This is a genomic window from Flavobacterium sp. LHD-85 (assembly GCF_030929595.1).
GTDB lineage: Bacteria > Bacteroidota > Bacteroidia > Flavobacteriales > Flavobacteriaceae > Flavobacterium.
In genome coordinates this window covers 346,028-403,698 of the sequence record NZ_JAVFVR010000004.1, presented here as the reverse complement: position 1 = coordinate 403,698, position 57,671 = coordinate 346,028, and the positions used below count along the sequence as shown (strand labels likewise).

The following is a 57,671-nucleotide window of genomic DNA, read 5'->3' as shown; positions in this document are numbered from 1 at the left end:
TTGTCTTCGTTTTCAGGAACGATAATTTCGTTGTAAAACCATTCCGCATTTATGTTTTCTGGAACAGAATAGTTTAAGTGAACAGATGGACCGCGTCGTCCCCAATGATAAAAATTACCTTCGTTATTTGGGACATAAGAAATTTTTCCGTCGTAATCAGCGCTGGAAATTTTTAATCTATTGATGGATGGAAAACGATCACCGCTTTTACTAATTCCTTTTATTTTCAGTGCAACATAACCTTCCTGATTGATTTTCCATTTTCCGATTAAAACAGCTTTTTTGGAAGTATTGAAAGTTATTTTTTTTGCTTCATTAAGAATTGAAAATTCTACCTCAGATTTTCCAAAAACTTCAACCGATTCTTCCACAGTAATCTGGAAAGTTCCTGGTTTAAAAATTCTGAAATAAACAGTAAAGGTTTCTTCAGCGTTTTTCCAATTCTCAATACCATTATCTGTAATAGTATTGTTATCTTCTAAATGTTTGGAGCTGTATGCATTTCCGGCCAATGGTAAAGAAATCTCCATTTTCGGATTTTTTATAACATTACTTTCAGTATTTTTTTCATTGTGATCTGCACAAGAAAAAGATACAAGTGAAAAAGCTAAAATCAGGTTGAATAAATTTTTCATTAGTAAGTATTGAATGATCAACTTTTTTTAAACCTCTCTAATCTTTATAATTAGAGAGGCTGTTAAAAACAATAAACAAATCTAAACGATTATGGGTTTTGGGTCAAAGTACCCGGATAAGCATTAATTTCTGATTGTGGAATGTATTGCACCACTCTTAAACTTGTTGCAGGAACATCGTTCATAGGTAAATGTGGACCTGGATAACGGCGCGTCATAGTTTGTCCGTTTCTGTAAACATCATAACCACGGTGTGCTTCAAATGCCAGTTCTAATTGACGTTCTTCATCAATTCTTTGTATAGCGTTTGTACTGTTTAGAGAAGTATAACTGCCGCCAATAATAGCTCTTTCGCGAACGATATTCAAATTAGTCAATGCATTGCTGTAATCGCCTTTTTTAGCATAAGCTTCTGCAAGATTCAAATATATTTCTGCTAATCGTGAAATGATAGGAGAGTGTAAGTGTGAATCATTATCCTGAAGTGAACATTTGGTAATATAATACATTGGATAAACACGGTTTAAAAGCATCATATAATCTTTTTCGCCAGTATACGTTTTTCCTTCATAGACAATAGAATATTGATTTTCTGAAGCATTTACAGTAGTTAAATTGTAATTCGTAGTACCTATTGTAATATAGAATGAACCATCAGGATTACGTTTTAAAGGTTGTTGCATATAGTTATATCCCGTTTGAGTACCTCCTGTATTATAAACATCGTAGATAAAACGGAACGCTTCTGTTTTGTTTCCTGCCGCATCTGTAGCATATTGCGGATCAATGAAAGCCCATCGAGCATCATTTTTCCCTCCTGCTTTTCTAAGTAAATCTAAATATTTAGCACTGGCATACATTTCTCCCCAGCCTTGCCCTTGGATATTAGCATACATACCGCCAATTCCATAATAGTGGTCGTAACCAGAAAACTCAGAAGCAACTTGTTTTACCGCAAAAATAGTTTCGGTCTGTTCTGGAGCGTCAGGAGCGTAGGTATTGTACTTCATGAAACTATTACGACTCAACATACTGTAACGTCCACTAGCGATTACCTTGTTCGAATATTCGATAGACAATGTTACATATTCCTGATTTGGCGTTTCATAAGTACCGCTCATGTACAAATAGATTCTAGAAAGCATTGCTTGAGCCGCTTCTTTTGTTGCATAAGCAGCTGTTTTATCTGCATTCATTAAAGCTTCTGCTTTTTTCAAATCGTTAATTGCTTGTGCATAAGTGTCTTTTACAGAAGAACGATCTGGTAGAGTCAAATTATTTAAATTTGCTGGCAGACCATTTACAATTGGAACTCCTAGATTGGTTTCTGGAGATTGTGCATAAGGTCTTCCATACGTTTTGCATAAGTAGAAATAAATCATGCCTCTTAAATAGTAAGCTTCTCCTAATTGCTGGTCTACAGCATCGCTTTCTCCTTCTTTAATAATTTTGATTAAATCACTTGACTGCGAAATAATTTTATAGCTATTGTTCCAAAAGACAGATAAACGCCCATTATTGGGCACATGCTGATAGGATATGAAAGAATAGAATGCATCAGTAGAAGTTCCTCTAATCATAATGTTATCGCCAGGATATTCACCAACTCTGTGCATCACATCAGACCAGCCTTTAAGCTGTGCATAACATCCGTTTAATAAAACTTCAATAGAAGCTTCTTTATCTTCCTGAATTTTATCTTGAGTATAAGAATTAAAAGGTTCTCTGTCTAACTCACATGAAGACAGGAAACTAATTGCCGTAAATAATAGAAATATCTTTTTCATGATTTTGTTTTTAAAGAGTTAAGTTAAGTCCTAATACTACTTTTCTTGTTGAAGGATAAACCTGTGTAGCAACACCAGTAATGGCACCATTAATTGGCGGAATTTCAGGATCAACACCAGAATAATGTGTGATGGTAAATAAATTCTCTCCGGCGATATACAATCTTAGATTTGAAATGTAAAGACTTTCGATTGGCATGTTATAACCTAAAGTCACACTTCTCATCTTAAGGTAAGTTCCAGTTTCTAAGAAACGAGAAGAAGCTTTGTTGGAATTACTTGGGTTGTTGTAAATTGCTTGCGGGTGTGTTGCAATATCTCCAGGTTTTTCCCAACGGCTCCAGCCACTATGCAAATTCATTTGATTACGATCGGTGTAAGCTCCATCAGAATCAAATTCGGCTCTTGCATAATTGTAAATTTCCCCGCCTACAGAATAACTGAAAATAGCTGCAAAATCGAAATTTTTATAATTTAAATTGGTAGAAAAACCTCCAAAGAAGTCGGGAGTATAGGCGCCAATTACTTTTTGATTTTTAGAAGCAGTTGCATAATCGTAAGTTTTCACACGCGCTCCGTTTGCATCTGTCGTCATCCATTGGGGTCTTCCATTTTCTGGATCTACACCAGCCCATTCTGTCAGATACCAGCTGTCTACATCCAATCCTGGCGTAAGCATTTTTGATGCAGAACCCGCAATACCGCTTCCATCTCCCACGATAATTTGTGTTTTACCGCCATAAAGACTGGTTACTTTATTTTTGTTTGTCCCAATGTTAGCATCAACAGACCATTTGAAATTGTCGCTTTTAATGATGTCCACATTTATAGAAGCTTCAAATCCTCTGTTATTTACGGCTCCAACGTTTCTCCAAATACTGGTAACTCCAATTACACCTGGAAGCGGTACTTGGTATAAAAGATCAGAAGTGTTTTTGTTATAGTAATCTAAAGTGATGTTCACGCGATTAAACAGTCCAATGTCCAATCCTATGTCTCCTGTATATGTTTTTTCCCAGCTTAAATCCGGATTACCCAATTGTGAAATTAGAGCGCCTGGATTTTCATTGTAGCTTTGAGAGAAAGAATACAAAGGCAGATGCCCGTATAAGCTGTTAGGTCTGTTTCCTACTGAACCATAACTTGCTTTCAGTTTTAAATTATGAATAAAATTGACATGGAAAAAGTTTTCTTTATGAATGTTCCAACCACCGCTTACAGAGAAGAAATTTCCGTATTGCGCATTTTTTCCAAAGTTTGAAGCACCGTCACGACGGAAAGACACTTGTGCCAAATAACGGTCATCATAAGAATAATTTACATTCGATAATAAAGATTGAACCGCCCATTGTGCTCTTCCTCCGCCTACTTTTTCTGGAACTGCTGCAGCATCTGCAACTATAATTCCTGGTGGAATTCCAGTAGCGATTCCGTTGCTGTATTTAGAGTTATATTCGTTCCATTCGTAACCAGCAACAGCATTAAAACTATGTTTGTCGAAAGTTTTATTAAATCTTAAAAGCTGGTTGCTGTAAACTCTGTTATAATTACTGAAATAATCTTCAATTCTTCCTTTTACCGATTCTCCAGAAGAAGATCTTGGATCAGAGTAATAGGTTGAGGTATAACTTCCAAAAATATAATTATTAACTGAAGCAAAAGTCAGCCAGTCTGTGAATTTAATATCGAAATCCATGTTGGCGCGAACAGTATAACTTTCAGATTCTCCATAGTTCCATTGTAAATCGTACAGATAATTAGAACCTGTTGTATTTACCCAAGTCGGATTTGGCGCATTCCCGACCAAAGTTCCATCTTCTAAATACGGACTATCCCAAGGCATATTTCCATACAAAGCACCAACGGAATGCTGCTGGTCAAATGTAGTTTCTTTAGTTAAATTGACTTGAGGACGTAAAGTAAACCAAGTGCATGGTTTATACTCAAATTTCATTAAACCATTGTATTTTTTATATTCATACCCTTTTATAGCTCCAGTTTCATCATAATAGCCAAGAGAAACATAACTTTTAAAATTGTCTCCACCTCCGCTGATTGATAAATTATAATCGTTTGCTATTCCTGTTTGGCTACCATTGTCCCACCAATCGTAGTTTTTGTTTCGTAGTTCTGGAGTCCACCACCAAACATTTTGGAAATCTTCTTTGTTGGCAAAGGAATCATATAAATCATATAATTCTGCACCGTTCATAATATCAAAATTTCCATTATTGATGGTAGTCATCGCAGTTCTCGCAGAAAAACTAATAGCAGGTTTTCCTTTTTTACCGCTTTTTGTAGTTACCACGATAACCCCGTTTGCACCTTGAGAACCGTAAACGGCCGTGGAAGCGGCATCTTTTAGCACAGTAAGTGTTTCAATATCGGCAGGGTTCATGTTTCCAGAGCTGTTTCCAACAATTACTCCATCAATAACCCATAAAGGATCTGTGCTTCCGTTTACAGTGGTTCTACCGCGGATAATAATTTTCCCGACAGATCCAGGCTGGCCTCCTCCTGTGTTTACAAAAACACCAGTAGCTTTTCCAGCCAGCATATTTTCTACAGCAGGAGTTGTAATATCAACAATTTTTTTATTGTCTAAAGTTTGAAGAGATCCTGTTAAACTTTCCTTTTTAACTTTGCTGTATCCAACAACAACTACTTCATCCATTTGTTGTCCAGCTTCTTTCATTGTGATTTTCAATGAAGAATTACCTGCTTGAACTTCTTGTTCCTGCATTCCAAGGAAAGAAAATACTAAAATAGTTGAAGTATTTGGGACTTCTATTGAAAAACTTCCGTCCATATCGGTTTGTACACCCGTTTTACTTCCTTTAATAACAACATTAACTCCAGGGATTGGAGTTCCTTTTTCATCTACAACTTTCCCTTTTACAATTTTTTGAAATGTCAATAAACTGGTTTTGTTTGAATTGACTTCTCTAATTGGTGATACAGTCGCGGCTTGAATACTTAAAGACAACAATGAAAATAACGCCGTTTTTAAGCTTTTTTCAAGTACTGAATGCACTCTAAAAGTACTGGACTTTTTAGCGAATACTTTTTTCATACTCTGGTTAGATTTTGGTTAATAATTGAGTTTTTGTTTAGTCGTTTTTTTTCTTTTTTAAGAATTAAGATTTTGGTTTTATTGATGCTTATGAATCGCTTTTTTACCTGAAAATGATCAAAAAGAGATGCAAAATCATCTTCAAGATTCTAATTATTTGACGAAACTAGAGATTAAAAAAATATAAAACAAGAAAAAACACAAAAAATGTGCTCGAACACACAAAATTTATGTTCTCGAGCACATAAAATTGTATGAATCATTTTTTTTGACTTAAATTGCTGTGATATTTTTAAAATAATTTGGAAAAAGCAGTGTGTGTGAAATTGATGGTTTTTTGAATTATAAATAGGGATTTATTAAAAACTTATGAATTTCGCAATCACTAAACTAAAAACGTAGAAATTAAACAGTCTTTTCTTATATGGAAAAGAGGTAAAATTTTAGATTTAATTATGATTTTGATTTGTTTTTCAATTCAATTTTTGAACTATATTGGGCATGAAGAAAAAAGTCAAAATTTAGAAATGAATTAATGGTCATTTTGACCTTTTTTGAAAATAAAAAATTAACAGATTTTAAGAAGAGAAATTTTGAAAGAATACCACGTACAAATAATAGATAAAAATGAAAAGAATGTAACTCAGATTTTAGATTCTTTTTTTTGGGAAAAAGCAAATTGTTTAACCGATTTTACTTCTCCATGGAATAATGATCCAGTTTTGAGAATTGAATTTCGTGCGCTTTGGGATCAAGAAAACTTATATTTCAATTTTAGAGTTTTTGATACTGGTGTTTATATGGATCGGAAAGATGATAGTGTAGATAGTATTTGTAATTCAGATCGGGTAGAGCTGTTTTTTAGAAGTAATGATAAACTGAATCCTTACTATTGCTTGGAAATTGATCCTTCGACAAGATTGCTTGATTTTTATGCTCTTCCAAATAAAATTTTTGATTACGAATGGAAGTGGCCTGAAAATCACATTAAATTGGAATCTTCTTCAGATGAAGTTTCTTTTACAGTTGCAGGAGTAATTAGTATTGCATCTTTAGAAAAACTAGATTTAATACATGATAATGTTATTGAAACAGGAGTTTACAGAGCGAAATTTTCCAAAGATAAAAATGGCAACTACGAGCCAACCTGGATTACGTGGGTAGATCCAAATACGGCAGAACCGAATTTTCATATCGCTTCATCTTTTGGGAAGTTTGTTTTGCTGCGATGATTAGCCACTAAGGCGCTAAGACGCAAAGTTTTTAAAAGGAAAAAGAAATTTGAATTGCCTTCAGTTTTAGCTGGAGGTATTAAAATAAGATAGGAAAGGGCTTTAGCCAAACTGCACAAGTTTGGCTAAAGCCCTTTTGGTTGATATTCTGAAACCTCTAGCTAAAGCGGGAGGCAATTAAAATTATAATGTAAAAAAAAGCTTCGTGCCTTAGCGCCTTAGCGGCAAAACCCCTTTAACTAACGTAAAAAGATGCATTCTCTACATTGATAATATCAATAGGAAGCAAAATGGTTTCCGGAATATCTTTTCTAAATAAAAAGTGTTCTACTAAAGTGCTGACTCCTAAATAAGCCTGTCGCTTTTGGTTTTGATGAATTAAAAAATGAATCAATCCCTGATTAAGAAAGCTGACGTTTTTATCAACTAAGTCATAACCAATCAAAGCAATTTTTTCATCTGTAATGTTCGAAAGTGTAGAGGCGATTTGGTAAGCTTTAGAAGTTGTAATGAAAATGCCGCTTAAATCTGGATTTTCATTTATAAAGGCTGGAAGCTTAGTTTCGATGTTAGAATATTTCAGTTTCAAAGTAGTTAAAGAAAAATCAGAAAGGTCTTTTTCTTCAAAGTAGCTTCTAAAACCTCGTTCTTTTTCCTGCATGTGAACGGCATTTTTCAAGCTTTCATCAATATGGATAATCGCTATCTGGCCTTTAGGCAGAATTAAATTCATTAGACTCGCAGCAACACGCCCGCTTTTGTATAAATCCTGTCCGACAAAACTTTTTATCGACGAAGATTCAACTTGGTTGTTGAAAGTGTTTACCATAATCCCCAATTCCTCATATTGTTTTATGATTTCTATGGTTTCTTTATGGAAAAGCGGTGCTAATAAAACAGCATCTGGAGATTTGGCTAAAATGGCTTCGTGAGTTTTTAAAAAAGATTTAGTGCTTTCAGGATTAAAATAATGTGTTTCAATAACCACATTATAAGCTTTAAATTCTGTTATAGCATCTTGGATTCCGTTAATGCACGGAAGCCAGTATGGGTCAAATACGGGATCTGGAAGTAAAACGCAAATGCGGTACACTTTCGTGCTTTTTAAATTTCGAGCAATTAAGTTGGGTTCATAATCAATTACATTCAGAACTTCATTGATTTTTTCGAGTGCAGCAGGAGAGACTTTTCCTCTATTATGCAGAACACGGTCTACAGTTCCTTTAGAAACTCCGGCCATTTGTGCTATATCCTTAATTGTGTACTTTTTATCCATATAAGCAAATATAAAAACTTTGAGCAAATAAACGTAAATTTTTTGTAAGAATTATAAAATGTGCTCGAGAACATTAAAATGGTGTGTTCGAGCACATTTTTGTATTTTTTCTTGTTTTATAAAAATATAATATCTAGTTTCGTGAAATCAAAACCGAAAAACTAAAATAAAAAGATAACCTAATAATACTGTAATTTATTGAATTGCATTATTTTAACACAATGTGTTTACGTGAAAAAAATTACCTCATTAGCTCCCGGCCGAACCTGTCTTTTTGGAGATCATCAAGATTATTTAGGATTGCCTGTTATAGCCTGTGCGATTGATAGAAGCATTAAATTAATAGCAAAAGAAAATCAGACCGACACATTTGTTCTGAATATGATTGATATTAATGAAATTCGAATTATCGACATACACGAGGCTTTCGAAAAATTAGAATCAAGAGATTATTTTGCATCCTCATTGCGTGTCTTGCGCAGATATGGATGTAAACCAACTTCAGGTTATACGATTACCATTACTGGAGATATTCCGATTAACTCAGGAACATCGAGTTCATCAGCGTTGTTAATGGCTTGGATTCGTTTTCTGATCGAAGCTTTCGGAATAGATCATGAAGTTACGCCTGAGTTTCTGTCAAAATTAGGTTATGAATCTGAAGTGTTAGAACATGGAGAACCTGGCGGAATGATGGATCATTTTAGTATTGGCGTTGGAAATATCGTTTACATTAATACAAAAAAACCGTTTTCTTTTGATGTTATAGGAACAGAATTAAAAGGTTTAATTACAGGAGTTTCAGGTGTTCCAAAGGAAACGATAGGGCTTCTTGGCGAATTGAAAGGAAATGCTTTAATGGCAATTGATCTGGTAAAACAGAATTATCCGCAGTTTGATTTGAATGCTTCTGAAATTGAGGATTTGGATAAATATAGAAATTGTCTTCCAGATCGCTTGATTCCGTTTTTTGAAGCGGCTGTAAAGAATTATTATTTTACCAAAGAAGCTTTGAAAGAATTCGAAAAGCCAGTTTTAGATCTAAAGAAAATTGGAGCTTTAATGAATGGGCATCATGAAGTTTTACGTGATTTGCTTAAAATTACCGTTCCAAGAATTGATGCAATGGTCAATGCAGCATTGAAAGCAGGAGCGTACGGGGCAAAAATTGTGGGCTCTGGCGGCGGCGGAAGTATTGTTGTGATCGCTGACCCTGTAAATGAAGATGTGGTTATTAAGGCAATTTTAGATGCAGGAGCACAAGAAGCGTATGCGGTAAATGTTGATCCAGGAGTACGAATTATTGATAATATTGAAAATTAAATAAAATGCACGACAATTTAGTGATTCTAGCGGGTGGAGCTTCTTCTCGTATGAAAAAAGAAGCGGTTACAGATAATTTATCTCCAGAAGAAATTGCGCAGGCTAACGAAAGAAGTAAAGGTTTAATAGGTGTTGGTTCAAGCGGAAGACCTCTTTTGGATTATCTTTTATGGAATGCGAAAAAGGCAGGCTATAAAAACATCTATATTATAATAGGAGAGCAAGGAGAATTGTTTAAAGAGTTTTACGGCAGTAAAATGAAGGATAATGATTTTCACGGGCTCAATATTTCATTTGCGGTTCAATATATTCCGGAAGGAAGAGTAAAACCTTTTGGAACTGCAGATGCTTTGTTTCAGGCTGTAGAGCAATATCCAGAATTAAATTCGCAGTTTTATTCAGTTTGTAATAGCGATAATTTGTATTCGGCAGAAGCATTGCGTGCCTTGAGAGAAACGGAAAGTTTAAATGCTTTTATTAGTTATGATCGCGATGCAATGGATTTTCCGCTAGAACGTATTTCGCGTTTTGCAATTGCAAAATTAGATGCAAATAATCAGCTGTTGGATATTTTAGAAAAACCGACAGAAGAAGATTTGAAGCAATATAAAGATGCAGAAGGCAAAATACGTGTCAGCATGAATGCTTTTAAGTTTAATGGCAAGACCTTATATATACATCTTAAAAATTGTCCAGTCCATCCAGAGCGTGATGAAAAGGAGCTTCCAACGGTTCTTTTAAACTCTGTTAAGGAAAATCCGAATACCACGATCGGAATTCCGTTTTCAGAGCACGTTCCAGACCTAACTGCCAAAGAAGATATTGCCGAAGTAAAAACATATTTGGCAAAATATTATCCTGATTTAAATTGGAATAATAAAAATTAACAAAACTTTCATATCTAAATTAGAGAATAAGGAAATTTAATGTAGTACTTTTGTTTTGCAAAAAAAATGCAGATATTTGCATAAATTACGCAATCAATAATGTGAGAGTTGATTCTAATTTAGATTTTGAATTAAATAAATCTATAACTAAATCAACCAAAAATTATGACAAACATTCAAAGTACATTACAAGTAGAGAAAAAAAGTACCATTGTTCCGATGGTAATTTTAACCTTATTGTTTTTTATTCTAGGGTTCGTAACCTGGCTTAACGGACCATTAATTCCGTTTTTTGAATTAGCTTGCGAACTAACTTCTTCGCAAGCCTATTTTGTGACTTTCGCCTTTTATATTGCCTATTTTGTTATGGCAGTTCCTTCTTCTTATATCATTGAAAAAGTGGGATATAAAAACGGAATCTCCTTAGGGTTATTGATTATTGCTGCGGGAGCTTTTATGTTTTATCCGGCAGCTTCAAGCCGAACATTTCTGCTGTTTTTATTAGCCTTATTTGTTATGGGAACTGGTTTGGCGGTTTTGCAAACAGCTTCAAATCCGTATGTTGTTGTAATTGGGCCAAGAGAAAGTGCAGCGGCAAGAATCAGTGTTTTAGGAATTGCAAATAAATTGGCAGGATTTGTTGCGCCAATTGTGCTTACGGTTTTGGTTTTGTCTAATATGCAAGACTTTACCGCAGACAAAATTGCCTTGATGGATGAAGCTGCAAAAACTAGTGCGTTAAATTCTCTTGCATTACAATTACAAACACCGTATCTTTATATGGGGTTGATTATTACTGTTTTAGCTTTAATGGTAAAATTTTCTCCTCTACCAGAAATTGATTTGGATGAAGATGGGAATGTATCTGAATTAAGTGTTTTTAAACAGATTAAAAATGCTTTCAAACATCCGCAACTGGTTTTAGGAGTAATTACTTTAATGCTGTATTTGTCTGCCGAAGTTTTAGCGGGAGATTCTATCGGAGCTTTCGGAAAACAATTAGGAGTTTACGGTGAAGAAGGGAATTTCTACTTAAAATTAACATCATTTACCATGTCGGCAATGGTGATCGGTTACGTTCTTGGAATTGTACTGATTCCTAAATATGTTTCGCAAGTCACTGCTTTAAAGGTATCTGGAATGCTTGGTTTAGTGCTGGTTTTGGCAATTGTTTTGATTTCGCCAAAAATTATGATTGCATTTCCTGGAACTCCAAATATACCTTTAGTAATACTTTTAGTAGCACTTTTAGGATTGGCAAATGCATTATGCTGGCCAGCAATCTGGCCAATGGCTTTGCAGGATTTAGGGGGGTATACAAAAATAGGAAGTGCTATTTTGATTATGGGAATTATCGGTGGAGCAGTTTTTCCGCTTTTTTATGGAATGATCACCGAGAGCATCAATTCTGCCAATATTGCAAAAAATATGCAAGATGTTTCAAAGAGCGGTAATCAATTGGCTTATCTAATGTTGCTGCCTTCTTATGCAATGATTTTGTTTTATGCTGTAAAAGGGCATAAATACAGAAAATGGAATAGTTGAACAAAAAATAAAAATTAATATATCATGTTAAAAAGTAAAATCGACAAAGCAACAGGTTTCGAAAAACGATTCGAAAACATTAATACGGTTGTTTTTGAAAACTCAACGGATGCTTCAAAAGAAGTAGCACAAGAAATTGCGGCTTTAATTAGAGAAAAACAAAAAGAAGGAAAACCATGTATTCTTGGTTTGGCAACAGGTTCTTCTCCAAAAGGTTTGTATGCTGAATTAGTGCGTCTGCATAAAGAAGAAGGTTTGAGTTTCAAAAACGTAATTAGTTTTAACTTGGATGAATATTATCCAATGGAACCAAATTCAATCAACAGTTATGTTCGTTTCATGAAAGAACTTCTGTTTGATCATGTCGATATTTTACCTGAAAACGCTCACGTTCCAGACGGACTTTTGACAAAAGAACAAATTGCAGATTATTGCCACGAATACGAAGCTAAAATTGAAGCTTTAGGCGGAATCGATTTGCAGGTTCTAGGAATTGGAGGTAACGGACATATTGGTTTTAACGAATCTGGTTCGCTTCAAAACTCTAAAACTCGTTTGGTTGCGTTAGATCATATTACAAGAGTTGCGGCAAGTAAAGATTTTTATGGTTTAAATAATACACCAAGAACGGCTATTACGCTTGGAGTAAAAAAAATCATGGAAGCAAAAAGAGTAATCTTGTTAGCTTGGGGAGAAGGAAAAGCAAACATTGTAAAAAAATCTGTTGAAGACGAAGTTACAAACAGAGTTCCAGCGTCATTTTTGCAAGAGCACAATAATGCAGTTTTTATTTTAGATAAAGAAGCTTCTTCAAAATTAACGAGAATCAACAAGCCTTGGTTGGTTGAAAAAATTGTTTGGACAGACAAATTAACTCGTAAAGCAGTTTTAGGATTGGCATTAGATCTTAAAAAGCCAATTTTAATGCTTACAGATGCTGATTATATCGAAAACGGTATGAGTGATTTGTTAGCAGATTCAGGTCCAGCTTACGATACTAACATTAAGATATTTAATAAATTACAAAACACAATTACGGGTTGGCCAGGTGGAAAACCAAATTCAGACGATTCTAATCGTCCTGAAAGAGCGGAGCCGGCTAAAAAACGTGTGTTAATTTTCAGTCCGCATCCTGATGACGATATTATCAGTATGGGAGGAACTTTCATGCGTTTGCAAGAACAAGGGCATGAAGTGCACGTAGCTTACCAAACATCTGGAAATATTGCTGTTGCAGATGATGAAGCGCTTCGTTTTGCAAGATTCGTAATTGATTACAATGAGAAATTCGGAATCAAAAGCGAAGAAGCGGACAACATCTACAAAAAGGCTGAAGCGTTTTTGCAAAACAAAAAGAACAGCGAAATTGATATTCCAGAAGTTCGTTACATTAAAGGTTTGATCAGAAAAGGAGAGGCGAGAGCTACAAGTTATTTTGTGGGGCTTCCAGATTCTCAGATTCACTTTATGGAATTGCCTTTCTATGAAACAGGAACAATTGAGAAAAAACCAATCGGACCAGAAGATATTCAATTGACGGTTGATTTGATTGAGAAAATTAAACCGCACCAGATTTACGCAGCTGGAGATTTAGCAGATCCGCACGGAACGCATAAAGTTTGTTTAGATGCTATTTTTGAGGCAGTTAAAGTTTTAAAACCAAAAGAATTCATGAACGACTGCTGGTTATGGTTATACCGTGGAGCTTGGCAAGAATGGGGAATTGACGAAGTTGAAATGGCAGTTCCAATGAGCCCTGATCAAGTTTTGGCAAAACGTCACGGAATCTTCAAACACCAATCTCAAAAAGATGGAGTTGTTTTTCAAGGAACAGATGCAAGAGAGTTCTGGCAGAGAGCAGAAGACAGAAACCGCGAAACAGCGGAATTGTATCACCAATTAGGTTTAGCAACATATGCTGCAATGGAAGCTTTCGTGAGATGGCACTACTAAGATGATGAGGTTCTGAGATTCTAAGTTTTTTTAGGATTTTAGAAAATTAGGAATAAATCTTAAAATAATATTTTTGAAGCAGGAAGGAGGAACGAAAATAGGTTCTTTTTTCTTGCTTCTTTTTTTTAAAGCTTCTGAGATGCTAAGGTCCTAAGCTTCTAAGTTTTTTATCATGGATTAAAAATATTTACAAGGATTATTAAAAAAAAATCTTTCTAATCCTTTTAATCTGTGGCAGGAAAAAGAAAAATAATAATAGCTTTGCATATAATTGAAGCAAGAAGAAAGTATAAGTCTTTCCTCTTGCTTCTTTCTTCTTAAAAACCATGGATCAAGACAAAAAACAACTCATAAAATTAGCCCACACCAAAATGCCTTTCGGGAAATATGAAGGAAAATATCTAATAGATTTGCCTGAATATTATGTAGTTTGGTATCATAATAAAGGATTTCCAAAAGGAGAATTAGGACAGCAGCTGCAATTGATTTATGAGTTGAAACTAAACGGATTGGAAGAATTGATTCGAAATATTAAAAAACAATATCCGAAACCTTAATTCAGAAAAAGAAGGTTAATTTAATTGTTGATAACTTAGATTGGATCGCCCTAGTTTGTGTTAGTCGTTTTCTATTTTTGTCTGAACTAACAAAACAATTTTTTATGGAAAACAATTTACCTTCTTCAAATGCTGGCCAATCAATGGGTATTGTCGCTTTAATCTTTGGTGTTATTGGTGTATTAGCCGCATTTATTCCTTGCTTTGGTTTTATCGCTGTAATATTTGGTGTTCTTGCGATTGTGTTTGGAGCAATTGCCTTGCATCAAGCAAAAAAAGAAAATGCCCCAACCTCTTTGCCAAAAGCAGGTTTGTATCTAGGAATTGCAGCAACAATCTTTGTTTTTATCTGGGTTGCAATTTTTGTAGGTTCAGTAGGATCTATGGCTTTAGAGCATAAAGATGAAATTCAGAGAGCTTTAGATTCTGTTAAAGTAGAAAAAATACAAACAGATGATTCTTTAAACATAAAGGTGCAAGTAGATACTACTACAATTGAAGCTACTGTAAAATAATTTTTTGATAAAAATGTCTGTTTATCAAGGAATTGATTCTTATAAAAAGATAAATGTAATTATGGTTTTCATAATTATGTTTGTCTTTTTTTATTGCTTTTTTCTCCCATATTTAAACTTTGGTTTGCAATCATCCTGTGAAGGATTGCCCTTGGTATACTGTAAAAGCCGAGGACTTACGAGAGCTTTTTCTCAAATCCTTCGATTTCATTTTCAGGAAGCAATCGCTTACAATCCGTTTTCTGTGAAAATTTTTGGTTTCTTTTTGTTTCAGCTTCTCGTTAGATTTTTTATCAATTGGATTATTTCTTCTTCCTTATTTAGAAGGATATTAATTTTTGATGTCTCTATAAGTGCAATTTCTTTTCTCTTTTGCTTTTATAATTTAATACTTCCTTACTAGAAATTAATTAGATTGTATTTTTGAGTTTTAGTTATGAATTTTTAGCTAATAATGATAAAAAAGCATTCATTTTGATAAGATAATTGATAGGGAAGTAGATAAAATAAAATGCGCCTAAAATTTTAAAAATTATCTCATTCTGGAATTGATAAATTGTCTAATTAAATTTGTACTTTTGCCAAGTTTTTTACACAACTACTTACAAACGACAACAGAATGAATCAAACAAAATATATTTTTGTTACAGGAGGTGTGACCTCTTCATTAGGAAAAGGAATTATCGCGGCATCTTTGGCAAAATTGTTACAAGGAAGAGGATACCGTACTACAATTCAGAAATTTGATCCATATATTAACGTAGATCCGGGGACACTAAACCCGTACGAGCACGGAGAATGTTATGTGACAGATGATGGAGCTGAAACTGACTTAGACTTAGGACACTACGAGCGTTTCTTGAACGTTCCTACTTCTCAGGCTAATAACGTTACTACAGGAAGAGTTTATCTTTCGGTTATTGAAAAAGAAAGAAGAGGAGAATTTTTAGGAAAAACGGTTCAGGTTGTTCCTCATATCACAAATGAAATCAAAGACAGAATGCAATTGCTAGGTAAATCTGGCGATTATGATATTGTAATTACTGAAATTGGTGGTACAGTTGGTGATATCGAATCTTTACCTTATATAGAATCTGTTCGTCAATTGGTTTGGGAGTTAGGTGAAAATAACGGAATTGTTATTCACTTAACATTAGTTCCTTATTTGGCTGCAGCTGGTGAGTTGAAAACAAAACCAACACAGCATTCTGTTAAAACTTTAATGGAAAGCGGTATTAAAGCCGATATTTTGGTTTGTAGAACTGAGCATGAATTGTCTCAGGAATTACGCCAGAAATTAGCTTTATTCTGTAATGTGAAGAAAGAAGCGGTTATTCAGTCAATTGATGCTTCTACTATATATGAAGTTCCAAATTTAATGCTTGAAGAAGGATTAGATGTTGTGGCTTTAAAGAAATTAGATTTGCCTAAAAAAGCATCTCCAGATCTTAAAAACTGGAATACTTTCTTAAAAAGATTAAAAAGTCCAAAACAAACTGTAAACATTGGTTTGGTTGGAAAATATGTAGAAATGCAGGATTGTTACAAATCTATTTTAGAGGCGTTTATCCATGCAGGAGCTGCAAATGAAACTAAAGTAAACGTAATTTCTATTCACTCAGAGCATATTAATGCTGAGAATGTGGCAGAGAAATTAGGAACTCTTGACGGAGTTTTAGTTGCTCCAGGTTTTGGAGAAAGAGGTATTGAAGGAAAAATCGAAGCAGTTCGTTTTGTACGTGAAAACAATATTCCTTTTTTCGGAATTTGTTTAGGAATGCAAATGTCTGTTATCGAATATTCTAGAAATATTTTAGGTTACGCTGAAGCGAATTCTACTGAAATGAACGACAAAACGTCTCATCCGGTTGTGAGTTTGATGGAAGAGCAAAAAAATGTAACCGACAAAGGAGGAACAATGCGTTTAGGAGCTTGGAAATGTGATATTAAACCAGATACTTTAGCGTATAGAATTTACGGAGAAAAAACTATTTCGGAGCGTCACCGCCACCGTTATGAGTACAACAATAAATATGCTGATGAATTGCAAAAAGCTGGTTTAAAAGCTTCTGGAGTTAACCCTGATACAGGTTTAGTAGAAATTGTAGAGCTAGAAAACCACCCATTCTTCATTGGTGTACAATACCACCCAGAATACAAGAGTACAGTTGCAAATCCGCACCCAATCTTTGTAAACTTTGTGGCAGCTGCAGTAAATGCACATAAAAAACAGTAATTAATATTTTGAGAAACTTGTAACTTTTGAGACAAACTCATTACTAATAAGCTTCAATGAATAACTTTTTTAAATTATAATGGAAGAAAAAAAATTAGACCTCAATTCAATCATTGGTTTTGTATTGATCTTTGGAATTTTGATTTGGATTATGTACCAAAATCAGCCTTCTGAAAAAGAAATCGCTGCTGAAAAAGCCAAGAAAGAATTAGTTGCTAAACAAGAAGCACAAGCAAAAGCAGATAAAGCTAAAACTGCGTCATTACCAGCTGCAGCTGTAACTCCTGGAGATACAGTTCAATTGGCTCAATTGCAAAAAACTTTAGGAGGATTTGCTTATTCTGCAACACTTCCTTCTGCAAAAGAAGCTTTTACTACAATCGAAAATGAAAAATTAAAATTAAAGATTGCTAATAAAGGTGGATATATTGTTGAAGCTACTTTAAAAGAATTCGAAAGATTAAAAAAAGGTTCTGGACAATTAGTTGAGTTAATCAAAAACAACAACTCAAACCTAAATTTACAGCTTCTTACAACAGACAATAGAACATTAAATTCTAAAGATCTGTATTTCGAACCAACATTAGAAAAAATTGGTGCAGACCAAGTTCTTTCTATGCGTTTGAAAGCTGGAGCAAATGAATTTTTAGAATATAAATACATCCTTAAGCCAAGCGATTACTTAGTTGGTTTTGATATTCGTTCTCAAGGATTAAACAGAGTTTTAAATTCTGCAAAACCAGTTGATTTGCAATGGGATTTAAAAACATATAGAAATGAGAAAAGTGTAGCTTACGAAAACCGTTATGCGCAAATTGATTTTAAATACGAAGAATCAAAATACAATAACGTAAGCCAACACGGACAAGGGAAAGAAGAAACTCCTGAAAAAGTAAGTTATGTAGCTTTTAAACAGCATTTCTTTACCACTATTTTATCTACAGAAAAACCTTTTGAAACTTCAAAATTGCAATCTGATGATTTAGTTAAAGACGAAAAAATCGATACTGTTTTCACTAAACAGTTTAGAGCTAATTTGCCTTTAGCGTTTTCAAACGGAGAGATCGATTACAAAATGAATTTGTATATGGGTCCTGCAGATTATAAAACATTAAAAGCTTACGATAAAAACTTCGAAAAGATTATACCATTAGGATGGGGAATCTTCGGATGGATCAACAAATGGATTTTCATTCCATTATTTGGGTTCTTAAGCTCAACAATTGGATTGTCGTTAGGAATTGCAATCATTATTTTTACAATTGTTATCAAATTGGCTATGTCGCCAATTACCTATAAGTCATTCTTGTCTCAGGCTAAAATGAAAGTTTTAAGACCTGATATTGCAGAGTTGGGAGAAAAATTCAAAAAAGACCCAATGAAGAAACAACAGGAAACAATGAAACTGTACAACAAAGCAGGTGTAAACCCAATGGCAGGATGTATTCCGGCATTGATTCAATTGCCTTTCATGTATGCATCGTTCCAGTTTTTCCCTGCAGCATTCGAATTAAGACAAAAAAGCTTCCTTTGGGCAGACGATTTATCTTCTTTTGACTCGATTGTAAAATTACCATTCAACATTCCGATGTATGGAGACCATATCAGTTTGTTCCCAATCTTGGCAGCAATTGCGATTTTCTTCTACATGAAAATGACTTCGGGAGACCAACAAATGGCAGCGCCTCAGCAAGAAGGTATGCCAGATATGGCAAAAATGATGAAAATCATGATTTATGTTTCGCCATTAATGATGTTAATTTTCTTCAATAACTACGGTTCTGGATTATCTTTATACAACTTTATTTCGAACTTAATTACAATCGGAATTATGTTTGTTATTAAGAATTATATTGTAGACAGTGATAAAATTCACGCTCAGATTCAAGAAAACAAACAAAGAGAGCCTAAGAAACCAAGTAAGTTCCAACAGCGTCTTCAAGAAGTAATGGAACAACAGGAAGCAGCAAAAGCTCAGAATAAGAAAAAGAAATAATTCTAAATAAAAAAATCTCGATTTATCGGGATTTTTTTATACCATTATACTTTATAATTAAGATTTTCGTTAAGCTTAAAAATAGAATTTACCATGACCTCAAAAAAAATCATATTTGGATTATTATTCCTGACAGCATTAGTTTCAAATGCTCAAACTGATATTAATAAAGTTGACGCAGCTGGAAAAAAAGACGGACTTTGGAAAGGTACTTATGCCGAATCTAAGCGCCCTCGCTACGAAGGAACTTTTGATCATGGAAAAGAAACTGGAGTTTTTAAGTTTTTTGATGATACAAAAAAAGGTGACATTGTAGCGACAAGAGATTTTAGCGCAAATGATGGAAGTTCGTATACTATTTTTTATGATCAGGGAAAAAATAAAGTGAGCGAAGGAAAAGAGATCGGGAAAGCGCGTGAAGGCGAATGGAAATATTATCATAAAGCGTCTAAAGTTTTGATGACAGTTGAAAATTATAAAAATGGAAAACTGGAAGGCTTAAGAACGATTTATTATCCAAATGCTCAAATTGCAGAAGAGATGACGTATAAAAATGGTTTAAAAGAGGGCCCTTATAAAAAAATAGGACAAGACGGAACGCTTTTGGAAGAATCTTATTTTAGAAATAATGAATACAACGGAGAGACCGTTTTTTATGATTCAGATAAATCGATTGCTTCAAAAGGGAAATTTGTAAACGGTAAAAAAGCTGGAATCTGGCAGTTTTATCAAAAAGGAAAATTAGTGAAAGAAGTGAATATGAGCGATCCTAAAAACACGAATAAAGCTTCTGAAAAAGGCCCAGCGCCGAAAAAGTAATAGTCTAAAAAGTTCAGAATTCATTCATTAAAAAATAAAATAGGTAAAGAATAAATTGTTTACATTTGATTAACCAATTATTCTAACCAATGGATTTAAATGAACTTTTAGGACGATTTTCACTGTTGTTTTGCTCAATTTTAGTTCTGTATTTTTTTTCCAACAGAAAAGATAATGCAACCATAAATCCGTTGATGGTTATTGTTGGGCTTTGTACTTTTTCGCTCTGTTATCTTTTTACAAAAATCGAAATTGGAGTCGGAATTGGTTTTGGTCTCTTTGCGATTTTTTCGATACTTCGTTTTAGAACACAATCTTTTACTGTAAACGCAATCATCTTTCTTTTCGCAACAATTACGCTGTCTATTTTAGACATTATGTATCCGTTTGAAAAGATTGAATTATTATTGTTTTTTCAAATTATTATTATCGGATTTTATATTGTCGCTTCAATTATTGTCAACAAAAAAGCTTCAAAATATCTGAATTCTGTAGATGTGAAAATTCCGCTTGACGAAAACTTTTCTTTAAACTCCGAAATAATTAGAAAATCAATTCAAGAGAAAATTAAGATTGAAGATTTTGATTTTAGAATTGTCTTAATTAACACAGCGGCCAACGAAATAGATTTATTAGTTTTCTATTAGTCATTAAACGGGCGGACTTGTTTGATGTACAAATCTCTTTTTTCGCCTACAATTTTAAATTCTATATCGACAGGATGAAACAAGTTTTTACGCCAATATCGATACATTTTGGTTTCAATTTTTTTGCTCACATCATACAAATTGCTCATTTCTTTTCGAGTCAATAAAGGTTCGTTATTATTCAGATTTGAATTGGAAGTATAATCAATATCAAAGTCGGTTTCGTCTTTTCCGTCATTAAAATGATAAGCAACAAATTGTTCGCAGATTTCTCCTTTTTCGGGTTTTACAACCGAGTTTTCTCCTTTTTGAACATTAACCGTAATTCCAGGAAAGTTCTCTCTGAATATATTTTTGGTGATAATAACACCATTTGCTAATTCGTCAGGAAACGAACGATGCACTAAAACTCCCATGGCAATATTTTGCTGATCAATTCCAAAAAGTTCTCTTTCGTTATAAGAAGCCTCATTCCAAACACTTGCCCAAACTTGTTTGATGGCTTTTTCGAAAGTTTTGATGGAATCGCCTATAATTCCTGTTTTAGAATCGTACAATCCGGCGCCATTAAAATCATCTAGATCTTCGGCATTTGTAGAAGAACGAAATCTGAAATTTTTGAATTTCGCATCTTTAAAAGTTTCATTGAGTTTGGCTATTAAAGTTGGATCCGCGTTTTCTTTTTTAATGGCATCTCTGATCTTTTTCAATTGTTTGTTAATCCATACCGTTGAATCTTTATGCGGATAGGCTAAAAGTTCGGTAATTAAGGGAGAAATAGTAGGTTTTTGAATGTGTTGAGTATAAAAATAAAACGGAATAGCATGCGCATTTTCTGGAACTTTAAACGGAATTTCTTTCGAAATTGCAATTAAATATGCCATGTTTTGAGCTTTCGAACCAATATAATTTACTCCTTTTTTGGGAATTTCAGATAAGTTGATTAAGTCAGTTACAGAATTGTCAATTGTTAGTTTTTTCTTTTTTCCGGCAGATTTTACTGGGATTTTTTTAGTTGTTTCTTTTATGAAAAAAGTATCGACTTCTATTTTTAATTCTACTTTTTTAGAAAGCAGTCTTTCGATGTTGTTATCTTTTTCAATAGCAGTGTAAGCCATAATCGGAATCTTTCTGTTTTTTCCTAAAAGAACCAAATGGCTTAACGGAGTTTGAAGTTCGTTTACAATAATTCCTCGCACATTTGGAAGAATATCTGGCGTTCCGTCTAAAATAATGATTTCATCAGAGTTAGGTTTTATGGTTTCCAGTTCTTTGATTTTGTATTTTTTTAGAATTCCAACATTACTGCCTCGAACAACTTCTTGATATTTGATTTCGCCAAAAATATAATCTGATTTTATACACGGAATTTTGAATTTCTGCTGCTGAAACCATTCCATCATTTCTGGATTATTCAGATAAAATTTTAGTTTTTCGCCAATAAATGTGGAATTTTTAACCATATTGAAAAAACGTTCAATCAATGGCAAAGGCATATGATCGGACGCAGCGAGTTCAAAAATCCATTTGTCAGTTCCTTTTATATGATTTAAATTTCCGAGAAGGAAATCTCTGTTTTTCTCCGTATCGCTATAATTTTCATTATTAAATATTTCAAGATCTTGACTGTAGCCTAAATAATTAACAACAAAATCATAGTGAAGTAAAATAACACTACTGTTGAAATAATACATTTTCTGTTCTCTAAGATCATAAATCACTTTTACAGATTCGATATTCGAAAATTTATCAGACAATGGTTTTCCTCTAAATGCCTTGTAAGCTTCATAATTTGGCAGTGACGCGCTAAATCGCTGCGCACTTAGCGAGGTTAAGATGAAAAGGAAAAATAAGCTGTAAATGAATTTTTTCATACAATACAAATAGATGATTAAATGTAATTAAAAAAAGAACTCATTGAGTGAAATTGTTTTTGTCAATTTTACCTCGTCCAATTAAATTTAAATCTTTGCAAATTTGCTTTATTCTGTATAAATCTGCGTGAAAATATCGCTCGAAAAAAAGTATTTCACGCAGATTTTAAGAGATTTTAGCAGATTAAATTTGATTTTTCTTCTATTTCGCCCAACGAGCAAAAACCGAATAAGTTTTATCTACCGCGGGATTACTTAAACTAATGAAAACCATGGTGAAATTTTCTATTATTTGGCGTACCTTTGCAACCTTAAAAAATTAAACATTCAAAATGAAACGAGTAGTTGTTGGACTTTCAGGTGGAGTAGATTCTAGTGTTGCAGCATATTTATTGCAGCAGCAAGGATACGAAGTTATTGGTCTTTTCATGAAGAACTGGCACGATGATTCGGTTACTATTTCGAACGAATGCCCTTGGCTTGAAGACAGTAACGACGCTTTGCTTGTTGCTGAAAAGCTTGGAATACCGTTTCAAACAGTTGATTTGAGTGAAGAATACAAAGAAAAAATCGTTGACTACATGTTTAACGAATATGAAAAAGGAAGAACTCCAAATCCTGACGTGCTTTGTAACCGCGAAATCAAATTTGATGTGTTTATGAAAATCGCTTTAAGTCTTGGAGCTGATTATGTGGCCACAGGACATTACTGCCAAAAAAGTGAAATTGAAGTAGACGGAAAACCGGTGTATCAATTGATTGCTGGAAATGACGTTAACAAAGATCAATCTTATTTCTTATGCCAATTGTCGCAAGAACAATTGTCAAAAGCCTTGTTTCCTATCGGAGCTTTGACAAAACCAGAAGTGCGTGAAATTGCTGCTGAAATGGAATTGGTTACAGCAGAAAAGAAAGATTCTCAAGGTTTATGTTTCATTGGAAAAGTTCGTCTTCCCGAATTTTTACAGCAAAAATTACAGCCTAAAGAAGGTAAAATTGTTCAAGTAGATAAAAATGATCCAATCTATGCTATTGAGAAATCGGCTGAACTTTCTTTAGAAGAAAGATTAAAGCTAGAATCTCAAAAGCTTGATTATATTCCCACAATGGGAAAAGTAGTTGGAAAACACCAAGGAGCTCATTATTTTACAGTTGGACAAAGAAAAGGTTTGAATGTAGGAGGAACAACAGATCCTTTATTTGTAATTGCGACCGATGTAGAGACCAATACCATTTATACAGGTATGTCTAGCGAGCATCCAGGTTTGTTTAAAAAAGCACTTTTTGTTGGACAATCTGAAGTACATTGGGTTAGAGAAGATATGACGCTAAAAGCAGGAGAAAATATGGAAGTGATGGCAAGAATCCGTTATCGTCAGCCATTGCAAAAAGCTGTTTTGTATCAATTTGAGGACGGAATGTACGTGGAGTTTGAAGAACCGCAGTCTGCTATTACAGAAGGACAATTTGTTGCTTGGTATTTAGAAAATGAATTAGTTGGTTCGGGAGTAATTTCTTAGCTTTATACTTTATTTGGGAGTGAATCCCTTAAAGGTGTAAAACGATGAGATATAACTTTACTTTTCTTTTATTACTTCTTTCATTTACGGTATTTTCGCAAGAAGATGCATGGGTTTATTTTAATGGTAAGCCAAATGCACAAGCCTTTTATGATAATCCGTTAAGCGAACTTTCTCAAAGAGCTTTGGATCGAAGAACGAATCAAAATATTGCTTTAGCTATTACTGACGCTCCTTTAGAAACTGCGTATGTAAATCAAATTACTTCAAGCACGGGAATTATCGTAAAAGCGCGATCAAAATGGCTGAATGCACTTCATATTGAGGGAACTCAGACCAATATTAATGCTTTAAAATCACTGTCTTTTGTTTCCAGAATTGAGTTTGCTGACAAAACTTTAAATACTACAGGAAAAAGAGTTTCTGAAGCGTCTATTAATCAGACTCATGATAAATTAAAAACGGCAATTGATTACTCTTACGGAAATTCGGCAAATCAAATTCAGATGCTGAACGGACAAGTTTTGCATCAGCAGAATTATACCGGAGAGGGGAAAATCATAGCTGTTATGGATGCAGGTTTTCCAGGCGTGAATACAGCTCAACCTTTTGAAAATCTCAGAAATAATAATAAAATTCTAGGCGGTTACGATTATACTACCAGAAACAGCAATTTTTACACAGGTGGCTCTCATGGAACTTCGGTGCTTTCAACTATGGGAGGTTATACGGTAAATTCTTTGGTAGGAACAGCTCCAAATGCATCGTATTACCTTTTTATCACAGAAATTGATGCACAGGAGATTCCGTTAGAAGAATCGCTTTGGGTCGAAGCGGCAGAAAAAGCAGATGCTTTAGGTGTTGATATCATAACTACTTCACTAGGATATTTTTTGTATAGAGATGAAATTAGATACAATCATACCTATAGCGAGATGAACGGAATTACGACCTTTATTTCTCGTGGTGCAGAGATTGCTTTTAGTAAAGGAATATTGGTTTTGGCTTCTGCTGGAAATGAAGGAAACCAGCCAGAAAATCATATTGGAGCCCCTGCAGATGCTGTTTCTGTATTAGCAATCGGTTCTGTTAATGCTTCTAAAGTAAAAGCTGGTTCTAGTTCAATCGGGCCAAGTTATGATGGTAGAGTAAAACCCGATGTTATGGCAAAAGGAGCATCAGCTACGGTTTCTGATGCAAATGGGAATATTGTTACAGCAAGTGGAACTTCATTTTCTTGTCCGATAATGGCAGGAATGGCAGCTTCTTTATGGCAAGCATTTCCATCAAAAACAAACAAAGAAATCAGACAGATGATTTTGAGTTCTGCTGATCGATATGCGAATCCAGATAATAATTATGGATATGGAATTCCAAATTTTGGTGCAGCGTTAAGTGTTGACAGTTTTATTGCAGAGGCTTCGTTTGCAGTATATCCAAATCCGACTAAAAATGAAGTTTCGTTTTCTTTTTTAAATGAAAACAACACTGCATCAGTAACCATTTATTCTATCTTAGGGCAAAAATTAATAGAAGAAAAAATCAATAATTCAAATCCAGTTCTTTCTCTGCAATCGCTTCAAAGCGGATTGTATTTGTATAGTTTTGATGCTGATAATCTGCATAAAACAGGGAAAATAATCAAGCAATAATTTTAATGAATAAGATCACTCAGCTTTTTAATATAAAATACCCAATCATTCAAGGCGGAATGATCTGGAACAGCGGTTACAAATTAGCTTCGGCAGTCAGCAATGCGGGAGGTTTAGGGCTTATTGGTGCAGGTTCTATGTATCCAGAAGTTTTACGAGAACACATTCAGAAATGCAAAAAAGCAACCGACAAGCCTTTTGGAGTTAACATTCCGATGTTATACCCCAATATTGAAGAAATTATGAATATTGTAGTCGAAGAAGGCGTAAAAATTGTCTTTACTTCCGCTGGAAATCCAAAAACTTGGACTTCATTTTTGAAAGAAAAAGGGATTACAGTTGTTCATGTGGTTAGCAGCAGTATTTTTGCTTTGAAAGCACAAGATGCAGGCGTAGATGCAGTTGTGGCTGAAGGATTTGAGGCAGGCGGGCACAACGGGCGTGAAGAAACCACTACTTTGACTTTGATTCCTATGGTAAAGGAAAAAATACAAATTCCATTAATCGCAGCAGGAGGAATCGCTACAGGAAGAGGAATGTTGGCTGCAATGGTTTTGGGAGCTGATGGTGTTCAGGTTGGAAGCCGTTTTGCGGCATCTATAGAATCTTCTTCACACAATAATTTTAAAGAAACAATAGTTAGTACTATAGAAGGAGGTACGCAGTTGACTTTGAAAGAATTAGCGCCTGTTCGATTGATAAAGAATAAATTTTATCAGGACGTCCAGGATCTGTATCAAAAATGCCCTTCTAAAGAAGAATTGGTTCAGCTTTTAGGAAGAGCAAGAGCCAAAAGAGGAATGTTTGAAGGAGATTTGGAAGAGGGAGAATTAGAAATTGGACAGGTAGCAGGTCTGATTCACAAAATTTTGCCAGTTGAAGAAATTGTTCAACAAATGATAGCCGAATTTGAAACCGCATCCAAAGAAAAGAGTACATTTGAGTTTTAATTGACTACACGAAAAATTTTATGAATTCTCTACGCCCCTATATATTGTTATTGTTTTTTATTTTTGGATTGCAACAGATTCAGAGTCAGTCTTATCATTTTAAAACCTCAGGATTTAGCGTTCTAGAAAAAAACGAAAGAGGAAAGTGGGGTGAGTGGTCAAATCTAGATTTGGTAAATCTTTCGGTAGTTTTAGATACCAATAAGCATAGAATTGTAGTTTATTCTCAAGAAATACAGCTTTACAGTATTTTAGATTACATTGAAAGAGAAGAAAATGATACTGATATTACCTATTCTTTTATTTGCAAAGATAATGACGGAAAAGAATGCAAATTGTCAATTATTACCCGTAAAAAACAAGACTACAGAAAACAGCTTTATATTAATTATGACGATCATATAATTGTGTATAATATTATTACTGTTTAGTTAAGGTGCTAAGCTTCTAAGATGCTAAGTTTTTTTAGGATTTAGATAAAATAATAATCCCGACAGGTTTTTAAAACCTGTCGGGTCTGCTATATAAAGTCAGAGCTTAGTAACTCAGTACCTTAGTATCTTAGAATCTCAATTTTCCACATCCTTAATAAATTCGTCATATTCTAAATAGAACATTTCCAGAGCGTGCATATTTTCGTTGAAAAAATCAAAAATAGTATCCCAAGTATTTTTATTGCTGAAACCAACACCGAGCTTTTCAACCCAGATTCTACTGATGGTTTTACCACTTTCTAGAGTATAATTTTTTTCGAAAACTAAATCTTTAATAAATTCTTCTTCTAGAATATTTTTTAAAGCTTCTAGTTTTTCAAAATAAGCAATGCGTTTTTCATCGCTTCGCTGTTCGATATCAATTAAAACCTGAGCCTTTTTATTGTCAACATAAAACTTAAAAGAAAAGTCTTTGATCTTTGTGTCATAAAGTACCCATTTGCGAGGATATTTCTCGGCAAATGCTACCCAAAATTCTCTTTTTATTCTTTGCGATTCTTCTTTGCTGTACATTTTTTTAGGCTTTAATAATAGAAAACTTGTGGCACTGCGTTTTCTGGAGTATATTTATGTTTTATTTGAAAGTACAAAAATAAGCTTTGATTATGAATTTTCAAGACTTTTTGAAATATGTTCCCAATATAATTCCTGTAGAGCTGCCAGCAGTAACCTCACATTTAAAAATGGCTCCAAAAGAGCGTATAGAGGGATTAAAAAATCTTGATATAAATGCATTAAACGCTAGAATGGCGGGAGTAATGATGCTGTTTTATCCTAAACAGGAAAAAACACATCTGGTTTTGATTGTTAGAAATGCTTATGATGGCGTTCATTCGGCTCAGATTGCATTTCCGGGAGGGAAATATGAAAAAGAAGATTTAAATTTTGAAGCCACAGCGCTTAGAGAGACACATGAAGAAGTCGGAATTACAAGCGATAAAATAGATATTATTAAACATTTCTCTCCGATGTATATTCCGCCAAGTAATTTTTTGGTACATCCATTTTTAGGAATTGCAACAGAGGAACTTTCTTTTTATCCTGATATAAGAGAAGTTGCTGGAATTATCGAACTGCCCTTATCTGTTTTTTTAAATGATGATATTGTTATCGAAGCCAGATTATCAACTTCTTATGGGGCAAATATTTTAGTTCCTGCTTTTAACATTCAGAATCATGTTGTTTGGGGAGCCACGGCAATGATTTTGAGTGAATTGCGAGATGTCTTAAAAGAAGCGATGACAAAATAAATTTGATAAAGTTTACTTAATGATTTGATATTCATTTGGATACCTCTTAATTGGAGAAATTGTTTTATAGTGTTGCTAAAAGAATAATTTTTGTATGTTTGCGACCTAACAAAAAAATAAGATAAATTAGTTATGGGATTGTTTAAACGAAATCCTTTTGGGCATATATTATTCATCAAGAAATGGTTGATCCGAATTCTAGGTGCCATGACTCATAAGCGATATAGAGGTTTTAATGAATTGCAGATTGAAGGATCTGAAATTATTAAAACGCTTCCAGATACTAATGTTTTATTTATTTCCAATCACCAGACTTATTTTGCAGACGTTGTAGCGATGTTTCATGTCTTTAACGCCAGTTTATCAGGACGTCAAGACACAATTAAAAATATTGGCTATTTATGGCAGCCAAAAATGAATATTTATTATGTGGCAGCCAAAGAAACGATGCAAGCTGGATTATTGCCTAGAATTTTAGCTTATGTTGGTGCAATAACAGTAGAACGAACATGGCGTTCTAAAGGAGTTGACGTGACTGAAAAACGTGATGTAAACCCGAACGACACAGAAAATATCAGGATTGCACTTGAAGATGGTTGGGTGATTACTTTTCCTCAAGGAACTACAAAATCGTTTAAGCCTGTTCGTAAAGGAACTGCACATATCATCAAACAGCACAAACCGCTTGTTATTCCTATTGTGATTGATGGTTTTAGAAGATCATTTGATAAAAAAGGACTTCGAATGAAGAAAAAAGGAATTCTGCAATCTTTCATAATCAAAGAACCTCTTGATATTGATTATGAAAATGATACTATCGAACAAATCGTAGAAAAAGTAGAATACGCAATCGAACAACATCCATCATTTTTAAAAGTTATTCCAGCTGAAGAGATAAAAGCACAAGAAGAGCTTAACAAAATGAGACAATGGGATTATTAATATAGTTTTTTCTTGTTTTAAGTTTCAGGTTTCAAGTTTGCTTTGTCTGGCTGAGCGAAGTCGAAGCCTAACTTTCTGCCCTTCGACTTCGCTCAGGGTGACATAGAATTTATTTGTTCTGTAGCGTCAGAGTTGTTCAAAAAAACTTAGAACCTTAGCATCTCAGAACCTTAGGACCTTTTTCAAAAATCTATCTTCTTCAACTCTTTATAGTTGGCGTATAATCGTCTTAAAAGCGTTCCATAAATAATTCTGTAAAAACACCAGAACAATCCAAAGAAGCCTAATATTACTAGGAATAATATACCGATTGTAACAAACATAGCTTTTCCGTTCATGGCTAATTTTTCTCTCAGAAATTCCATATCTGGATTGTAGACAAAAGCAATAAAGAAGCTTAAAATGGCTGTAATTACGATCATTCCTAAATTATACCAAACATAATATTGAACCGTTTTGCGTGTTTTTAAAATAGCGCTCATTAAAGATTTTGTGGCTATTGTGGTCGAAATTGTTTTGTAATTTTTATAGAAGATGTAGACAAAAATTAAAACTACAACATAATTGAAATAGGTTAGAAACTCTAAAGCTGTTACAATTTCAGGATGATTCATTTTGTGCAAGACATCATCTGTATTGATAAAAATGTTTGAAAAAGTCCAAAACGAAATTTCCAAAATACTGATAATCAAAATCCATTTTACAATGGAAGATGATTTTCTGTGAATCATCTTATAGATTTCGTTTTCAGAAATTTGTTGAAAAGAATCAGAGTTCTTTTGCCAGTCTTTTTTTAGTAAATCCAGTTCTTTCATAATAATTTTTAAGGATTTAGTATTTTTTTAAGTTTCCCCTTGATTCTGTTCATTTTCACGCGCGCATTCACTTCACTGATTCCTAGGGTTTCAGCTATTTCTTGATAATCTTTGTCTTCTAAATACATAAAAACTAATGCCTTTTCGATGTCATTCAATTGATAAACTGCTTTGTACATCAATTTAATCTGTTCTTCTTCTTCATAATTGTAGTCAACATCTTTTACAAAATGCTGATGATTTTCATAATCTACGGTCGATATAGTTCTTTTGGTTTTGCGGTATAAGGTAATCGCTGTGTTTAAGGCAACACGATAGGTCCAAGTCGAAAATTTGCTGTCACCTCTAAATTTTGGATAAGCTTTCCAAAGCTGAATAGTAATCTCTTGAAACAGATCTTTATGAGCATCTTCGCCAGCAGTATATAATCTACAAATCTTGTGGATTATATTCTGATTTGCCTGCAGCTGCGCAACAAATGACTGTTCTAGATTTTCGCTCATATTTATATTAGTAGTTATGAAATCATTTTTGTTACAGTTGATGTTTTATTTTTTGCCACGAATTACTCAAATTTCTCGAATTACTTCTCAAATTGAATAGATTAAAGTTGAGTTTTCTAAAATTTGTGCTAATTTGTGTAATTCGTGGCAAACTTTATAGTTCTCTTGTTTTATAGTAATTAATCGTCAAATCGATGAACTTACTATAGCTTTCCATTCCATCTTTCTGATTATTGGTTTTTAAAAAATTATCCCATAGAAAATGAAAACCTTTGTCTATAAAGGTGTCGTATTTTTTCCAGAAATCATCGCTTTCTTGAAAGTTTTTTAAAATTCCAACGTGAACGGTTTTCTTTAATTGGTTAAATATCTTTTCATTTTTATATTTCCAAATTCCTAAACAATAGCTTAAAGTAAAACTATATCCTGAATATTGATAGTATAAATTGTCATTTTTGACAGAAGCCAAAAGGCCAATAAAATTGCATTCACTTTCACTAGCAAAACCAATCTGATGTGCCATTTCGTGAGATGTGGTGAGAGGGAAGTTATGCATTGGCAATAAATAATTAATCTGAGCTTCGTTTGTAAAAGGATTTAAGTAACCTCCAAAGCCCATATAAGTCAATGGAACACTGAATAATGATTTTTTTACGCTTAAAGTTTCATATTTGAAATAAGGATGTTCTTTCGCTAAATTATCATAACCGTTTAAAATCAACTGAAATGATTCTTTTTGAGAGTATGGAAAAACAACTTTAGCACTGTCATTTTTTGTTATTTGAAACTGAACTTCATTTGTCTTAGCAATTAATCTTTTAGTGAAATTTAAAAGATCAGCATCAGTATATTCTCTCTTGATTTCCATTTTTTCAAAAAGAGGTTTGCGATAATAATTGAAAGCCCAAAGCAGATGGAAGAAAAAGTAAAAAACAGAAATCTTACCCAACATTGTTAGAAGGTGATCTTTCCAATCTGTTCTCCAAGTTTTTCTGATTTTCCAAAACCAGCCAATTATAGAAATTAGTAAAAGAGTATAAATGATGTCGCCAACAGAAAATGGAACTTTGCCTAAAAGTGTTCTTGAAAAATGGGAAATTCTAACAAATAAGTTTTTGCTATAAAAACCTTCCACAAAATCTGGAAAGTAGGGAAGGATTTTATAAAAAATAATTTGAACTAAGAGAAATAAAGGTAGGACGTATTTTGATTTCACAGCGTAATTTTTAGATGCGTAAATATAAATACAATATCCAATGATTGAAAAAAGTTCGTTGTGAATTCTACGAATTTTCGCTAATTATCGATTTATTCAATTTTAGAGCCATTTTAATTTGTGCTAATTCGTGCAATTCGTGGCAAAAAAAGCAATTAAACTTTGTAACTTTGAAGCTCTTAATTGTTAAACATCAAACAAAATATAATGAGTCAAGAAGTAAGAAATCTGGAACCAAAAGCGCTTTGGAACAAATTTACAGATTTAAATGCTGTTCCCCGCCCATCAAAGAAAGAAGAGCGTGTAATTGAGTTTATGAAGAACTTTGGAAATAGCTTAGGTCTGGAAACTTTCGAAGATGAAATCAGAAACGTAATCATCAGAAAACCGGCAACTCCAGGAATGGAAAATCGTAAGGCAATCGTAATGCAGGGGCATTTAGATATGGTGCACCAAAAAAATGCAGATACAGTTTTTGATTTTGATACTCAAGGAATCGATATGTATGTTGATGGTGATTGGGTTCGCGCGCGCGGCACAACACTTGGAGCAGATAATGGACTTGGAGTGGCGACTATTATGGCTATTCTAGAAAGCAAAGATATTCCACATCCTGCAATCGAAGCCTTATTTACCATTGATGAAGAAACTGGAATGACTGGAGCTCTAAATCTTAAAGGTGGAATTTTGCAAGGTCAGATTTTATTGAATTTGGATACTGAAGAAGATGATGAAATTGATATTGGATGTGCTGGTGGAATTGATGTAACAGCAACAAGAACATATCATGAAGAAGAAGTTCCAGAAGGTTCTGTTGGTTATACTATTACAGTAAAAGGCTTGAACGGTGGACATTCAGGAATGGATATTCATAAAGGTTTAGGGAATGCCAATAAGATTATGAACCGTTTATTATTTGATGCGTTTGAAAACTTTGGTTTACAGATTGTTGAAATTAATGGAGGAAGTCTTAGAAATGCAATTCCTAGAGAAAGCGTTGCCAAAGTAATCATTTCTCAAATGTTTGATGAAGCTTACGTATATGATATGCAGGAAATCATTTCTGATATTAAAGCTGAATATAAAACAACTGAACCTAATTTGACTATTGAAATAGTGAAAGGTGAATTGCCAGAAAAAGTGATGGATTTAGGTGTTCAAGAAGGTATTGTCAGAGCGATTTATGCAGCTCAGAATGGAGTTTATAGAATGAGCGCCGATATGGCTGATTTGGTTGAAACTTCAAATAATATTGCTCGAGTTGTTATTAAAGATGGAGAAATCTTAGTAGGATGTTTAACGCGTTCTTCTGTTGAATCTTCAAAATTTGATTTGGCTAATTCTTTACGTTCTGCTTTTGAATTAGTTGGATGTGAAGTTGAACTTTCTGGTTCATATCCAGGATGGACGCCTAATGTAAATTCTGAAATCTTAGAAGTTTTAAAAGAGATATACGAAAAACAAAATGGTGAACAGCCAAAAGTTGTAGCTTGCCATGCAGGTTTAGAGTGCGGAATTTTAGGGACAAATTATCCAGATATGGATATGATTTCTTTTGGACCAACTATTCATGGAGCGCATTCTCCAGATGAAAGAGCAAGTATTTCTTCTGCACAGAAATACTGGAAATTCGTATTGGAAATTCTTTCAAATATACCAGTTAAATAAATAGTTTTCAGTCGCAGTCTCAGTGTTCAGTTTTGTAAAACTGTAAACTGAGACTGTAAACTGAGACTAGACTAATTTAAAAAGTCCCCGTCTATTATTAGCAATTCGACACCTTTAGTTGTAATAGAGCGATGAGAACTCATGTCGTCAGAAACAATATAAGTCATTCCTTTTGTTAATGTTATTTTTTTACCGTTATCTAATTCGCTGATGAAATCCCCTTTCAAGCAATGCACAATGTGTCCTTTTTGGCACCAGTGATCAGCAAGATAATTTTTACTGTAAACAACTTTTCGAACACGTAGACCTCCTAATTGTATGGTCTGCCAATAAGCAGTTCCCGTTTCTCCTATGTGTTCTGTTTTTTCGATTTGACTCCAATCAATCGTCTGAAAAGGTATTGTAGACATTTTTTTTATGGTTTTGGTAGTTAATAGTTATATCTAAAACAAAAAAAAATCCTCAGTTTTAAAAATGAGGATTGATTTTTTATGTTGTGAGTTTTAATTTCGTTTCAAAACTTTATATTGTTCATAACAAGCGCTTATTGCATCCATAATCTGGAGGTCGTTTGCAGTTTGGATGAAAGAATCTGAATAGTTGCAACGATGCATAATTTCAGGGATTTCGTCCTTGCTGATTCCTAATAATACAGCAACGGTTTCACGATCGTATTTAGATTCTAAAAGTGTTCGTACAGTATCATCTTTTTTCATTTCCTTCAGCTTCTTGAGTTCTTTTCCGTTTTTTCCGAAGAAATTATAGAGCATGTCGGCGGGATTGAAAATCGAACCGAGGACTTTTCCAAAGGCATTTGGAGCATATTCTCCGGCTTCATAACCTTGCGTTAAACCTGAAATGCTATAACGATAGTTCTCTTTTGTTGGAATTAATTTTGAGTCAATTTCAAGATATCCTGTTAGAGAGAACGGAGCGATAACAACCTCTTCCAAAGCAATTGCTTTTTCGGTAAGCTGAATTCTAGTTACTTTATTTTTAATCCAGTCATTTGTAACTCTGATTCTTAGAGATTGAAATCCTAGGATAGAAAAATGTAGCGTATCGTTGACTTGTACATCAATTTCAAAATATCCTTTTTCGTCAGATTTTGCACCACGCACTTTGTTGGTGTTAATGATATTTACTCCAGCAAGCGGTTGTTTGCTGTCGTCATTGATAACGTAACCTGAAACTCTTTGTGGAACTGTTGGCTGTGCATCTTGCGTATCTTGCGCAAAACCAATGTTAGCGAGAAGTGTAAAAAAGAAAATTGCGAAATATTTCATATCCTGATTTAAAGCTCTAAAAGTAGTAAATAGGGATTAAATATCTCGCAGTCTTGGAATTTAATTATAAGAAAATTAACAAAGACATTGATAAGATTATTGGATATAAGAAAAAATCCCAAATTCCGTATAAAATTGGAATTTGGGATTTTGTATTTTAAGAAATTGAATTATTAATCTCTTCTTGATCTTCTTGGTCTTGAGCTGTCTCCGAAGTTTTCAGAACGTCTTGGAGCTCTATCTGAACCGCCTTCGTTTCTTGGAGCAGAGCTTCTAAAACCGCCTTCTCTTCTTGGAGATGAGTTTCTGTCGCTTCTGAAACCTCCATCACGAGATCCGCCTTCGCGTGAACCTCCGTCTCTTGAAGAACCTCTATCGCTTCTGAATCCGCCTTCACGTCTTGGAGCGAAGTTTCCTTCTCTTCTTCCAGAATCACGTCTTCCGCCACGGTTGTTGTGGTCACGTCTTCCGCCACCGTCATTTTTAGAAATCTCAACATTAATACGACGACCTTCTAATTGTACGTTGTTTAAAACGTCCATTACTTTGTCAGTATGCTGTGGATCAGTGTTAAAGAAAGAGAAACCTTCTTTTACATCTACTTTAAAGATATCATCACGACCTAAATCTAATGTTTCTTTCAAGTAATCTTTTAATGACATCCAGTCGAAGTTGTCTCTAGAACCAATGTTTACAAAATAACGAACAGCTCCGTTATTGCTGAATTCTCTTGGTTCAGAATCGCCTCTTTCGCGTCTTTCGCCGCCACCTACAGAGATATCTCTATTTTTCTTGTAATAAGTGATGAAACGGTTAAATTCTACTGAAACCATTTTCTTAATCAACTCTTCTTTAGATAAATCTTCAAGAACATTGTTGATTGCTGGTAAATAGTTGTCAATTTCGTGATCAACTTCAGTATCTTTAATTTTATTTGCTAAGTGTAATAACTGAATTTCGCAGATTTCGATTCCAGAAGGAATAGTTTTTTCTTCGAATTTTTGTTTGATGATTCTTTCGATAGAAGAAATTTTACGTAACTCGCTTTTTGTAACAATTACAATAGAAGTTCCTAATTTTCCAGCTCTACCAGTACGACCAGAACGGTGGTTGTAAGTTTCGATTTCGTCAGGTAATTGGTAGTTTACAACGTGTGTTACGTTATCAACATCAATACCACGTGCAGCAACGTCAGTAGCAACAAGCATCTGAATTTGTCTTCCACGGAACGATTTCATTACACCATCACGTTGTGCTTGAGATAAATCTCCGTGTAACGCAGCGGCGCTATATCCATCTTCAATTAACTTCTCAGCAATAGCTTGTGTGTCTCTTTTTGTACGACAGAAAACTACAGAGAAAATGTCTGGATTAGCATCAGCTAAACGTTTTAAAGCTTCGTAACGATCACGAGCATTTACTAAATAAAATTCGTGAGAAACCGTAGATGAACCTGAGTTTTTAGCACCAACAGTAATCTCAACTGGTTCGCTCATAAATTGTTTTGCAATTCTAGCAACCTCTTGCGGCATAGTTGCAGAGAACAACCATGTGCTTTTTTCGTCTGGAGTATCTGATAAAATAGATACGATATCATCATAGAATCCCATGTTTAACATTTCGTCAGCCTCATCAAGAACACAGTAATCTATGTTTTTAATGTTTACTAAACCTCTGTTAATCATGTCTTGCATTCTTCCTGGAGTTGCCACAATAATTTGTGCACCTCTCTTTATTTCTCTTGCTTGCTCTGTTATACTAGCTCCTCCGTAAACTGCTACCACATTAATACCTTTTTCGTATTTAGAGTAGTTTTTAAGTTCGTTAGTAATCTGTAAACATAACTCGCGTGTTGGCGATAAAACTAATGCTTGTGTATTTCTGTTGTCGGCATCAATTTTTTGAATTAGCGGAAAACCGAAAGCTGCCGTTTTCCCTGTCCCTGTTTGAGCCAACGCAACCATATCCGTGTCTTTTTCCAATAATAGGGGAATCGCCTTTTCCTGTACCTCTGACGGATTTTCAAATCCTAGATCTAAAATCGCCTTCAGTAACGATTCATTCAATCCTAATTGTTCAAATTTATTCATATGTGTTTTAAAATAGGGTGCAAAATTACTGTTAATTATTCAGATAAACTAATGCAATTTTAAGAATTATGTATTTGTTAAGAATTGATTATCAAAAAGTTACAGTTTTATTAAAATAAATTTTTCCAGAAAATGAGGAAACACGCCAAAAATTACGTCGTAAAATGTAAAATTTAGCTTCTAAAATGTTGTATTTTAAACAATTATTTTGTGGTGCTCAGGAAATCAATGAGTTGCTTAACCGCTTTTCCGCGATGGCCTATTTCATTTTTTGTTTCCAAAGGCAGTTCTGCAAAGGTTTCAGTAAAATTTTCGGGTTTAAAAATAGGATCATAACCAAAACCATTTGTGCCTGTTTTGGTTAAAGTAATTTCTCCTTTTGCAATTCCGGTAAACAAATATTGTTTTCCATTAAGGTTTAAAGTTATAACGGTCTTGAACTGCGCACTGCGGTTTTCTTTATTTTTTAAAGCTTCTAAAAGCTTATCCATGTTATCATCGGCATTTTTTTGCTCGCCAGCATATCGAGCAGAATAGACTCCAGGTTCTCCATTTAAAGCATTTACTTCCAGACCTGTATCATCGGCAAAACAATCATAACCATATTTTTCGGTTACATAATCGGCTTTTAAAATAGCATTTCCTTCTATTGTATATGCTGTTTCTGGAATGTCTTCTAGACAATTAATATCTTCTAAGCTTAAAATTTTAATGCTTTCTGGAAGCATGCTTTGAATTTCTGCAATTTTATTTTTGTTGTTTGATGCGAAAACGAGATTCATGATTGTAGTATTTTAAAAATGATTTTTCAGTAATAAAAGCAATTGCAATTCCAAACGTATAAGCGAGAATATCAGACCATAAAAATCCTTGACCTAATACATATCTGCCAAAAAGTGTTTTCCTAAGATCAACAATCCATTCGCTTTGATAAAGCTGTAAAAATTCAATGCAATAACAAATAAAAAGAGAAAGTAGTATAATAAAGAAGAACTTTTTTGATGGAAAAATGACTCGAACTAAAAAGTAAATCATTACCGCATAAAGAAAATCGCCAATCCATAAAGGTATAAAAGATATTTTTCTTGAAAGTATTCCAAAGAGAATAATGCTTAGGAAGATTAGAGAGTAGTTGATTCTTGTTTTGTTCAAGTTTAGTATTGTTTTGTTGAAGCAAATTTATGCAAACATTGGTAATTCCTCTTTGTCAAAGTTTAAAACTTTGACAAAGAGGAAAAAGTAGAAACATTAATAAACATGAAAAAATAGTGTATCAATAATCCATTTTTGGGTAACAAAAAATCCAAAACCTCTATAGCTTCACTTTATTTTATAAATTTATCAGTTAATTAATTATCTATCAAAATAACCACATGAAGGCAAAATTTCTTACCCTGATTGCAGCTTTGTTTCTTTTAGGAAATCAAAGTTATTCTCAAAAAGACAAAACGTTTAATATTAAAAAACAGTTAGAGTATTGCGCAGAGCAAGCTTCAAAAACTTTAAAAGTAATTCCTAACGATGGAACTTCTCCGCGAACAGTCCCAAACGGAAGCAAAGAATGGAAATTTGTTGGTTACAAAGATTGGACTAGCGGGTTCTGGCCAGGAGAATTATGGTTTTTGTATGAAGCTACTAAAGATAAAAAATGGGAAAAAGAAGCCGATAAATTCAGTCGTTTTTTAACGCCATTATCTACAAGTAAAGCAGGAGATCACGATTTAGGTTTTCAGGTTTTTAATAGTTTCGCGAATGGATACAGATTGACTAAAAATCCAGAATACAAACAAATTATCTTGAGAACTGCCGATACATTGGCAACACTTTTTAATCCGAAAGTGGGAACAATACAATCGTGGCCTCATAACAAAATGGGGGGGCATAATACTATTATCGATAATATGATGAATCTGGAGCTTTTGTTTTGGGCTTCAAAAAACGGAGGAAGTAAAAATTTATACGATATAGCGGTTAAACATGCCGAAACTACAATGGCAAATCATTTTAGACCAGATAATACTTCATATCATGTCATAATTTACGATTACGAAACGGGAAAAAAGATAAAAGGAAGAACCGCGCAAGGATATAGTGATGACAGTATGTGGGCACGTGGTCAGGCGTGGGCGATTTACGGTTTTACAATGACGTATAGAGAAACAAAAGACGTTAAGTTTTTAGATTTTGCTCATAAACTTGCCCGTGTTTATTTAGATAAATTGACCACAGAAGATTTAATTCCGTATTGGGATTTTAATGCGCCAAATATTCCAAACGAACCAAGAGATGCTTCTGCAGCGGCGATTGTTTCCTCGGCACTTTTAGAATTAAGTTCGTATACAAAAGACAAGAATTTGAAAGCTGAATATTTGGCAAAAGCTAAAAAAATGATTGTTTCGCTTTCAGACCATTATCAGAGTCACGACGTTAATTCTGCATTTTTATTGCATTCAACAGGACATAAACCAGCAAACAGTGAGATAGATTGTTCTATAAATTACGCAGATTATTACTATCTTGAGGCATTATTAAGACTTCAAAAATTAAAATAGAAAGTTATGCTAAAGAAAATAAGCCAAATTGCCTTTGCAATAATGATGGTATTGACACTTGTGAGCTGTAAAAATACCAAACAGAAACTTCAAGAATATGTTGTTACGTACAACAAAAGTATTGCTCCAAGTTTTAGAGCCGAAAATGTAACGCTTACGACGGCAAGAGGTTATATTAATGACGATAAAATTGAATTGCGATTTGAAACCAATTTGGAACAGAGTGAAAAAAATAAAATTGCTACTTCTATAGCATTTACAAGAATGCTAAAATCGATGATTGAAAAAGATCAGATTCCAAGGCAATTAATCGAAGAAGGTGTTCAATTTGATGTTTATTTTCTAGCAAATGATAATACCGTTTTAGGCAAGGAAGTGTTAACAGGAGAATCTCTTAAATATTTATTGAAATAATAAATTACGTTTGTAGAAAATACAATTCATTCTAATTCTTACATATTGAAAGTCTCTTTAAAATTTATTTAAAGAGACTTTTTTATGTTTAAGACTAGAAGTTGAGCATAAAAGGAAAGTTTTTATTCTTACAAATATTCTCTTTTTTAGGATATAATCGGTTTGAATTCAAAGAATTACAGTTGTTTTTTTATAAATCGGTATTGGTTTTATGTTATAAATTAATTATGTTTGAGTTAAAAAATAACTATTAAACCAAAAAATTATGAAAAAAATTACCCAAATCGCATTTGTTGTTGCTTTTGCATTGTTTTTAGCAAGCTGTAAAAATACCAAGCAGAAAATTCAAGAACATGTAAGTAATTATAACAATTCATCTTCTATAAAAGGAAGCGGAATTACGAGCACAACAGCAAAAGCTTTTCTAGATGACAATAAAATTGAAATTAGGATTGAAACCAATTTAGAAGAAAACGATGCAAACAAATTAGCCTACAAAGAATCTTTTCCTAGTTTGTTGAAAGAAATGATTAAGAACGATCAAATTTCTCCATCACTTATCGCAGAAGGAGTAAAGTTCGATGTTTATTTCTTAGCCTATAACAATGCTATTTTAGCACAGGAATTAGTAGATCAGGAAGAATTAGCGGTCTTAGAAGGAACTGCTAAGGCAGGCAAAGAAACGGCAAAATTATAGACATAAACAATTCTTAATATTCCGCTAGGAATATCTCATCGGTAAAAAAAAAATGGTATTGTTTTGCCTAGTGTCATGTAGGGAGACCTGTTTTTTTATATTGAATATATGTATTGTTAATCAAACGTTTCTACGGAACGTACGCGTAATAACAATTCAAATTTAATTCTACACCAATGAGACATTCCTACAGACTGAATTTCGGTTGTTTGATTGCTCTATTTCAAATAAACAAAAAGCCTCTTCAGTTTTGAAGAGGCTTTTTGTTTATGAGAATTGAGTAACATTTTTAAGATTATCTGGGAAATAGAGTTCCGATAAGTTAGTAAACTCATCGCCGCGCATAAAAATATTGATATCAACATCTGCAAATGATGTTTTTCCTGCAGCTGCCAAAAGCTCATTTGCCGCATGAAGCGTATTTTTATGAAAATGGTACACTCTTTCAGACTTATCTGTAACGACCAAACCTTTCATCAGCATTTTGTTTTGCGTAGCTACTCCCGTTGGACATTCGTTATTATGACAACGTAGAGCCTGAATACAGCCTAAAGAAAACATAAATCCTCTCGCACTGTTACACATATCTGCGCCTAAAGCAATAGCATGCAAAATAGAATAACCAGAAATGATTTTACCGCTTCCAATAATGCGCATTTTATCGCGAATTCCTAAACGAACCAAAGTTTTGTTTACGAAAATCAATGCAGGCTCAAAAGGCATTCCGACGCCATCTGCAAACTCAAGCGGAGCTGCGCCAGTTCCTCCTTCAGCTCCGTCAACCGTAATGAAATCTGGGTAAGTATCTTCGTTGATCATCTCTTGGCAGATATTTTCAAATTCGGCAGTATTTCCAATACACAATTTGAATCCAATAGGTTTTCCATTAGATAAATCGCGCAATTGTTGTACAAAATTAATTAATCCTTTGGCATCCGAAAAAGCATGATGTCCAGGAGGAGAAAGAATCATAGTGTGTGGTACAACTCCTCTAATTTTAGCAATTTGCTCTGTATTTTTTCTAGCCGGAAGGACACCTCCGTGACCCGGTTTTGCTCCTTGAGAAAGCTTTATTTCAATCATTTTTACATTTGGAAGATTGGCTTTTTCTTTGAAGTTTTCTGGACTGAAATTTCCTTCTGCATCACGGCACCCAAAATATCCCGTTCCAATCTGCCAAGTAATATCTCCGCCTCCAGCGAGGTGAAATTCAGTTAATCCACCTTCTCCGGTATTTTGGTAGAAATTTCCTTTTTTTGCTCCAATATTGATAGCACGAACGGCATGTTCGCTCAATGAACCAAAACTCATTGCAGAAACATTAAATAAAGAAGCCGAATAAGGTTGCTTGCAATCTTTTCCGCCAACTAATACGCGAGGTAATTCTTCGTTTACTTTTGCTGGAAAAATAGAATGTTTTATTCCTTCGTAACTTTCTGTATTTAAGTTTAATTGTGTTCCAAATGGAGTGCTAGAATCGATATTTTTCGCTCTTTGGTATACTAAAGAGCGCTGGTTTCTTGAAAAAGGTTTTCCGTCTGTAGATCTTTCAATAAAATATTGCTGAATCTCAGGTGCAATCATTTCAAATAAATATCTGAAATAACCCAGAACCGGAAAGTTTCTTAAAATAGCATGTTTTTCCTGAGAGGCGTTGTAAGCTCCCACAATTAGCAAAAGCGGAAGAATAATAACAAGTAAATAACCTCGTCCTGTGTAATAATAAATTGCGGCAACAATTAGAAACAATAAGAATCCGTAAATAAAGAATTTTTTTCTCATGTTTTTAAAAAATTAAATGGGTAATAAATACGATAATTAATTGAATCTTAAACGTACATAAACGTGCTTGATTCCTTTTTTGTCTGACTCTCTTTCATCGATTTCCAAAATATCAGTAAGCGATTTAAGCATTGGAGTCAGTTTAGAATAACCATAATTTCGAGGGTCAAATTCAGGTTTTTTCTTCACGATCAAATTGCCGACATCTCCAAGAAATGCCCAACCATCGTCATCTTCAATATCTTCAATAGTAGATTCAATAAGTTCAATGGTTTGTTTGTCAATTTTATGAAGTGCTTTTTCAGCAGGTTTTTCAGCAGGTTTTTTGGTATCTGCGGCTACAGCTTTTGGCTTTTTCTTTTGAGTTGCGCCATCCAAAACTTCAATATAAATAAATCTGTCGCAGGCTACAATAAATGAGTTTGGGGTTTTCTTTTCTCCAATACCAATTACTTTCATGCCCGATTCGCGAAGTCTCACCGCAAGTCTTGTAAAATCACTATCGCTAGAAACTATACAGAATCCGTCTAATTTTCCAGAATAAAGCAAATCCATTGCATCAATAATCAAAGCAGAATCTGACGAATTTTTCCCAACCGTATAACTATATTGCTGAATAGGAGTGATGGCATGCTCTAGTAAAACGCCTTTCCATCCATTTGCATTCGGTTTTGTCCAATCGGCATAAATTCTTTTCGTAGTTGGAGTTCCTAGTTTCGCAATTTCTTCCATCATACCTTTTACATTGCTGTAAGGCACATTGTCTGCATCGATAAGAACTGCCAGTTTTAAATCTTTTGAATTGCTTAAAGGCATTTGTTAAATATTTAAAATTTAATACTCTCAAAGTTAAAATTAAAATTGGTTTTTATAAGAGATCAATGATGAATAAGTGTTTTTATGGGTATTAATTAGTTTCATTATAAATAATATTTGGTCTTTGAAAAAAATAATTAAAGATAAATTTGTCTTTTATTTAAAACCTCTCTATCTTTGTCTAGAATTAATTAAGGATGTATGTTTTCAAAAGCGTGTGAATACGGAATAAGAGCTTCAATATTTATTGCGACCAAATCTTCTAAAGGGATTAGGGTTGGAATAAAAGATGTTGCGAAAGAAATTGACTCGCCGGAACCATTTACAGCCAAGATTATGCAGATTTTAACCAAAAGTGGCATAATACATTCGACAAAAGGAGTAGGAGGCGGATTCGAAGTTTCGCCAGAAGCATCAAAAAGAATAAAATTAATTCAGATTGTGGATGCTATCGATGGAAATAAAATATACAGCGGCTGCGGAATCGGATTGAAGGAATGCTCAGAAGAACATCCCTGCCCAGTTCATCACGAATTCAAGAAAATAAGAGGACTGCTGTTGGAAATGCTTATTAATACTACTTTAGAACAGTTAGCTTCTGATGTTAAATCGGGAGATTTCTTTCTCAAAGCGACAAATGTGAACAACTAAATATTATTAAATATCTTAAAAATGAATACAAAAACCAAAATTTCAGTATTAATCCTAATGGGATTTTTAGCAGTTACTTCTTGCGGTAAAAAAGAAACAGCTCCAGCTGAACCGACAGAAACAACCGAAACATCTACTGAAGGCGAACAAGCTCCAGTAGCTGCACCGACAGAGGAAAATGTCTTAGTTATTGAAGGAAATGACCAAATGCAGTTTAATACAAATGAATTAAAAGCTGTTGCTGGAAAACCAATTAAATTGACTTTGAAACATGTTGGTAAAATTCCGAAAGAAGCAATGGGGCACAATTTAGTGATTTTGCAAGAAGGAACAGACCAAGCAGCTTTTGCTTTAAAAGCGAATGATGCAAAAGCAACTGATTATATTCCAGAATCTGAAAAAGCTTCAATCATTGCACACACTAAATTAATTGGTGGTGGAGAAGAAGATACAATCGAGTTTACAATTGATAAAAAAGGATCATATCCATTTATTTGCTCTTTCCCTGGGCACGTAGCCATGATGAAAGGTGTATTAATTGTTGAGTAAATAATCAAAAACTCCAAATGCTGTAATTAGGTTTGGAGTTTTTTTAAAAACTAATAAAAGATAAAATTATCTTTTATTGATAAGTTTCCCCAAAAAAATGAAAAGAGAAAAAAAATTATGGATAGTATTTGCATTGGTAATGAGTATTTCATTTGCCGTGCTTGGTTATTATGGTTACGAAATTTATCAGCAGGCACCACCAGTTCCGAAAGAAATTGTAACCGATTCTGGTAAAGCTGTTTTTAGTGAAAGTGAAATTAAAGACGGACAAAATATCTGGCAAAGTATAGGTGGCCAGGAAGTGGGATCTATCTGGGGACACGGCGCCTATGTGGCCCCAGACTGGACCGCAGATTGGTTGCATAGAGAAGCCGTTTTTATATTGGATATATATGCTAAAAAAGACTTCAATAAAAAGTATGAAGAACTGGATGCAGAAAAACAATCGGCGTTAAAAATTCGACTTCAGAAAGATTTAAGAACTAATCGATATGATGCTCAGACCGGAGTGCTCACGATTTCTGAAAATCGTTTGGTGGCAATTGAACACTTAAGCGAATATTATAAAGGTCTTTTTACAAATGATCCTAAATTTGATAAATTGAGAGAAGAATATGCGATTCCGAAAAACGCTATTACAGATGTTGAAAGAATGCATAAAATGAATGCCTTTTTCTTCTGGGCAACTTGGGCAACAGTTACCAATCGTCCTGATGGAGATATTTCGTATACACACAACTGGCCGTCAGATGAGTTGGTTGGAAATACGGCAACAACCGAACTTTTGGCTTGGTCTGGAGTAAGTATTATTTTATTGATTTTAAGTGTTGGAATCTTAGTTTTCTATCATGCAAAATCGGGTGAAGACGAAGAATTTCCACTTCCAAAAGAAGATCCTTTAATTAAGCAGGGCAAAACAAAATCGATGGGATTGGTAACCAAATATTTCTGGATTGTAAGTTTACTAATGGTTCTACAAATGGTTTTCGGAATTATCACTGCGCATTATGGTGTGGAAGGAAATGGTTTATACGGAATTCCGATTGATAAAATCCTGCCTTATGCCGTAACACGTACATGGCACACGCAATTGGCTATTTTCTGGATTGCAACTGCTTGGCTGGCAACAGGATTGTATATTGCTCCAGCAGTTTCGGGTAAAGATCCTAAATTTCAATGTTTTGGTATCAACTTCCTGTTTATTGCGCTTTTGATTATTGTTTTAGGATCAATGGCTGGACAATGGTTTGGAGTAATGCAAAAATTAAATTTGGTTCAGAATTTCTGGTTCGGTCATCAAGGTTACGAATATGTTGATTTAGGTCGTTTCTGGCAGATTTTCCTTTTGGTAGGATTGTTCTTGTGGCTGGCTTTGATGATTCGTCCATTACTTCCAGTTTTAAAGAAAAAAACAGAAGAGAAAAACCTAATCATTTTGTTCTTAGTTTCTTGTACTGCAATTGCGATGTTTTACGGAGCAGGATTAATGTGGGGAAGACAAACCAATTTAGCTATTGCAGAATATTGGAGATGGTGGGTAGTTCACCTTTGGGTTGAAGGATTCTTTGAAGTATTTGCAACAGTTGTAATTGCGTTCTTGTTTGTTCGTTTGGGATTATTAAAAACGAAAACAGCCACTTTAAATGTGCTTTTCGCAACTATTATCTTCATGTCTGGAGGTATTTTAGGAACATTCCATCACTTGTATTTCTCTGGAACGCCAACAGCAATTATGGCTCTTGGAGCAACATTCAGTGCATTAGAAGTTGTGCCATTGACTTTAATCGGGTTTGAAGCGTATCAAAACTATAAAATCTCTAAATCGACACAATGGATTGCCGATTACAAATGGCCAATTTACTTTATGATTTCTGTAGCGTTTTGGAATTTCCTTGGAGCCGGAATCTTCGGATTTATCATTAATCCGCCAATTGCATTGTATTATGTACAAGGATTAAACACAACGCCTTTACACGGACACACGGCTTTATTTGGAGTGTACGGAATGCTTGGAATTGGATTGGTATTATTTGTATTGAGAAGTTTGTATAGAAATGTAAAATGGAATACTAAACTGCTTAAAATTACTTTCTGGTCTTTAAATATTGGATTGTTCTTAATGGCAATTTTAAGCCTTCTTCCAATTGGAGTTTGGCAGGCAATTGAAAGTATCAGTCATGGAATGTGGTATGCTCGTTCATCAGAATTAATGCAACAGCCAGCAATGATTACTTTAAAATGGCTTCGTGCAATTGGAGATTCTATTTTTGGAATCGGGTTTATAACAATGGCTTGGTTTGTATTTGAACTTACATTAAAAAACAAAAAATAAAAACATAAAAAAAATAAATTGATTATCATGGAAAATTTAAAAAACAAAACAATAGGATCATTTGTGGCTGAGGATTTTAGAACAGCTGCGGTTTTTTCAAAATATAGAATAGATTTTTGTTGCAAAGGAAATCGTACAGTGACAGAAGTTTGCGAAAAGCAAAATATTGATGCAGATACTTTATTAGAAAATGTACTGCAAGTTGTACAATCAGAAAATAATGGAAGTATTGATTTCAACTCATGGCCTTTAGATTTATTGGCAGATTATATTGAGAAAACGCATCATCGTTATGTGGAAGAAAAAACGAATGTTTTGCTTCCGTTTTTAGATAAATTATGCAAAGTTCATGGAGCAAATCATCCCGAATTGTTTAAAATAAACGAATTGTTTATTGGTTGTGCAGGAGAATTATCTCAACACATGAAAAAAGAAGAATTGGTTTTATTCCCATTTGTAAAAAGAATGGTGAAAACGAAAGACACAGATGGAGTTTTACATCAGCCTTCTTTCGGAACCGTTGCAAATCCGATTGCAATGATGATGCACGAGCACGATAATGAAGGTGAGCGTTTTAGAGAAATCGCAGCGTTGACAGATAATTATAATCCGCCAGCAGACGCTTGTACAACCTACAGAGTGACTTTTGCTATGTTGAAAGAGTTTGAAGCAGATTTACATAAACACATTCATTTGGAAAACAATATCTTATTTCCAAAAGCTGTGGCTTTAGAAAAAGACTTTGTCGAAGTAGAATAAAGGTTAATTTTAATAGTTCGAAAACATCGGTAATAATCTTCTAAAATGATAATTATCGGTGTTTTTTATTTCAAGAAATATTATTTTAATTGGAATTAAACACATAGAAACATAGATTAAAAAACTCAAAAAGATGATTTTAGAAAATCTAGATTTTCACACATAGCTATGTGTATTAATGCAAGTGAAACGCCTTTTATGCGTCTAGAAAGTCTATGTTTCTATGTGTATAAATAAAAATATAATCTATGAATTCTCAAAAAAGCTGGATACTGTGCTGTTTTTTTAATTTTCTGATAGCCTGCGTTTTCGGATTATTAATGCGGTTTATGTATCTGTTTCCTTTAGATTTTTTGAACTATAGTTTTCTGCTTCATGCACATTCGCATGTTGCGATGTTAGGCTGGGTTTATATGATCGTATATGTTTTGGTGGTTCATTTTTTTATTCCAAAAGAAAAAAGCCAGAAACCCATTTACAACCGTTTATTTTGGCTGACCGAATTTTCAGTAATCGGAATGATGATTGCTTTTCCAATTCAAGGTTATGCTCTGTTTTCGATTGTATTTTCAACAATGCATATTTTGCTGAGTTATATTTTTTGCCGTTTGGTTTGGAAAGATAGTTTAAGGGATAAATCGCCATCACAAAGACTTTTATTGGTTTCGATTCTGTTTATGATTTTATCGACTTTTGGAGTTTGGTGTCTTGGTCCGGCCGTGAGCACATTAGGAAAACAAAGTGCTTTTTATCAAATTGCGATTCAGTTTTTTCTCCATTTTCAATTTAACGGCTGGTTTATTTTAGCGATTTTAGCTTTGTTTTTAAAACAATTTAAAGAAAAGATCAATGAGGTAAAATTTAAGAAGTTTTACTTTCTAATGGTTGCTTCTACGCTATTGACAGTTTGTTTTCCTGTTCGCTGGTTTATAGAAAATGATATTTTGAGTTATGTCAATGGTTTGGGAGTTTTAATTCAACTGGGCGCTTTTGTTTATTTCTATAAAATGTTGCAACCTCAAATCGGTCATTTTAAAAGCACTTTAGATAAAACGACTAAAATAGTTTATGGTTTGGCATTGTGTTCTTTGTTTTTGAAAGTCGGAATTCAATTGCTGACTCTTTTTCCTAATCTGGCAGAAGTTTCACATCAAATTCGAAATTTTGTAATTGGTTTTATTCATTTAACAACTTTAGGAATCATAACTGGATTTTTGTTCGGGATTCTGCTTCAGAATAAAATGCTTTCTGCTAATTCTTCATCATTGAAAATAGGAGTGAAGAGTTTTATTTTAGGATATATTGCAACCGAAGTTTTATTGTTTCTGCAAGGCTGGTTTTTCTTTTTTGGAGAAGGAAGCATTCCAGGATATTTTCAAAGTATTTTGATTTTTAGTATTCTTTTGGTTTTGGGATTGGTTTTAATGATGAGTTCTATAATTAAGAGAAAATAATATAGTAAGTAAGTTCCAGAGGAACGACATATTTATAGAAAAATTGGGTAGTAGAGAAAAGAAGCTCTGGAGGAGCGAAATATTTATAGAAAACGTTTTGACAAAGATTAAAGAGCCCCAGCGGAGCGAAATATTTTCTAATAGTTTTTTTTCTAACCTGATAAAGATTTCGCTCCGCTGGAGCTTTTTATAAACGCGTTACATTTTTTCTATAAATATTTCGCTTCTCCGAAGCTTTACAACATATTTCTTTATAACTTATTATAAATAAAAAACAAGAGTTGATTTTACTATAAACCTGCTCTTGTTTCTTACTAATTAACCTATTTAAATATCTATATTTTTGCTGCTTCCAGATTTATTGTTTCAATTGTTTTTTCATTATTGACGCCTAAACCTTCCTGCTGAAAAACCAATTCTCCTTCTGGATTAAAAACGCTGATAATATTTGAATGCGAGAAATCTATTGGAGAGATTTTTTTATAATTGACAGCCAAAACTGCTGCAAACTCTCTCGTGTTTTCTTCAGATGAACGAAGGAAAACCCAGGGATCTTGGTTCATTTTATTTTCAATTGCAAACGATTTTAATCTTTCAGGAGTATCTGTATTTGGATCAATGCTTACCAAAATCAATTTCACATGCTGTTTTGTCTTTTTCTCCAGTTTTGATTCAATATCGCGCATATCGGCCACTAATCTAGGGCAAGCCGATTTGCAACTGGTATAAATCATTACCATTACTAAAACATTTCCTCTGAGTGATTTTAATTCGATGTCTTTTCCTTCCTGAGTTGTCCATTTAGAAGGAAGATTATAAATCGATAAATCGCTGATTTCCTTTTTTGCTTCTGCCTTAACCTCTTTTTTATCAGATTCTTTACAGCTGTAAAAAGAGAATAAGAGAAGAAAAGCAATTGCTATTTTTTTCATTGTAAACTAATTTTAAATTAGATTTTTGGTTTTGTTGTGCTAGCGCATCTAAAGCCAAGATTTCGTGTTGAATATTGCGCTTTCAAGCTTCCACGGAATGCATAACGCATAAAGGCCGCATAATCCATTAAATCGGATGCATTTACAGAAGCGCTTCCGCAAAAGAGGTTTTTGTCTGTGCTTTTATCTTTTCTAGATTCTCCCGATAAAAAGATGCTGTTAAAGTCAGATGTCCATTCCCAAACTAAACCATGCATGTCGTACACTCCCCAATAATTTTTGAATGTTTTTCCGATTTCATTTTCGTACGTTTTAGATTTCTCGTACCATGATAAAATGTATTCGTTAAACTCTTTTTTGGTTCGTGCATCAATTTTTTTAGTGTCTGCCATTGCTACGTATTCCCATTCGTCCATTGTTGCCAGACGTTTTCCTTGGCATTCACAGTATTTTTTTGCGGTAAACCAAGAAACGCTGGTTACGGGCGATTTTGGTTTTGCATTTCCAAAATCAAAATCAGACACCCAGTAAGACAAATAGCTTTTATCGGCAAAAATTCCTTTAATTTTTGATTTTTGATAAGAAGGATTTTTTTTGACAAATTCTAAAAACTCACTATTGGTTACAGGATAAATGTCTATGTAAAAAGGTTTTACTACTACAGGTTTTTGAGAAACAGCTCCATAAAGAGGGACATAAGATCCCTCTTTTATGAAAGCCATTCCTTTTTCCTGAGCCTTCATGACACTAAACACAGAGAAAAAGATAGTTAGTATGAAAATGTATTTTTTCATGCTGAATGTTTGCTGTTTATCTTAATGCTTTTACCATTTCAGGAGTAACTTCGGTTTTGTTGTTGCCCCAACTGTTGTAAATGTAGGTCAATACATTTGCGATTTCATCATCAGATAAATTCTGAGCAGGCATTATGTTGTTGTATTTTTTACCATTTACCGTTACTTCGCCTGTTAAACCATGCAGAATGGTTTTAATTGCACGTTTAGAATCGGCATTCAAATAATCTGATTTTGCTAAAGGAGGGAAAGTGCTCGGAATTCCTTGTCCTTCAGACTGATGGCAAGCAAAACAAGTTGTCCCGAAGATTTCTTTTCCAATTTTAACTTTCTCTTCAACAGTACGTTTTGGAACTGCAGCTTTTGCTGTTGAGGTTCCTGGCATTTTTTGGATTGTTCCACCTTCAGGCAAATAAATACCTTCCTGAATAGTTCCAGAATAGATGTTTTTGTTTTCTTTTCCTTCCACTTTAAGCATCCCCAGCGCTCCTTTATTAAATGCTCTAAAGATAGAGTGGTCTACCAGAATGAAAGTTCCTGGAGTTTCTACTTTAAAATCAACAATTGCCGCACCACCAGCAGGAATTAACGTAGTCTGAACATTTTTGTTTACTGTACTTCCGCCCTCAACATGTACATTGTCAAATATTTCTCCAATAACGTGGAAAGAAGAAACCAAATTTGGTCCGCCATTTCCAACAAATAAACGCACTGTCTCTCCAACTTTTGCTGTCAATTCACCACCATTTGTCAAAGCACCTACTTTTCCATTAAATACAACATAGTCAGGAGTTTCTTTAACCGCTTTATTCATATCAAACGGCTGAAGACCTTTTGCTCCATATTCACCTTGAGTGTAAAAATCACCCTGCATTACGTAGTACTCTTTATCAACAGGAGGAAGTCCGCCCTCTGGTTCAACCAAAATTAATCCGTACATACCATTTGCAATGTGCATTCCCACAGGAGCAGTAGCACAGTGGTAAACATACAATCCAGGGTTTATAACTTTAAAGCTGAATACTTTTTCGTGTCCCGGAGCTACAAGAGATGAGGTTGCTCCACCACCTGGACCAGTTACGGCATGTAAATCGATATTATGAGGTAATTTGTTATCAGGATGGTTTTTTAAGTGAAATTCTACTTCGTCACCAACACGAGTTCTAATAAAACTTCCAGGAACAGAACCCCCAAACGTCCAATAGGTATATTTTACACCATCAGTCATTGTTCCTTCTTGTTCTTTAATTTCCATGTTTAATTTTAATTTCATGGCCGTTCTGTTACCAACAGGTTTAGGAACATGAGGAGGGGCTGTGAGTTCAGCCTCCATTTCGCCTTCAGTCATGATATCTGCATAATCTTTCTCTTCATTTTTCTTGCAGCTTCCTAAGATTAGGAGCAAACAAAATAAGCCTAAAAGTGCATACAGTTTGCTTAGGGTTTTGTTGTTGTTTTTCATAATGCTTTGATTTTGTATTGGTTATATTCTTATTTAAAAGTAATTAAAATTTTATTCAAAAATAAAAGACATGTTTGTCTTTTATTATGATAAAAATCATACTTGTTATAGAAATAGTATATTAAATTGCATTTGGCAATTATTGATTAGAAACTAACACTGTTAGAAAAAATGTTTGGAATATTTTTTAATAAAAATAAATGAAGGTCTGAATTTTAGAAGAATAATGATTATTTTTGCTCGCTGATAAAGTAAAAAAAACTACTACATTATATTATGGTAAAAGATTTATTTGAAAGAATTCAGGACAATAAAGGACCTTTAGGAAAATGGGCTTCTCAAGCAGAAGGTTATTATGTTTTCCCAAAGTTAGAAGGAGAGTTGGGTCCTAGAATGCAATTTCATGGAAAAAATATTTTAAACTGGAGTTTAAATGATTATTTAGGTTTAGCCAATCATCCAGAAGTTCGTCAGGCAGATACAGATGCAGCAATTCAGTTTGGTGCAGCTTATCCGATGGGAGCTCGTATGATGTCTGGACACACTACGTACCACGAACAATTAGAAAATGAATTGGCTGAATTCGTAATGAAAGAATCTGCTTATTTATTGAATTTTGGTTACCAAGGAATGGTGTCTATCATTGATGCTTTGGTTACTAAAAATGACATTATTGTTTATGATGTAGATTCACATGCTTGTATCATTGATGGTGTTCGTTTACACATGGGTAAGCGTTTCACATACAAACACAATGACCTTGAAAGTATGGAGAAAAACCTACAGCGTGCTACTAAAATGGCAGAGGAAACAGGTGGAGGTATTTTATTTATTACTGAAGGTGTTTTTGGAATGCGCGGACAGCAAGGAAAACTAAAAGAGATTGCTGAATTAAAGAAAAAATACAATTTCAGATTATTAGTAGATGATGCTCACGGTTTTGGTACATTAGGTAAAACTGGTGCTGGAGCAGGTGAGGAGCAAGGAGTTCAAGATCAGATTGATGTTTACTTCTCTACTTTTGCAAAATCTATGGCTAATATCGGTGCTTTCGTAGCGGCTGATAAAACAGTTATCGATTATTTGAAATACAACTTACGTTCTCAAATGTTTGCTAAAGCATTACCAATGATTCAAACAATTGGTTCTTTGAAACGTTTAGAGTTATTGCGTAAATCGTCTGCAATTAAAGATAAACTTTGGGAAAACGTAAATGCATTGCAAAACGGTCTTAAAGAAAAAGGATTTAATATTGGAGATACAAATACTTGTATTACACCAGTTTACTTAGAAGGAAGTATTCCTGAGGCAATGGTTATGGTAAACGATTTGAGAGAAAATTATGGTATTTTCCTTTCTATCGTGGTTTATCCAGTTATTCCTAAGGGAATTATCTTATTGAGAATGATTCCTACAGCTTCTCATACATTAGCAGATATCGAAGAGACTTTAACGGCTTTTGAAGCAATCCGTGAGAAATTGACTAACGGAACTTATAAAGAAATTGCAGAACGTACAACTGTAGACGTTTCGTAATGACTTAAAAAAATAAATTCTCATACATGGGAATTATATAAAAAAATCCATTCGTTATGCGAATGGATTTTTTTTATTTAAAGTAACTTTATTTCATAATCAACAAAATAAAAAAGGCAAGTATGAAAAAAGTATTTACAATAGTGGTAATAGCGTTAGCTGTTTTTGTTTCTTGTAAAAAAGAAGCAACAACGACAGAGCCAGTACAAATTACGCCAAGTCCTCCAAAAGAAGCTGAAATAGTTGAACCTGCTGGAGATCAGTGTTATGCATGGAAATCTAATGGAAGTGTTATAGAAATGAGTTTTAATGTTAATTCTCATCAGGAAGTAAACGGAAAACTAAGTTATAATCTGGTAGGAAAAGATAAAAACGAAGGAACCTTAATTGGGAATATGAAAGGTGATACTTTAGTTGCCGATTATACTTTTAATTCTGAAGGTGTGTCATCGGTAAGAGAAGTTGTTTTTCTACAAAAAGATGGAGCTTTTATTGAAGGATATGGCGATGTTGCAACCGCCAATGATAAGGTTTCTTTTAAAGATAAATCAAAACTAAAATTTGATGCAAAAAATACTTTAGTTAAAGTAGATTGCAAAGTAGAGTAATGATGTTTTTTTGCATAAAGTAAAAAATCCATTCGTTTGGGGGCGAATGGATTTTTTTATTGTGATAACTGCGACTGAAAACTAAATTTAAAGATTCTTCAAATAAGTTTTTCTCTGACAGTGAATAGTTGGGTCAAAGTTTTTCCAAAGCAAATGAATGGCGTTGTTTTCTAATAACTCTGGAGTCCTAATACAAGTCTGAATTCCTTTAGCCGAAAAAGTTTTGTAATATTCATCAAAAATAATTGCTGTTACACCTTTGTTTTGATATTCAGGATGAACTCCGATAAGGTAAAAAACCACATCTTTACTGTGTTTTCTTGCTTTTAACAAATGAAGAAAACCAAAAGGAAATAATTTGCCTTTCATTTTTTGTAAAGCCTCAACAAAACTTGGCATTACAATACTGAAAGCGATTAGATTATCATCTTTATCCAAAACGAACTTAATGTATTCGGGATTGATAAAGCTAATGTATTTCTTTTTAAAATATTCTTTTTGTACGTCTGAAATTGCTACAAAAGAAGCCAGTTTTTCATACGATTCATTAAATAAATCAAACATTTTGTCTACGTATGGCATAATGTCTTTTGTTTTGGTAAACGTAAGAGATTTTAGTCCATAGCGTTTTTTGATTAATTCTTGTGCTTTCTGAAAAAATTCAGGTTTTACATTAGAGAAAGGAAATATGCTTTCGATATATTGTTTTTCGACCTGAAATCCTAATTGTTCCAAATGTGTTACATAATAAGGGTGATTGTACCATGTAATCATGGTTCCAATTTGATCATATCCTTCAGTTAAGACTCCTACTTTATCTAAATTTGAGAATCCCATTGGGCCTTCAGCATGTTCTAAATTGTGTTTTCTTCCTAGTTCAAAAACTTTTTCAAGCAATGCTTTAGTAACTTCAATATCATCAATTACATCAAACCATCCAAAACGTACTTTTCTTTTGTGCTGATTGTTAACTTCAGACCAATTGATAATGGCAGTAATACGCCCAACAATTTTGTTGTCTCTATAAGCTAAATAAAAATAAGCTTCAGCATTGTCAAATGCAGGGTTTTTGGTTTTGTCAAAAGATTCCAATTCGTCTGAAATAATGGGTGGCACCCAATACGGATTGTCCTTGTATAATGAAAAAGGAAATTTGATGTATTCGGTTAATTCTTTCTTGCTTTTGGCTTCTTTAATTGTAATCATTAAGGTGGTATTGAGAGTTCCTTAGAAAGGCTCTGGTTATTTTACACTTATTCGTATTTTGCTTTACGTTTTCTTTCTTTTTCCTGATAATCTACTTTTTTCTCGTTGTCAGGATTCTTTTTTGCTCTGTCTGCTGCTTTATTTTCAATTTGTTTTTCTTTGTACCATCCGTCATAACGCCATGATACTCCAACTCCTCCGTATAAAATAGAAGGCGTATTTTTAAAGTTTGTACTTATAGAAGCATCAACCTGTAAATTTGAAGAAAGGAGAAAAGCTGCTCCTCCGCGAAGAATTGAATCGCTGTAGAAATCGCTTTTGTATCCTTGATTTTCAACAAACCCAGACCATCTATCGTTAAAACCATGCGTCAAAGTTAATACATATCCGTAACTTGGATAGTCAGTTCCGATATAATCTGCAATAATATTAGTTACAAAAACCCAAGATCCTCCTCCAAGAAGATTTTGAGTGATGATTGAAACCTTAGGAGAAATGGCTCCATCGGGAGAAAAATAATACGGATTATCTGCACCAACAAAATTAGCTCCTGCAAAAACAGAAACAGCCGGAATCAGTTCGCGCCATTGAAAATTACGATTGGCTTTATAGCTGTAGATATTTACTTCTCTTTTATAGTTTTTGTATGGATCGTAGATAAGGTATTTAGCTCCTAAAACCGTTTGTCTGAAATTATTCTTTTTATAACTGGTGTACGGCGTATCAAAATTTTCTGCCTGATATTGCAAATCAACAATAAATTCTAGTTGTTCCAGAAAAGCTCCATATCTAAGGGTTAAATCTGTGCCAAAACCGCTAGCATCGTAGTCTAATAAATCATGTTTTTCTTTAATGCCATAAACGCCAAGTTCTGCTTGAATTACAGATTTTCCGACAGCATATGCTGACATAGTTTCTCCGGGGCGGTTGGAATTGATAACGTCGGTGTATTGCGCAAAAAACAGTTGTGGAATAAAAAAAAGTACCGGGGCAAGTAAGTTTTTAATTTGGAACATATAATTTTTTTTGGATTAAAAAATAATAACGCATTTCAAATGTACATATTTTATTATTTATTTAAGATTCATATTTTATTTTTAAGGAATGGATTTATTAATTTTGGAAAAAAAATATATAGTTATGCAAGAAGCATCATTTTCAGGTTTGTTTAAGACCATCATGTGGGTTATAGCTTTTTATTACATTTTTAAATTTTTAGCTAGAATCTTTTTGCCAGTATTGGTTAAAAAGGCAGTAGAGAATGCTAGTGAAAATTTTCAAAGACAACAGCAGCAGTATAATCAAGGCAATACATATCAGAACAATCGCAATACAAATAATAATGATGAAATAATCATTAATACTGCTAATGCTAAAAATCCGCGCGAGACCAAAAAAGTGGGAGAGTATGTTGATTACGAAGAAATAGATTAGATTTGTGTCCTGAAATTTAGGATTCATTTTAACCCAAACCAGCCAAAATTGAAAATAGTAAATAAGTTCTATCCGCATGCCCTTGTTATCTTGGGCTTTATTTTTGTTTCGTTAATTTATTTTTATCCAGTTCTACAAGGAAAACAAATCTTCCAATCAGATATTGCTCAATATACCGGAATGGCAAAAGAGCAAAATGATTTTAGAGCAACGGAAAATGCTGAGCCGTATTGGACAAACTCGGCTTTTGGTGGTATGCCTACGTATCAGCTTGGAGCAAATTATCCGAACGATTTTATTGGTAAAGTGGATGACGTTTTGCGTTTTCTTCCACGTCCAGCAGATTACTTATTCTTATATTTCCTTGGTTTTTATGGCTTATTATTAGTTTTAAAAACAGATCCTTTGAAAGCCTTTATAGGTTCAATTGCATTTGGTTTTTCAACTTATATGATTATTATTTTAGGAGTTGGACATAATGCCAAAGCACATGCTATTGCTTATATGCCATTGGTAATTGCTGGTTTTATACTCGTCTTTCAGAAGAAATATATTAAGGGAGGTTTGCTTACCATGTTTGCAGTGGCATTAGAAATTAGTGCCAATCACTTCCAAATGACCTATTATTTATTGATTTTCTTATTGATACTTTCAGGTTATTTTGCTTTTAATTATATCAAAGAGAAAGATTTTAAAGGACTTCTAATTTCTTGTGGAGTTTTATTAGTTGCAGGAATTTTTGCCTTAGGAGCCAACGCAGGTAATTTAATGGCAACAAACGAATATGCTAAATATAGTATCAGAGATAAAAGTGAGCTGACTTTTAATCCAGACGGATCTAAAAATGAAACCACTGCATCGATGACCACAGATTATATTACAGAATATAGTTATGGTATAGCAGAAAGTTTAAATTTAATTGCTCCTAGAATTTTTGGAGGTTCTAGCCACG

Annotated in this window: 52 protein-coding genes (2 of these 52 running past the window's edge); 31 read left to right on the top strand and 21 right to left on the bottom strand. The window is 33.8% G+C overall.

Going from position 1 to position 57,671, the window contains the following annotated elements; all coding sequences use genetic code 11:
* The 3 genes from RB618_RS09570 to RB618_RS09560 all read right to left on the bottom strand — a co-directional run.
* Positions 1-635: the start of a DUF3472 domain-containing protein gene (locus RB618_RS09570; RefSeq protein WP_308068540.1), read on the bottom strand. The gene continues 688 nt to the left of window position 1, outside the view; only the first 635 of its 1,323 coding nucleotides appear in the window; the start codon lies at positions 633-635; its stop codon lies off the left edge, out of view.
* Between the two features lie 89 nt (positions 636-724).
* The gene (locus RB618_RS09565; protein ID WP_308068539.1) at positions 725-2,422 is read right to left on the bottom strand and encodes a RagB/SusD family nutrient uptake outer membrane protein; all 1,698 of its coding nucleotides are present in this window, start codon (positions 2,420-2,422) and stop codon (positions 725-727) included.
* A gap of 10 nt (positions 2,423-2,432) precedes the next feature.
* Positions 2,433-5,495 carry a TonB-dependent receptor gene (locus RB618_RS09560; protein ID WP_308068538.1) on the bottom strand — a complete coding sequence of 1,021 codons (3,063 nt, stop codon included), beginning with the start codon at positions 5,493-5,495 and terminating at the stop codon, positions 2,433-2,435.
* A 593-nt stretch (positions 5,496-6,088) separates the two neighbouring features.
* On the opposite strand from RB618_RS09560, the gene RB618_RS09555 reads away from it, so the two are divergent.
* Entirely contained in the window at positions 6,089-6,727 is a 639-nt protein-coding gene (locus RB618_RS09555; protein ID WP_308068537.1) for a carbohydrate-binding family 9-like protein, read from the top strand.
* A 235-nt stretch (positions 6,728-6,962) separates the two neighbouring features.
* Here the strand turns inward: RB618_RS09555 and RB618_RS09550 are convergent, their stop codons facing one another.
* Entirely contained in the window at positions 6,963-8,003 is a 1,041-nt protein-coding gene (locus RB618_RS09550) for a LacI family DNA-binding transcriptional regulator (RefSeq protein ID WP_308068536.1), read from the bottom strand.
* A 231-nt stretch (positions 8,004-8,234) separates the two neighbouring features.
* Here RB618_RS09550 and RB618_RS09545 point away from each other — a divergent pair, with 231 nt between their 5' ends.
* From RB618_RS09545 to RB618_RS09500, 11 genes are all read left to right on the top strand, one after another.
* Entirely contained in the window at positions 8,235-9,326 is a 1,092-nt protein-coding gene (locus RB618_RS09545) for a galactokinase family protein (RefSeq protein WP_308068535.1), read from the top strand.
* A 5-nt stretch (positions 9,327-9,331) separates the two neighbouring features.
* Positions 9,332-10,213: a sugar phosphate nucleotidyltransferase gene (locus tag RB618_RS09540; protein WP_308068534.1), complete on the top strand. Its 882-nt coding sequence runs from the start codon at positions 9,332-9,334 to the stop codon at positions 10,211-10,213.
* A 165-nt stretch (positions 10,214-10,378) separates the two neighbouring features.
* Positions 10,379-11,758 carry a sugar MFS transporter gene (locus tag RB618_RS09535; protein WP_308068533.1) on the top strand — a complete coding sequence of 460 codons (1,380 nt, stop codon included), beginning with the start codon at positions 10,379-10,381 and terminating at the stop codon, positions 11,756-11,758.
* 24 nt (positions 11,759-11,782) lie between these two features.
* Positions 11,783-13,711 (top strand): glucosamine-6-phosphate deaminase, encoded by a 1,929-nt coding sequence (gene nagB / locus RB618_RS09530; RefSeq protein WP_308068532.1) that lies wholly within the window; start codon positions 11,783-11,785, stop codon positions 13,709-13,711.
* 326 nt (positions 13,712-14,037) lie between these two features.
* Positions 14,038-14,268: a DUF3820 family protein gene (locus RB618_RS09525; protein ID WP_008462478.1), complete on the top strand. Its 231-nt coding sequence runs from the start codon at positions 14,038-14,040 to the stop codon at positions 14,266-14,268.
* A 104-nt stretch (positions 14,269-14,372) separates the two neighbouring features.
* On the top strand, positions 14,373-14,783 hold the full coding sequence (locus RB618_RS09520) for a hypothetical protein (protein WP_308068531.1): 411 nt from the start codon (positions 14,373-14,375) through the stop codon (positions 14,781-14,783).
* Between the two features lie 13 nt (positions 14,784-14,796).
* Complete coding sequence (locus tag RB618_RS23710) at positions 14,797-15,186, top strand: DUF2752 domain-containing protein (protein WP_374121111.1); 390 nt, start codon at positions 14,797-14,799, stop codon at positions 15,184-15,186.
* Between the two features lie 216 nt (positions 15,187-15,402).
* Positions 15,403-17,019, top strand: a complete 1,617-nt coding sequence (locus RB618_RS09515; RefSeq protein WP_308068530.1) for a CTP synthase — start codon at positions 15,403-15,405, stop codon at positions 17,017-17,019.
* A 79-nt stretch (positions 17,020-17,098) separates the two neighbouring features.
* Positions 17,099-19,015 carry a membrane protein insertase YidC gene (gene yidC, locus RB618_RS09510; RefSeq protein WP_308068529.1) on the top strand — a complete coding sequence of 639 codons (1,917 nt, stop codon included), beginning with the start codon at positions 17,099-17,101 and terminating at the stop codon, positions 19,013-19,015.
* A 93-nt stretch (positions 19,016-19,108) separates the two neighbouring features.
* Positions 19,109-19,834, top strand: coding sequence for a hypothetical protein (locus tag RB618_RS09505; RefSeq protein ID WP_308068528.1), 726 nt, complete (start codon positions 19,109-19,111; stop codon positions 19,832-19,834).
* Between the two features lie 89 nt (positions 19,835-19,923).
* Entirely contained in the window at positions 19,924-20,481 is a 558-nt protein-coding gene (locus RB618_RS09500; RefSeq protein WP_308068527.1) for a DUF4956 domain-containing protein, read from the top strand.
* Here the strand turns inward: RB618_RS09500 and RB618_RS09495 are convergent.
* Positions 20,478-22,355 (bottom strand): PEP/pyruvate-binding domain-containing protein, encoded by a 1,878-nt coding sequence (locus RB618_RS09495; protein WP_308068526.1) that lies wholly within the window; start codon positions 22,353-22,355, stop codon positions 20,478-20,480. The genes RB618_RS09500 and RB618_RS09495 overlap by 4 nt on opposite strands.
* 332 nt (positions 22,356-22,687) lie before the next feature.
* On the opposite strand from RB618_RS09495, the gene mnmA reads away from it, so the two are divergent.
* From mnmA to RB618_RS09475, 4 genes are read left to right on the top strand one after another with little or no spacing between them, the layout of a single operon-like run.
* Positions 22,688-23,875 carry a tRNA 2-thiouridine(34) synthase MnmA gene (gene mnmA / locus RB618_RS09490; RefSeq protein ID WP_308068525.1) on the top strand — a complete coding sequence of 396 codons (1,188 nt, stop codon included), beginning with the start codon at positions 22,688-22,690 and terminating at the stop codon, positions 23,873-23,875.
* Positions 23,876-23,919: 44 nt separating this feature from the next.
* Positions 23,920-25,527, top strand: coding sequence for a S8 family serine peptidase (locus tag RB618_RS09485; RefSeq protein ID WP_308068524.1), 1,608 nt, complete (start codon positions 23,920-23,922; stop codon positions 25,525-25,527).
* A 5-nt stretch (positions 25,528-25,532) separates the two neighbouring features.
* Positions 25,533-26,477, top strand: a complete 945-nt coding sequence (locus RB618_RS09480; RefSeq protein ID WP_308068523.1) for a nitronate monooxygenase — start codon at positions 25,533-25,535, stop codon at positions 26,475-26,477.
* A gap of 20 nt (positions 26,478-26,497) precedes the next feature.
* On the top strand, positions 26,498-26,908 hold the full coding sequence (locus RB618_RS09475) for a hypothetical protein (RefSeq protein WP_308068522.1): 411 nt from the start codon (positions 26,498-26,500) through the stop codon (positions 26,906-26,908).
* Between the two features lie 138 nt (positions 26,909-27,046).
* Here RB618_RS09475 and RB618_RS09470 read toward each other — a convergent pair whose 3' ends face one another.
* Positions 27,047-27,484 (bottom strand): DUF4268 domain-containing protein, encoded by a 438-nt coding sequence (locus RB618_RS09470; protein ID WP_111378652.1) that lies wholly within the window; start codon positions 27,482-27,484, stop codon positions 27,047-27,049.
* A 92-nt stretch (positions 27,485-27,576) separates the two neighbouring features.
* On the opposite strand from RB618_RS09470, the gene RB618_RS09465 reads away from it, so the two are divergent.
* Both RB618_RS09465 and RB618_RS09460 read left to right on the top strand, forming a co-directional pair.
* On the top strand, positions 27,577-28,221 hold the full coding sequence (locus RB618_RS09465) for a CoA pyrophosphatase (protein ID WP_308068521.1): 645 nt from the start codon (positions 27,577-27,579) through the stop codon (positions 28,219-28,221).
* A 132-nt stretch (positions 28,222-28,353) separates the two neighbouring features.
* On the top strand, positions 28,354-29,163 hold the full coding sequence (locus tag RB618_RS09460) for a lysophospholipid acyltransferase family protein (protein ID WP_308068520.1): 810 nt from the start codon (positions 28,354-28,356) through the stop codon (positions 29,161-29,163).
* Positions 29,164-29,345: 182 nt separating this feature from the next.
* On the opposite strand, the gene RB618_RS09455 is transcribed toward RB618_RS09460, so the two are convergent.
* The 3 genes from RB618_RS09455 to RB618_RS09445 form a co-directional block, all read right to left on the bottom strand.
* Positions 29,346-29,978 (bottom strand): hypothetical protein, encoded by a 633-nt coding sequence (locus RB618_RS09455; protein WP_274255991.1) that lies wholly within the window; start codon positions 29,976-29,978, stop codon positions 29,346-29,348.
* A gap of 8 nt (positions 29,979-29,986) precedes the next feature.
* Positions 29,987-30,481, bottom strand: a complete 495-nt coding sequence (locus RB618_RS09450; RefSeq protein ID WP_008462500.1) for an RNA polymerase sigma factor — start codon at positions 30,479-30,481, stop codon at positions 29,987-29,989.
* A 154-nt stretch (positions 30,482-30,635) separates the two neighbouring features.
* Positions 30,636-31,697: a DUF3810 domain-containing protein gene (locus RB618_RS09445; protein WP_308068519.1), complete on the bottom strand. Its 1,062-nt coding sequence runs from the start codon at positions 31,695-31,697 to the stop codon at positions 30,636-30,638.
* A 207-nt stretch (positions 31,698-31,904) separates the two neighbouring features.
* Between RB618_RS09445 and RB618_RS09440 the strand changes: the two genes are divergently transcribed.
* Entirely contained in the window at positions 31,905-33,365 is a 1,461-nt protein-coding gene (locus RB618_RS09440) for an aminoacyl-histidine dipeptidase (protein WP_308068518.1), read from the top strand.
* Between the two features lie 71 nt (positions 33,366-33,436).
* Here the strand turns inward: RB618_RS09440 and RB618_RS09435 are convergent, their stop codons facing one another.
* The 5 genes from RB618_RS09435 to RB618_RS09415 form a co-directional block, all read right to left on the bottom strand.
* Positions 33,437-33,775 (bottom strand): DHCW motif cupin fold protein, encoded by a 339-nt coding sequence (locus RB618_RS09435; protein WP_308068517.1) that lies wholly within the window; start codon positions 33,773-33,775, stop codon positions 33,437-33,439.
* 93 nt (positions 33,776-33,868) lie between these two features.
* Positions 33,869-34,651, bottom strand: a complete 783-nt coding sequence (locus tag RB618_RS09430) for a carboxypeptidase-like regulatory domain-containing protein (RefSeq protein WP_111378645.1) — start codon at positions 34,649-34,651, stop codon at positions 33,869-33,871.
* A 173-nt stretch (positions 34,652-34,824) separates the two neighbouring features.
* Positions 34,825-36,741 carry a DEAD/DEAH box helicase gene (locus tag RB618_RS09425; RefSeq protein ID WP_308068516.1) on the bottom strand — a complete coding sequence of 639 codons (1,917 nt, stop codon included), beginning with the start codon at positions 36,739-36,741 and terminating at the stop codon, positions 34,825-34,827.
* A 203-nt stretch (positions 36,742-36,944) separates the two neighbouring features.
* Positions 36,945-37,523, bottom strand: coding sequence for a non-canonical purine NTP diphosphatase (locus RB618_RS09420; protein WP_308068515.1), 579 nt, complete (start codon positions 37,521-37,523; stop codon positions 36,945-36,947).
* Positions 37,489-37,893, bottom strand: coding sequence for a DUF2809 domain-containing protein (locus RB618_RS09415; RefSeq protein WP_308068514.1), 405 nt, complete (start codon positions 37,891-37,893; stop codon positions 37,489-37,491). Before RB618_RS09415 ends, RB618_RS09420 begins: the two co-directional genes overlap by 35 nt.
* 221 nt (positions 37,894-38,114) lie before the next feature.
* Between RB618_RS09415 and RB618_RS09410 the strand changes: the two genes are divergently transcribed.
* From RB618_RS09410 to RB618_RS09400, 3 genes are all read left to right on the top strand, one after another.
* The gene (locus RB618_RS09410; RefSeq protein WP_308068513.1) at positions 38,115-39,293 is read left to right on the top strand and encodes a glycoside hydrolase family 88 protein; all 1,179 of its coding nucleotides are present in this window, start codon (positions 38,115-38,117) and stop codon (positions 39,291-39,293) included.
* Positions 39,294-39,299: 6 nt separating this feature from the next.
* Positions 39,300-39,707 (top strand): hypothetical protein, encoded by a 408-nt coding sequence (locus RB618_RS09405; protein ID WP_308068512.1) that lies wholly within the window; start codon positions 39,300-39,302, stop codon positions 39,705-39,707.
* Between the two features lie 265 nt (positions 39,708-39,972).
* A complete protein-coding gene (locus RB618_RS09400) occupies positions 39,973-40,404 on the top strand; it encodes a hypothetical protein (RefSeq protein WP_308068511.1) in 432 nt (143 codons plus the stop codon).
* 267 nt (positions 40,405-40,671) lie between these two features.
* Here RB618_RS09400 and RB618_RS09395 read toward each other — a convergent pair whose 3' ends face one another.
* Entirely contained in the window at positions 40,672-42,186 is a 1,515-nt protein-coding gene (locus RB618_RS09395; RefSeq protein WP_308068510.1) for an FMN-binding glutamate synthase family protein, read from the bottom strand.
* Between the two features lie 36 nt (positions 42,187-42,222).
* Positions 42,223-43,002: an NYN domain-containing protein gene (locus RB618_RS09390; RefSeq protein WP_308068509.1), complete on the bottom strand. Its 780-nt coding sequence runs from the start codon at positions 43,000-43,002 to the stop codon at positions 42,223-42,225.
* Positions 43,003-43,203: 201 nt separating this feature from the next.
* Here RB618_RS09390 and RB618_RS09385 point away from each other — a divergent pair, with 201 nt between their 5' ends.
* The 5 genes from RB618_RS09385 to RB618_RS09365 all read left to right on the top strand — a co-directional run bounded on the left by RB618_RS09385 (position 43,204) and on the right by RB618_RS09365 (position 48,747).
* Positions 43,204-43,653: an Rrf2 family transcriptional regulator gene (locus tag RB618_RS09385; RefSeq protein ID WP_308068508.1), complete on the top strand. Its 450-nt coding sequence runs from the start codon at positions 43,204-43,206 to the stop codon at positions 43,651-43,653.
* A 21-nt stretch (positions 43,654-43,674) separates the two neighbouring features.
* Complete coding sequence (gene azu / locus RB618_RS09380; RefSeq protein ID WP_308068507.1) at positions 43,675-44,202, top strand: azurin; 528 nt, start codon at positions 43,675-43,677, stop codon at positions 44,200-44,202.
* 97 nt (positions 44,203-44,299) lie between these two features.
* Positions 44,300-46,534, top strand: coding sequence for a nitric-oxide reductase large subunit (locus RB618_RS09375; protein WP_308068506.1), 2,235 nt, complete (start codon positions 44,300-44,302; stop codon positions 46,532-46,534).
* Between the two features lie 27 nt (positions 46,535-46,561).
* Positions 46,562-47,293 (top strand): iron-sulfur cluster repair di-iron protein, encoded by a 732-nt coding sequence (gene ric, locus RB618_RS09370; RefSeq protein ID WP_308068505.1) that lies wholly within the window; start codon positions 46,562-46,564, stop codon positions 47,291-47,293.
* 329 nt (positions 47,294-47,622) lie between these two features.
* Positions 47,623-48,747: a hypothetical protein gene (locus RB618_RS09365; RefSeq protein ID WP_308068504.1), complete on the top strand. Its 1,125-nt coding sequence runs from the start codon at positions 47,623-47,625 to the stop codon at positions 48,745-48,747.
* A gap of 335 nt (positions 48,748-49,082) precedes the next feature.
* On the opposite strand, the gene RB618_RS09360 is transcribed toward RB618_RS09365, so the two are convergent.
* The 3 genes from RB618_RS09360 to nirK are packed head-to-tail and all read right to left on the bottom strand — an operon-like array spanning position 49,083 to position 51,935.
* Positions 49,083-49,679, bottom strand: coding sequence for an SCO family protein (locus tag RB618_RS09360; RefSeq protein ID WP_308068503.1), 597 nt, complete (start codon positions 49,677-49,679; stop codon positions 49,083-49,085).
* A gap of 17 nt (positions 49,680-49,696) precedes the next feature.
* On the bottom strand, positions 49,697-50,473 hold the full coding sequence (locus tag RB618_RS09355; protein WP_374121110.1) for a formylglycine-generating enzyme family protein: 777 nt from the start codon (positions 50,471-50,473) through the stop codon (positions 49,697-49,699).
* 16 nt (positions 50,474-50,489) lie between these two features.
* On the bottom strand, positions 50,490-51,935 hold the full coding sequence (nirK, locus tag RB618_RS09350) for a copper-containing nitrite reductase (RefSeq protein WP_308068502.1): 1,446 nt from the start codon (positions 51,933-51,935) through the stop codon (positions 50,490-50,492).
* Positions 51,936-52,211: 276 nt separating this feature from the next.
* Here nirK and RB618_RS09345 point away from each other — a divergent pair, with 276 nt between their 5' ends.
* Together RB618_RS09345 and RB618_RS09340 are read left to right on the top strand one after the other, a co-directional pair.
* Positions 52,212-53,471, top strand: a complete 1,260-nt coding sequence (locus tag RB618_RS09345; RefSeq protein ID WP_248726131.1) for an aminotransferase class I/II-fold pyridoxal phosphate-dependent enzyme — start codon at positions 52,212-52,214, stop codon at positions 53,469-53,471.
* Positions 53,472-53,593: 122 nt separating this feature from the next.
* Positions 53,594-54,079 (top strand): hypothetical protein, encoded by a 486-nt coding sequence (locus RB618_RS09340; RefSeq protein ID WP_308068501.1) that lies wholly within the window; start codon positions 53,594-53,596, stop codon positions 54,077-54,079.
* A gap of 87 nt (positions 54,080-54,166) precedes the next feature.
* On the opposite strand, the gene RB618_RS09335 is transcribed toward RB618_RS09340, so the two are convergent.
* Both RB618_RS09335 and RB618_RS09330 read right to left on the bottom strand, forming a co-directional pair.
* The gene (locus tag RB618_RS09335; RefSeq protein ID WP_308068500.1) at positions 54,167-55,285 is read right to left on the bottom strand and encodes a GTP cyclohydrolase; all 1,119 of its coding nucleotides are present in this window, start codon (positions 55,283-55,285) and stop codon (positions 54,167-54,169) included.
* 47 nt (positions 55,286-55,332) lie between these two features.
* Positions 55,333-56,301: a transporter gene (locus tag RB618_RS09330; RefSeq protein WP_308068499.1), complete on the bottom strand. Its 969-nt coding sequence runs from the start codon at positions 56,299-56,301 to the stop codon at positions 55,333-55,335.
* A gap of 88 nt (positions 56,302-56,389) precedes the next feature.
* On the opposite strand from RB618_RS09330, the gene RB618_RS09325 reads away from it, so the two are divergent.
* Together RB618_RS09325 and RB618_RS09320 are read left to right on the top strand one after the other, a co-directional pair.
* Positions 56,390-56,719 (top strand): DUF4834 family protein, encoded by a 330-nt coding sequence (locus RB618_RS09325; protein WP_308068498.1) that lies wholly within the window; start codon positions 56,390-56,392, stop codon positions 56,717-56,719.
* A 48-nt stretch (positions 56,720-56,767) separates the two neighbouring features.
* A protein-coding gene (locus RB618_RS09320) for a YfhO family protein (RefSeq protein ID WP_308068496.1) crosses the window boundary here: on the top strand, positions 56,768-57,671 show its beginning. It continues 1,526 nt past the right edge of the window; only the first 904 of its 2,430 coding nucleotides appear in the window; it begins with the start codon at positions 56,768-56,770; the stop codon falls past the right edge of the window.

Coding starts and splice junctions, on each gene's coding strand:
- nirK (WP_308068502.1), bottom strand. CDS start 51,935: ATGAAAAACAACAACAAAACCCTAAGCAAACTGTATGCACTTTTAGGC.
- RB618_RS09480 (WP_308068523.1), top strand. CDS start 25,533: ATGAATAAGATCACTCAGCTTTTTAATATAAAATACCCAATCATTCAA.
- RB618_RS09495 (WP_308068526.1), bottom strand. CDS start 22,355: ATGAAAAAATTCATTTACAGCTTATTTTTCCTTTTCATCTTAACCTCG.
- mnmA (WP_308068525.1), top strand. CDS start 22,688: ATGAAACGAGTAGTTGTTGGACTTTCAGGTGGAGTAGATTCTAGTGTT.
- RB618_RS09525 (WP_008462478.1), top strand. CDS start 14,038: ATGGATCAAGACAAAAAACAACTCATAAAATTAGCCCACACCAAAATG.
- RB618_RS09475 (WP_308068522.1), top strand. CDS start 26,498: ATGAATTCTCTACGCCCCTATATATTGTTATTGTTTTTTATTTTTGGA.
- RB618_RS09515 (WP_308068530.1), top strand. CDS start 15,403: ATGAATCAAACAAAATATATTTTTGTTACAGGAGGTGTGACCTCTTCA.
- nagB (WP_308068532.1), top strand. CDS start 11,783: ATGTTAAAAAGTAAAATCGACAAAGCAACAGGTTTCGAAAAACGATTC.
- RB618_RS09330 (WP_308068499.1), bottom strand. CDS start 56,301: ATGTTCCAAATTAAAAACTTACTTGCCCCGGTACTTTTTTTTATTCCA.
- RB618_RS09520 (WP_308068531.1), top strand. CDS start 14,373: ATGGAAAACAATTTACCTTCTTCAAATGCTGGCCAATCAATGGGTATT.
- RB618_RS09465 (WP_308068521.1), top strand. CDS start 27,577: ATGAATTTTCAAGACTTTTTGAAATATGTTCCCAATATAATTCCTGTA.
- RB618_RS09365 (WP_308068504.1), top strand. CDS start 47,623: ATGTATCTGTTTCCTTTAGATTTTTTGAACTATAGTTTTCTGCTTCAT.
- RB618_RS09425 (WP_308068516.1), bottom strand. CDS start 36,741: ATGAATAAATTTGAACAATTAGGATTGAATGAATCGTTACTGAAGGCG.
- RB618_RS09435 (WP_308068517.1), bottom strand. CDS start 33,775: ATGTCTACAATACCTTTTCAGACGATTGATTGGAGTCAAATCGAAAAA.
- RB618_RS09385 (WP_308068508.1), top strand. CDS start 43,204: ATGTTTTCAAAAGCGTGTGAATACGGAATAAGAGCTTCAATATTTATT.
- RB618_RS09550 (WP_308068536.1), bottom strand. CDS start 8,003: ATGGATAAAAAGTACACAATTAAGGATATAGCACAAATGGCCGGAGTT.
- RB618_RS09355 (WP_374121110.1), bottom strand. CDS start 50,473: ATGAAAAAATACATTTTCATACTAACTATCTTTTTCTCTGTGTTTAGT.
- RB618_RS09410 (WP_308068513.1), top strand. CDS start 38,115: ATGAAGGCAAAATTTCTTACCCTGATTGCAGCTTTGTTTCTTTTAGGA.
- RB618_RS09420 (WP_308068515.1), bottom strand. CDS start 37,523: ATGAATCTCGTTTTCGCATCAAACAACAAAAATAAAATTGCAGAAATT.
- RB618_RS09455 (WP_274255991.1), bottom strand. CDS start 29,978: ATGAAAGAACTGGATTTACTAAAAAAAGACTGGCAAAAGAACTCTGAT.
- RB618_RS09560 (WP_308068538.1), bottom strand. CDS start 5,495: ATGAAAAAAGTATTCGCTAAAAAGTCCAGTACTTTTAGAGTGCATTCA.
- RB618_RS09450 (WP_008462500.1), bottom strand. CDS start 30,481: ATGAGCGAAAATCTAGAACAGTCATTTGTTGCGCAGCTGCAGGCAAAT.
- RB618_RS09395 (WP_308068510.1), bottom strand. CDS start 42,186: ATGAGAAAAAAATTCTTTATTTACGGATTCTTATTGTTTCTAATTGTT.
- RB618_RS09335 (WP_308068500.1), bottom strand. CDS start 55,285: ATGATTACAATTAAAGAAGCCAAAAGCAAGAAAGAATTAACCGAATAC.
- RB618_RS09505 (WP_308068528.1), top strand. CDS start 19,109: ATGACCTCAAAAAAAATCATATTTGGATTATTATTCCTGACAGCATTA.
- yidC (WP_308068529.1), top strand. CDS start 17,099: ATGGAAGAAAAAAAATTAGACCTCAATTCAATCATTGGTTTTGTATTG.
- RB618_RS09345 (WP_248726131.1), top strand. CDS start 52,212: ATGGTAAAAGATTTATTTGAAAGAATTCAGGACAATAAAGGACCTTTA.
- RB618_RS09460 (WP_308068520.1), top strand. CDS start 28,354: ATGGGATTGTTTAAACGAAATCCTTTTGGGCATATATTATTCATCAAG.
- RB618_RS09360 (WP_308068503.1), bottom strand. CDS start 49,679: ATGAAAAAAATAGCAATTGCTTTTCTTCTCTTATTCTCTTTTTACAGC.
- ric (WP_308068505.1), top strand. CDS start 46,562: ATGGAAAATTTAAAAAACAAAACAATAGGATCATTTGTGGCTGAGGAT.
- RB618_RS09340 (WP_308068501.1), top strand. CDS start 53,594: ATGAAAAAAGTATTTACAATAGTGGTAATAGCGTTAGCTGTTTTTGTT.
- RB618_RS09390 (WP_308068509.1), bottom strand. CDS start 43,002: ATGCCTTTAAGCAATTCAAAAGATTTAAAACTGGCAGTTCTTATCGAT.
- RB618_RS09400 (WP_308068511.1), top strand. CDS start 39,973: ATGAAAAAAATTACCCAAATCGCATTTGTTGTTGCTTTTGCATTGTTT.
- RB618_RS09565 (WP_308068539.1), bottom strand. CDS start 2,422: ATGAAAAAGATATTTCTATTATTTACGGCAATTAGTTTCCTGTCTTCA.
- RB618_RS09485 (WP_308068524.1), top strand. CDS start 23,920: ATGAGATATAACTTTACTTTTCTTTTATTACTTCTTTCATTTACGGTA.
- RB618_RS09375 (WP_308068506.1), top strand. CDS start 44,300: ATGAAAAGAGAAAAAAAATTATGGATAGTATTTGCATTGGTAATGAGT.
- azu (WP_308068507.1), top strand. CDS start 43,675: ATGAATACAAAAACCAAAATTTCAGTATTAATCCTAATGGGATTTTTA.
- RB618_RS09405 (WP_308068512.1), top strand. CDS start 39,300: ATGCTAAAGAAAATAAGCCAAATTGCCTTTGCAATAATGATGGTATTG.
- RB618_RS09440 (WP_308068518.1), top strand. CDS start 31,905: ATGAGTCAAGAAGTAAGAAATCTGGAACCAAAAGCGCTTTGGAACAAA.
- RB618_RS09325 (WP_308068498.1), top strand. CDS start 56,390: ATGGATTTATTAATTTTGGAAAAAAAATATATAGTTATGCAAGAAGCA.
- RB618_RS09470 (WP_111378652.1), bottom strand. CDS start 27,484: ATGTACAGCAAAGAAGAATCGCAAAGAATAAAAAGAGAATTTTGGGTA.
- RB618_RS09500 (WP_308068527.1), top strand. CDS start 19,924: ATGGATTTAAATGAACTTTTAGGACGATTTTCACTGTTGTTTTGCTCA.
- RB618_RS09535 (WP_308068533.1), top strand. CDS start 10,379: ATGACAAACATTCAAAGTACATTACAAGTAGAGAAAAAAAGTACCATT.
- RB618_RS23710 (WP_374121111.1), top strand. CDS start 14,797: ATGTCTGTTTATCAAGGAATTGATTCTTATAAAAAGATAAATGTAATT.
- RB618_RS09540 (WP_308068534.1), top strand. CDS start 9,332: ATGCACGACAATTTAGTGATTCTAGCGGGTGGAGCTTCTTCTCGTATG.
- RB618_RS09430 (WP_111378645.1), bottom strand. CDS start 34,651: ATGAAATATTTCGCAATTTTCTTTTTTACACTTCTCGCTAACATTGGT.